Annotated in this window: 48 protein-coding genes, 1 tRNA gene, 3 pseudogenes and 1 riboswitch; of the genes and pseudogenes, 31 read left to right on the forward strand and 21 right to left on the reverse strand. The window is 62.7% G+C overall.

Annotation, left to right across the window (positions count from 1 at the left end; translation table 11 throughout):
- A pseudogene (locus BKP54_RS35875) lies at nucleotides 1–767 on the forward strand (biotin transporter BioY); the annotation flags it as partial.
- A gap of 161 nt (nucleotides 768–928) precedes the next feature.
- Here the strand turns inward: BKP54_RS35875 and ppk2 are convergent.
- Nucleotides 929–1825 (reverse strand): polyphosphate kinase 2, encoded by an 897-nt coding sequence (gene ppk2 / locus BKP54_RS19910; protein WP_025425793.1) that lies wholly within the window; start codon nucleotides 1823–1825, stop codon nucleotides 929–931.
- Between the two features lie 131 nt (nucleotides 1826–1956).
- Between ppk2 and phoR the strand changes: the two genes are divergently transcribed.
- From phoR to phoB, 7 genes are all read left to right on the forward strand, one after another.
- Nucleotides 1957–3228: a phosphate regulon sensor histidine kinase PhoR gene (phoR, locus tag BKP54_RS19915; RefSeq protein ID WP_025425794.1), complete on the forward strand. Its 1272-nt coding sequence runs from the start codon at nucleotides 1957–1959 to the stop codon at nucleotides 3226–3228.
- A gap of 194 nt (nucleotides 3229–3422) precedes the next feature.
- Nucleotides 3423–4457: a substrate-binding domain-containing protein gene (locus BKP54_RS19920; protein WP_025425795.1), complete on the forward strand. Its 1035-nt coding sequence runs from the start codon at nucleotides 3423–3425 to the stop codon at nucleotides 4455–4457.
- A 95-nt stretch (nucleotides 4458–4552) separates the two neighbouring features.
- A complete protein-coding gene (pstC, locus tag BKP54_RS19925; RefSeq protein ID WP_057204270.1) occupies nucleotides 4553–6037 on the forward strand; it encodes a phosphate ABC transporter permease subunit PstC in 1485 nt (494 codons plus the stop codon).
- Nucleotides 6034–7356, forward strand: a complete 1323-nt coding sequence (pstA, locus tag BKP54_RS19930) for a phosphate ABC transporter permease PstA (RefSeq protein WP_025425797.1) — start codon at nucleotides 6034–6036, stop codon at nucleotides 7354–7356. Before pstC ends, pstA begins: the two co-directional genes overlap by 4 nt.
- A 13-nt stretch (nucleotides 7357–7369) precedes the next feature.
- Nucleotides 7370–8185: a phosphate ABC transporter ATP-binding protein PstB gene (pstB, locus tag BKP54_RS19935; protein ID WP_025425798.1), complete on the forward strand. Its 816-nt coding sequence runs from the start codon at nucleotides 7370–7372 to the stop codon at nucleotides 8183–8185.
- A gap of 56 nt (nucleotides 8186–8241) precedes the next feature.
- A complete protein-coding gene (phoU, locus tag BKP54_RS19940; protein WP_025425799.1) occupies nucleotides 8242–8952 on the forward strand; it encodes a phosphate signaling complex protein PhoU in 711 nt (236 codons plus the stop codon).
- A 303-nt stretch (nucleotides 8953–9255) separates the two neighbouring features.
- Complete coding sequence (gene phoB / locus BKP54_RS19945; protein ID WP_025425800.1) at nucleotides 9256–9939, forward strand: phosphate regulon transcriptional regulator PhoB; 684 nt, start codon at nucleotides 9256–9258, stop codon at nucleotides 9937–9939.
- Nucleotides 9940–10107: 168 nt separating this feature from the next.
- Here the strand turns inward: phoB and BKP54_RS19950 are convergent, their stop codons facing one another.
- Entirely contained in the window at nucleotides 10108–10629 is a 522-nt protein-coding gene (locus BKP54_RS19950) for a GcrA family cell cycle regulator (RefSeq protein ID WP_025425801.1), read from the reverse strand.
- A gap of 421 nt (nucleotides 10630–11050) precedes the next feature.
- On the opposite strand from BKP54_RS19950, the gene BKP54_RS19955 reads away from it, so the two are divergent.
- From BKP54_RS19955 to BKP54_RS19965, 3 genes are all read left to right on the forward strand, one after another.
- Nucleotides 11051–12250: an aspartate aminotransferase family protein gene (locus tag BKP54_RS19955; protein WP_025425802.1), complete on the forward strand. Its 1200-nt coding sequence runs from the start codon at nucleotides 11051–11053 to the stop codon at nucleotides 12248–12250.
- A gap of 129 nt (nucleotides 12251–12379) precedes the next feature.
- Nucleotides 12380–13297 (forward strand): ornithine carbamoyltransferase, encoded by a 918-nt coding sequence (argF, locus tag BKP54_RS19960; RefSeq protein ID WP_025425803.1) that lies wholly within the window; start codon nucleotides 12380–12382, stop codon nucleotides 13295–13297.
- A 346-nt stretch (nucleotides 13298–13643) separates the two neighbouring features.
- Nucleotides 13644–14633 carry an Hsp33 family molecular chaperone gene (locus tag BKP54_RS19965; protein WP_025425804.1) on the forward strand — a complete coding sequence of 330 codons (990 nt, stop codon included), beginning with the start codon at nucleotides 13644–13646 and terminating at the stop codon, nucleotides 14631–14633.
- A 6-nt stretch (nucleotides 14634–14639) separates the two neighbouring features.
- On the opposite strand, the gene apaG is transcribed toward BKP54_RS19965, so the two are convergent.
- Nucleotides 14640–15032 (reverse strand): Co2+/Mg2+ efflux protein ApaG, encoded by a 393-nt coding sequence (gene apaG, locus BKP54_RS19970; RefSeq protein ID WP_025425805.1) that lies wholly within the window; start codon nucleotides 15030–15032, stop codon nucleotides 14640–14642.
- Between the two features lie 111 nt (nucleotides 15033–15143).
- On the opposite strand from apaG, the pseudogene BKP54_RS19975 reads away from it, so the two are divergent.
- Nucleotides 15144–15757: pseudogene (locus BKP54_RS19975) on the forward strand (CDP-alcohol phosphatidyltransferase family protein).
- A gap of 42 nt (nucleotides 15758–15799) precedes the next feature.
- Here BKP54_RS19975 and BKP54_RS19980 read toward each other — a convergent pair.
- Nucleotides 15800–16984, reverse strand: a complete 1185-nt coding sequence (locus BKP54_RS19980; protein WP_025425807.1) for an O-succinylhomoserine sulfhydrylase — start codon at nucleotides 16982–16984, stop codon at nucleotides 15800–15802.
- Between the two features lie 44 nt (nucleotides 16985–17028).
- A riboswitch (SAM riboswitch) is annotated at nucleotides 17029–17107 on the reverse strand.
- A 74-nt stretch (nucleotides 17108–17181) separates the two neighbouring features.
- Here BKP54_RS19980 and BKP54_RS19985 point away from each other — a divergent pair.
- From BKP54_RS19985 to BKP54_RS19995, 3 genes are all read left to right on the forward strand, one after another.
- Nucleotides 17182–18279 carry a 2'-deoxycytidine 5'-triphosphate deaminase gene (locus BKP54_RS19985; RefSeq protein WP_025425808.1) on the forward strand — a complete coding sequence of 366 codons (1098 nt, stop codon included), beginning with the start codon at nucleotides 17182–17184 and terminating at the stop codon, nucleotides 18277–18279.
- An 80-nt stretch (nucleotides 18280–18359) separates the two neighbouring features.
- Nucleotides 18360–18434, forward strand: a tRNA-Gly gene (locus tag BKP54_RS19990).
- Between the two features lie 185 nt (nucleotides 18435–18619).
- On the forward strand, nucleotides 18620–19453 hold the full coding sequence (locus BKP54_RS19995) for a transporter substrate-binding domain-containing protein (protein ID WP_038575856.1): 834 nt from the start codon (nucleotides 18620–18622) through the stop codon (nucleotides 19451–19453).
- 87 nt (nucleotides 19454–19540) lie between these two features.
- Here BKP54_RS19995 and BKP54_RS20000 read toward each other — a convergent pair whose 3' ends face one another.
- From BKP54_RS20000 to BKP54_RS20015, 4 genes are all read right to left on the reverse strand, one after another.
- Nucleotides 19541–20353: a sterol desaturase family protein gene (locus BKP54_RS20000; RefSeq protein WP_084814747.1), complete on the reverse strand. Its 813-nt coding sequence runs from the start codon at nucleotides 20351–20353 to the stop codon at nucleotides 19541–19543.
- Between the two features lie 98 nt (nucleotides 20354–20451).
- Nucleotides 20452–20862, reverse strand: coding sequence for a tellurite resistance TerB family protein (locus BKP54_RS20005; RefSeq protein ID WP_025425811.1), 411 nt, complete (start codon nucleotides 20860–20862; stop codon nucleotides 20452–20454).
- A 93-nt stretch (nucleotides 20863–20955) separates the two neighbouring features.
- The gene (locus BKP54_RS20010) at nucleotides 20956–21786 is read right to left on the reverse strand and encodes a thermonuclease family protein (RefSeq protein WP_025425812.1); all 831 of its coding nucleotides are present in this window, start codon (nucleotides 21784–21786) and stop codon (nucleotides 20956–20958) included.
- 13 nt (nucleotides 21787–21799) lie between these two features.
- Nucleotides 21800–22444 carry a helix-turn-helix transcriptional regulator gene (locus BKP54_RS20015; RefSeq protein WP_025425813.1) on the reverse strand — a complete coding sequence of 215 codons (645 nt, stop codon included), beginning with the start codon at nucleotides 22442–22444 and terminating at the stop codon, nucleotides 21800–21802.
- A 183-nt stretch (nucleotides 22445–22627) separates the two neighbouring features.
- Between BKP54_RS20015 and BKP54_RS20020 the strand changes: the two genes are divergently transcribed.
- Nucleotides 22628–23716 carry a calcium:proton antiporter gene (locus BKP54_RS20020; RefSeq protein WP_025425814.1) on the forward strand — a complete coding sequence of 363 codons (1089 nt, stop codon included), beginning with the start codon at nucleotides 22628–22630 and terminating at the stop codon, nucleotides 23714–23716.
- 3 nt (nucleotides 23717–23719) lie between these two features.
- Here the strand turns inward: BKP54_RS20020 and BKP54_RS20025 are convergent, their stop codons facing one another.
- On the reverse strand, nucleotides 23720–24229 hold the full coding sequence (locus BKP54_RS20025; RefSeq protein ID WP_025425815.1) for a helix-turn-helix domain-containing protein: 510 nt from the start codon (nucleotides 24227–24229) through the stop codon (nucleotides 23720–23722).
- A 136-nt stretch (nucleotides 24230–24365) separates the two neighbouring features.
- Here BKP54_RS20025 and BKP54_RS20030 point away from each other — a divergent pair, with 136 nt between their 5' ends.
- Nucleotides 24366–24839, forward strand: coding sequence for an SRPBCC family protein (locus BKP54_RS20030; RefSeq protein WP_025425816.1), 474 nt, complete (start codon nucleotides 24366–24368; stop codon nucleotides 24837–24839).
- Nucleotides 24840–24865: 26 nt separating this feature from the next.
- Here BKP54_RS20030 and BKP54_RS20035 read toward each other — a convergent pair whose 3' ends face one another.
- Complete coding sequence (locus BKP54_RS20035) at nucleotides 24866–25450, reverse strand: threonine transporter RhtB (protein ID WP_225906201.1); 585 nt, start codon at nucleotides 25448–25450, stop codon at nucleotides 24866–24868.
- 300 nt (nucleotides 25451–25750) lie between these two features.
- On the opposite strand from BKP54_RS20035, the gene BKP54_RS20040 reads away from it, so the two are divergent.
- Nucleotides 25751–26635, forward strand: coding sequence for a DMT family transporter (locus BKP54_RS20040; RefSeq protein ID WP_025425818.1), 885 nt, complete (start codon nucleotides 25751–25753; stop codon nucleotides 26633–26635).
- 690 nt (nucleotides 26636–27325) lie between these two features.
- Nucleotides 27326–27610 carry a GIY-YIG nuclease family protein gene (locus BKP54_RS20045; RefSeq protein ID WP_025425819.1) on the forward strand — a complete coding sequence of 95 codons (285 nt, stop codon included), beginning with the start codon at nucleotides 27326–27328 and terminating at the stop codon, nucleotides 27608–27610.
- Nucleotides 27611–27730: 120 nt separating this feature from the next.
- Here BKP54_RS20045 and BKP54_RS20050 read toward each other — a convergent pair whose 3' ends face one another.
- The 4 genes and pseudogenes from BKP54_RS20050 to BKP54_RS20065 form a co-directional block, all read right to left on the reverse strand.
- Nucleotides 27731–29947, reverse strand: coding sequence for an FAD-dependent oxidoreductase (locus BKP54_RS20050; protein ID WP_025425820.1), 2217 nt, complete (start codon nucleotides 29945–29947; stop codon nucleotides 27731–27733).
- A gap of 11 nt (nucleotides 29948–29958) precedes the next feature.
- Nucleotides 29959–30369, reverse strand: coding sequence for a YbaY family lipoprotein (locus BKP54_RS20055; RefSeq protein WP_084814748.1), 411 nt, complete (start codon nucleotides 30367–30369; stop codon nucleotides 29959–29961).
- A gap of 2 nt (nucleotides 30370–30371) precedes the next feature.
- Nucleotides 30372–31580 carry an acetyl-CoA C-acetyltransferase gene (locus tag BKP54_RS20060; protein ID WP_025425822.1) on the reverse strand — a complete coding sequence of 403 codons (1209 nt, stop codon included), beginning with the start codon at nucleotides 31578–31580 and terminating at the stop codon, nucleotides 30372–30374.
- 170 nt (nucleotides 31581–31750) lie between these two features.
- Nucleotides 31751–33546, reverse strand: a pseudogene (locus BKP54_RS20065) (acyl-CoA dehydrogenase C-terminal domain-containing protein).
- Between the two features lie 434 nt (nucleotides 33547–33980).
- On the opposite strand from BKP54_RS20065, the gene BKP54_RS20070 reads away from it, so the two are divergent.
- The 5 genes from BKP54_RS20070 (at nucleotide 33981) to BKP54_RS20090 (ending at nucleotide 40949) form a co-directional block, all read left to right on the forward strand.
- Nucleotides 33981–37769, forward strand: coding sequence for an SEL1-like repeat protein (locus BKP54_RS20070; protein ID WP_057204260.1), 3789 nt, complete (start codon nucleotides 33981–33983; stop codon nucleotides 37767–37769).
- A gap of 247 nt (nucleotides 37770–38016) precedes the next feature.
- Nucleotides 38017–38943, forward strand: coding sequence for a sulfite exporter TauE/SafE family protein (locus tag BKP54_RS20075; RefSeq protein WP_025425825.1), 927 nt, complete (start codon nucleotides 38017–38019; stop codon nucleotides 38941–38943).
- Nucleotides 38943–39746, forward strand: coding sequence for a TIGR02186 family protein (locus tag BKP54_RS20080; RefSeq protein WP_025425826.1), 804 nt, complete (start codon nucleotides 38943–38945; stop codon nucleotides 39744–39746). The genes BKP54_RS20075 and BKP54_RS20080 overlap by 1 nt, the downstream gene beginning before the upstream one ends.
- A gap of 184 nt (nucleotides 39747–39930) precedes the next feature.
- The gene (locus BKP54_RS20085) at nucleotides 39931–40167 is read left to right on the forward strand and encodes an Lrp/AsnC ligand binding domain-containing protein (RefSeq protein ID WP_025425827.1); all 237 of its coding nucleotides are present in this window, start codon (nucleotides 39931–39933) and stop codon (nucleotides 40165–40167) included.
- 203 nt (nucleotides 40168–40370) lie between these two features.
- On the forward strand, nucleotides 40371–40949 hold the full coding sequence (locus tag BKP54_RS20090; RefSeq protein WP_025425828.1) for a dihydrofolate reductase family protein: 579 nt from the start codon (nucleotides 40371–40373) through the stop codon (nucleotides 40947–40949).
- A gap of 36 nt (nucleotides 40950–40985) precedes the next feature.
- Here BKP54_RS20090 and pdeM read toward each other — a convergent pair whose 3' ends face one another.
- On the reverse strand, nucleotides 40986–41711 hold the full coding sequence (gene pdeM, locus BKP54_RS20095) for a ligase-associated DNA damage response endonuclease PdeM (RefSeq protein ID WP_025425829.1): 726 nt from the start codon (nucleotides 41709–41711) through the stop codon (nucleotides 40986–40988).
- A gap of 47 nt (nucleotides 41712–41758) precedes the next feature.
- Complete coding sequence (locus BKP54_RS20100; RefSeq protein ID WP_084814749.1) at nucleotides 41759–44302, reverse strand: ligase-associated DNA damage response DEXH box helicase; 2544 nt, start codon at nucleotides 44300–44302, stop codon at nucleotides 41759–41761.
- 108 nt (nucleotides 44303–44410) lie between these two features.
- Between BKP54_RS20100 and BKP54_RS20105 the strand changes: the two genes are divergently transcribed.
- Nucleotides 44411–44914 carry an Rrf2 family transcriptional regulator gene (locus tag BKP54_RS20105; RefSeq protein WP_025425831.1) on the forward strand — a complete coding sequence of 168 codons (504 nt, stop codon included), beginning with the start codon at nucleotides 44411–44413 and terminating at the stop codon, nucleotides 44912–44914.
- Nucleotides 44915–44946: 32 nt separating this feature from the next.
- Entirely contained in the window at nucleotides 44947–45411 is a 465-nt protein-coding gene (locus BKP54_RS20110; protein ID WP_025425832.1) for a carboxymuconolactone decarboxylase family protein, read from the forward strand.
- A gap of 64 nt (nucleotides 45412–45475) precedes the next feature.
- Here BKP54_RS20110 and BKP54_RS20115 read toward each other — a convergent pair whose 3' ends face one another.
- Nucleotides 45476–46111, reverse strand: a complete 636-nt coding sequence (locus BKP54_RS20115; protein WP_025425833.1) for a YitT family protein — start codon at nucleotides 46109–46111, stop codon at nucleotides 45476–45478.
- 107 nt (nucleotides 46112–46218) lie between these two features.
- Nucleotides 46219–47157, reverse strand: a complete 939-nt coding sequence (locus BKP54_RS20120; RefSeq protein WP_025425834.1) for a class I SAM-dependent methyltransferase — start codon at nucleotides 47155–47157, stop codon at nucleotides 46219–46221.
- Between the two features lie 424 nt (nucleotides 47158–47581).
- Here BKP54_RS20120 and BKP54_RS20125 point away from each other — a divergent pair, with 424 nt between their 5' ends.
- From BKP54_RS20125 to BKP54_RS20135, 3 genes are all read left to right on the forward strand, one after another.
- Entirely contained in the window at nucleotides 47582–47848 is a 267-nt protein-coding gene (locus BKP54_RS20125; protein ID WP_057204256.1) for a DUF6460 domain-containing protein, read from the forward strand.
- A gap of 2 nt (nucleotides 47849–47850) precedes the next feature.
- A complete protein-coding gene (locus BKP54_RS20130; protein ID WP_084814750.1) occupies nucleotides 47851–48354 on the forward strand; it encodes a CAP domain-containing protein in 504 nt (167 codons plus the stop codon).
- A 343-nt stretch (nucleotides 48355–48697) separates the two neighbouring features.
- Complete coding sequence (locus BKP54_RS20135) at nucleotides 48698–50056, forward strand: MATE family efflux transporter (protein ID WP_084814751.1); 1359 nt, start codon at nucleotides 48698–48700, stop codon at nucleotides 50054–50056.
- On the opposite strand, the gene BKP54_RS20140 is transcribed toward BKP54_RS20135, so the two are convergent.
- Nucleotides 50032–51120 carry a quinone-dependent dihydroorotate dehydrogenase gene (locus BKP54_RS20140; RefSeq protein WP_025425838.1) on the reverse strand — a complete coding sequence of 363 codons (1089 nt, stop codon included), beginning with the start codon at nucleotides 51118–51120 and terminating at the stop codon, nucleotides 50032–50034. The two genes, BKP54_RS20135 and BKP54_RS20140, sit on opposite strands and share 25 nt — an antisense overlap.
- On the reverse strand, nucleotides 51117–51464 hold the full coding sequence (locus BKP54_RS20145) for a DUF952 domain-containing protein (RefSeq protein WP_084814757.1): 348 nt from the start codon (nucleotides 51462–51464) through the stop codon (nucleotides 51117–51119). The genes BKP54_RS20140 and BKP54_RS20145 overlap by 4 nt, the downstream gene beginning before the upstream one ends.
- A gap of 122 nt (nucleotides 51465–51586) precedes the next feature.
- On the opposite strand from BKP54_RS20145, the gene BKP54_RS20150 reads away from it, so the two are divergent.
- Both BKP54_RS20150 and BKP54_RS20155 read left to right on the forward strand, forming a co-directional pair.
- Nucleotides 51587–52006: a hypothetical protein gene (locus tag BKP54_RS20150; RefSeq protein WP_025425840.1), complete on the forward strand. Its 420-nt coding sequence runs from the start codon at nucleotides 51587–51589 to the stop codon at nucleotides 52004–52006.
- 75 nt (nucleotides 52007–52081) lie between these two features.
- Nucleotides 52082–52732, forward strand: coding sequence for a response regulator transcription factor (locus BKP54_RS20155; protein WP_025425841.1), 651 nt, complete (start codon nucleotides 52082–52084; stop codon nucleotides 52730–52732).
- Between the two features lie 125 nt (nucleotides 52733–52857).
- On the opposite strand, the gene BKP54_RS20160 is transcribed toward BKP54_RS20155, so the two are convergent.
- Nucleotides 52858–56361: a PAS domain-containing hybrid sensor histidine kinase/response regulator gene (locus BKP54_RS20160; protein WP_025425842.1), complete on the reverse strand. Its 3504-nt coding sequence runs from the start codon at nucleotides 56359–56361 to the stop codon at nucleotides 52858–52860.
- Nucleotides 56362–56481 lie beyond the last annotated feature (120 nt).

Raw genomic sequence — 56481 nt, forward strand, 5'->3', positions numbered from 1 at the left:
CCGTTGTCTCGACGGCAGCGGCCGGCGAGGTCGCGGCCAGGCAGTCGCATGAAGGCCGAGGCGCAGTTGCGCCGGAAGCGCGCGCGACGGACGGTCGCAAGCGTCGACGCAAGCGGGGGCGTCTGCTTTCGCTCGCCATGGTCGTTGCGACGCTTGCCGCCGCGGTCGTGGCTGCCGTCTGGTGGGTCGAGACCAACAATCTGCTGCAGTCGCCGGCCGCGCGCGATACCAATGTCGCCAACCCGCCGGCAACAGTGGCATCGCAGGATTTCGACGGTGCCGCCGGTCTGCAGACCCTCGGTGCCCAGGAAGGCTTCACCGGCGACTGGGTCGAGGTGTATGCGCCCGGCAAGACAGGCGCGATCACGCCCGGCCCGCAGGCGACCGCCGAACAGGTCAACGACGATGGCGGACCGCGCGCCCTGCTGACATCTGGGAATGCCGATGCCGACGGTGACGTGACCATCGAGATCCCGGCCGCGATCCTGGCCGAGCTTTCAGGCAAGACGTCGACACTGGCGTTGACCGTCCAGGCCGCACCTGGCAAGTCGACCGAGTTTGCGGTGGAGTGCAACTTCTCTTCGCTGGGCGAGTGCGGTCGCCACCGTTTCACCCTGCATGACGAACGGGTCGACATGCTGTTCAAGGTCACCTTCGATCGCAGCCTTGCGCCGAGTGCTGCCGGGCAGATCGTCATCAACAGCGACATCAGCGGCGGCGGCAAGGGCATGAACCTTTACGCCATCCGCGTCCTGCCGGGTCAATAATCCCAACGCAGGTGGGTATAGACCGACGGGCGGCCGGCTGACGCTAAAGCGCGTCCCGATCTCAAGTGTTCTCTTGTTGCGCTTTACAGCGCCGCGCGTCTTTTCTTGCGCATGTCGTTGTCGCAAAATCGCTGCGCACTTTTGCGCGACAGGCCGCGGGCCTATTTCAGGAAGCCGGGGCCCGAGCCGATGATCTTGTCATCGACCTCGCCGATGGCGTCCTTGTCCTTGCCCTCATAATCGAGCTTGGAAAGCATGTGCCGAATGAGGTTGAGACGGGCGCGCCGCTTGTCGTTGCCACGCACCACGGTCCATGGCGCCTGGTCCGTATGGGTCTCTTTCAGCATCTGGTTGCGCTTATCGGTATAATCGTCCCATTTGTTGAGTGCGGCGATATCCATCGGCGACAGCTTCCAGATTTTCAGAGGATCATGGCAGCGGTCGTGAAAGCGCTTGAGCTGCATCTCGCGGCCGATGTTGATCCAGAATTTGAAGAACTGAATGTCTTCGTGCACGATCATCTTTTCAAAGCGCGGCACCTGCTTCAGGAATTGCTCGTGCTGCTCGGGCGTGCAGAAGCCCATGACCGGCTCGACGCCGGCGCGGTTGTACCAAGAGCGGTCGTAGAGAACGAGTTCGCCTGATGTCGGCATCGTCGCGATGTAGCGCTGGAAGTACCATTGCCCACGCTCGGTTTCTGTCGGCTTCGTCAGCGCGACGACGCGCGCCCAGCGGGGGTTCAGGTTGCCGCTGGTCGCATGGATCGCGCCGCCCTTGCCGGCCGCGTCGCGGCCCTCGAACAGGGCGATGATGCGCTTGCCGGTTGCCTGCTGCCAGAGTTGCAGCTTGACCAGTTCGATCTGCAGCTTTTCCAGCGTCTTCAGGTATTCATCGTCGTCGAGCTTCTTCTTGTAGGGGTAGTCGTCGGAGGAGAACGCGGCCTCGTCGATCCACTTCGGCAATTCGGGATTGTCGATGTCGAAGAGCCGCTTCTTGCCGCCGATATCGAGTTCTACCGCCCGGCTTTCGGTCTTCGTTGCTGCCTGCGTTGACGCCATTTGGTCTTCCTCCAGCCCGAGCGATTTCCTGTGAGGAGGCCACAATTGCATTGCGGATTCAAGCGCGTCGTGAAAATCATGTCATGAACGGTCGCTATCTCTCGACCATTTAGGGTCGGGAGGAAGACAAAGTGATTCATGAGGATATCGTGCTGGACGGTTCCAAGGCGTTCTGGCGGATGCTCGTGCCGCGACTGAAGGCAGAACGTTGGCTCCTCGGCCTGACGGCGCTGCTCGCCGCGCTTGCGACCGTCGCCGGCATTCATTTCCTCGTCGTGCTGCCGTTCTGGATCGTGCTTGCCGCAGCCCTGCTCAACCGCAGCGCGCCTTCGGTGCTACCGAAGGCCGCAAAAGCGGCAAAGGTGGCCGCGGTTGCGGGCGCGGCCAGCGACGCCCTGATCCCAGCCCTGAACGCGCTCGATATGCCGGTGCTGGTGGTGGCTGTCGATGAAACGGTCGTCTTCCAGAACATCGCTGCCGAAAAGGCTTTCGGCACCATCCCGCCCAACAGCTATCTTGCCGCCCGCGTTCGCTCGCCCGGCATTCTCGATATGGTCCGCGAGACGATCGCGACCGGCAAGATCAACCAGATCGAGCACACCGAGCGGCTGCCGTCCGATGCCGTCTATGTGGTCCGGGTGGCGCCAGCCGAAATCGGTGGCGATGGCCCATGGCGCCGGATCTTTCTCTTGACCTACCGCGATATTTCGCAGGCCCGCCGCATCGATCGCATGCGCTCTGACTTCGTCGCCAACGCCAGCCACGAGTTGCGCACGCCGCTGGCGTCGCTGCGCGGCTTCATCGAAACCATGCAAGGCCCGGCGCGCAACGACGCGAAGGCGCAGGAGAAGTTCTTCGGCATCATGCACGAGCAGGCGACGCGCATGAGCCGCCTCGTCGACGACCTCCTGTCGCTGTCGCGGCTGGAGCTGAAATCGCACATCGCGCCAGACGATACGATCGATCTGCGGCCGCTGCTCGGCCATGTCCGCGACAGTCTTGCTCCGCTTGCGGGCGATCTTGACGTGACGATCACGCTGACAATGCCCGAGACGCCTGTGGTCGTTCAGGGGGATCGCGACGAACTGATCGAGGTTTTCGAGAACCTGATCGAGAATGCCTGCAAATACGGCCAGGAAGGCAAGAGGGTCGATGTCGAGCTTTCCGGCGACGACGGCGGGCAGGCGGAGGTCGTGGTCAGAGACTACGGCCCCGGCATTCCGGCCGAGCATGTGCCGCGCATCACCGAGCGGTTCTATCGCGTCAATGTGGAGGCCAGCCGCTCGAAAAAGGGCACCGGTCTCGGCCTTGCGATCGTCAAGCACATCCTGACCCGCCACCGCGCGCGGCTCCTGATCCACTCGGAGTTGGGCAAGGGCACGGTGTTTACCGTGCGCTTTTGACATATTGGCGCGGGATAATGCCGCTGTGTTCATTTTTCATTATTATTTTCAATGACATGAGCTGTCATAAATGTTTCGCGAAACTGACATAAAAGGTGTGGCTATCGGCGGCTAGTTAGGGGCAGCCGATCAAACGGCGAAGAGCGCTGCAACGCTTGGCGCACTCAACACCAGCCCATTCCGGGAGAACTTTTATGAAAGCTCTTAAACTCACCGTAGCGGCGCTTGTCGCATCCGCCGCATTCGCCGGCGTGGCTGCCGCGCGCGATCAGGTTCAGGTCGCCGGCTCCTCGACCGTTCTTCCCTACGCAAAGATCGTCGCCGAGACGTTCGGCGAAACGTTCCCGGACTTCAAGACCCCGGTTGTCGAATCCGGCGGCTCCTCGGCCGGCCTGAAGGAATTCTGCAAGGGCGTTGGCCCTGATACCATCGACATCGCCAACTCCTCCCGCAAGATCAAGGACAGCGAAGTCGAGGCCTGCAAGGCCGCCGGCGTCACCGAGATCCAGGAAATCCAGATCGGTTATGACGGCATCGTCTTCGCAACCGACGCCGGCAACGCCGACCTCGCCCTGAAGCCCGTTGATCTCTACAAGGGTCTGGCTGCCGAAATCGTCGTCGACGGCAAGCTCGTTGCCAACCCTTACAAGAAGTGGTCTGAAGTCAACTCCGCTCTGCCGGACGCCGACATCGCCGCCTTCATCCCGGGCGAAAAGCACGGCACGCGCGAAGTCTTCGAAGAGAAGATCCTGGCCGCAGGTTGCAAGGAAGCTGGCGCCATTGACGTCATCAAGGCCGCCGTTGCCGATGAGAAGCAGCAGCACAGCAAGTGCGTCGCAGTCCGCAAGGACGGCATGGCTGTCGACATCGACGGCGACTACACCGAAACGCTGGCCCGTATCGCTGCCAACAAGAACGGCATCGGCGTATTCGGCCTGTCCTTCTACGAAAACAACGCCGACAAGCTGAAGGTCGCCACCGTCAACGGCATCGTTCCGTCGACCGAAACGATCGCTTCCGGCGAATACCCGGTTTCCCGCCCGCTGTACTTCTACGTCAAGAAGGCACATCTCGGCGTTATCGCGGGCCTCAAGGAATATGTTGAGTTCTTCCTCGACGATCAGATGATCGGCCCGGAAAGCCCGCTTGCAGAATACGGCCTCGTCGCTGCTCCGGACGCCGAGCGCGAAGAAGTTCGCAAGGCTTTCGCAGCCGGCAACATGCTCTGATACTGACAAGCCCCGGCGCGATGGTCTCGCGCCGGGGCATGCCTCCATCCGAACTGCCGGCAGCGCATTGAGCGTCACGCCGCGGAGACGTGCCGATGAGTACTTCATTTCTTCTTTTGCTCATTGTTGTAATTGGTTTTGTTTCTTATTTTGGGGGTCGTGCGCGCTCCTTCGCACAGGCTGGCGGCAAGCTCTCCAATCTGCATTCCTTACCCGGCTATCACGGCAGCTATGTCGCCATCTGGGCGATCCTTCCAGCGGCGCTCGTACTCGGCGCCTGGCTCGTCGCCGCGCCCATGTATATCGACTCCAGCACCCGGGCGACCTTGCCCGAGACGGTGCAGACGCAGGGCGGCGCCACGGTCGAGCTGGCGCTTGGCCAGGTCAAGTCGGTCGCCGGCGGCCTGAAGCGGTTGACGGCCGAAGAAGTTTCGGCGCTTGAAAGCGGTTCGGCCAATCTTCGCTCGACGCTTGCGGCCAAGGGCGTGGCTCTTGCCGGCGAGGGCGAACCCTACATGATCACCGCCGCCCAGCATTTCAACGCGATGAGCGCCACCAATCGCTGGCTGATGAGCGCCGTCGTCCTGCTGATCGCGATTGCCGGCGGCTTTTATGCCATCCGCAACATCGCCACCCGCTTCCGCGCCCGCAACCAGGTCGAGCGCGTCATGCTCGGCGCGCTGATCGTAGCGTCCTCGATCGCCATCCTGACGACGGTCGGCATCATCGCCTCTATGCTGTCGGAAGCCGGCCGCTTCTTCACGATGGTTTCACCCTTCGAGTTCTTCTTCGGCACGGTCTGGGACCCCCGGTTTGCTGCCGCCGGAAGCGGTGGCTCCTCCGGCCAGTTCGGCCTGATCCCGCTTCTCGCCGGTACGCTCTACATCGCCTTCGTCGCCATGCTGTTTGCGGTGCCGATCGGCCTGTTTGCCGCCATCTACATGGCGGAATATGCCAGCCCACGACTGCGTTCGACGGCAAAGCCCCTGCTCGAAGTGCTCGCCGGCATCCCGACCATCGTCTACGGTTTCTTCGCACTTGTGACCGTCGGCCCATTCCTGCGCGATATCTCTGCCCAACTGAACGGTCTCGTCACCGGCAATTATCAGAACTTCATCCAGGCACAGAGCGTCGTGACCGCCGGCATCGTCATGGGCATCATGCTGATCCCGTTCGTGTCCTCGCTTTCCGATGACATCATTACCCAGGTACCGCGGGCCCTGCGCGACGGTTCGCTCGGCCTTGGTGCCACCCGCTCCGAGACAGTCAAGAAGGTCATCCTTCCCGCAGCACTTCCGGGCATTGTCGGCGCTCTGCTTTTGACCGCCTCGCGTGCCGTCGGCGAGACGATGATCGTGGTGCTTGCCGCCGGTGTCGCGGCCCGCATGCAAATCAATCCTTTCGAGCCGATGACCACGGTGACGGTGAAGATCGTCAACCAGCTGACGGGTGACCTTGAGTTCACCTCGCCGCAGACGCTGGTTGCCTTCGCACTCGGCATCACGCTCTTCGTTATCACGCTCGGCCTCAACATTTACGCGCTCTACATCGTGCGCAAATATCGGGAACAGTACGAATGACCGACATCGCTTCCCCGGCCGTCCGGATCTCCGTCCGCCCCGCATCCGCCAAGCGTGATATCGGCATCAAGCGTCGCTACGCGGCCGAGCGTCGGTTCCGTGCCTATGGCATCAGCGCCATCAGTCTTGGCCTGTTCTTCCTCGCTCTGCTGCTGTGGACGGTGATCTCCAACGGCTACACCGCGTTCCAGCAGACGACGATCACGCTGCCGATCGAATTCACCGAAAAGGTCATCGATCCCAAGGGTGAGCGCGCGACCGACGGCAAGGTGCTGGTGGCGGCCAACTATCCGCTGCTGGTCCGCGATGCGCTGATCAAGCAGCTCGGCATCGATCCGAGCAATCGTCCGCTGGTCAAGCGGGCCACCGACATGGTGTCTGCAAGCTCCCGCACGCTGTTGCGCGACATCGTCGTCGCCGACCCGTCGGTTATCGGCAAGACCATACCGGTGACACTGCTCGCCGAAGCCAATGTCGACTCCGCCTTCAAGGGGCAGATCGACCTGAAGGTCGATGAGAGCAAGCGCAAGGTCAAGGACCAGCAGGTCACCTGGATGAACGAGCTTGCAAGCGCCGGCGTCCTGAAGAAGAGCTTCAACACCGGCATCTTCACCTTCGGTGCCTCGAGCCGTCCGGAAGCGGCAGGCGTCGGCGTTGCCGCCCTCGGTTCGCTGTTCATGATGCTGATCGTGCTCGTGCTGTCGCTGCCGATCGGCGTTGCCGCCTCGATCTATCTCGAAGAGTTTGCGCCGAAGAACCGGCTGACCGATCTCATCGAGGTCAACATCAACAATCTCGCCGCCGTTCCGTCGATCGTCTACGGTCTCTTGGGGTTGGCCGTATTCATCAACTTCGCCGGCATGCCGCGCTCGGCCGCCCTCGTCGGCGGCCTGGTGCTGACGCTGATGACCCTGCCGACGATCATCATCGCCACCCGTGCAGCGTTGAAGGCGGTCCCGCCGTCGATCCGCTCGGCAGCGCTCGGTCTCGGTGCGTCGAAGATGCAGACCATCTTCCACCACGTCCTGCCGCTGGCGATGCCGGGCATCCTGACCGGCACGATCATCGGTCTCGCCCATGCACTTGGCGAAACCGCGCCGCTGCTGTTGATCGGCATGGTCGCCTTCGTCGTCGATTATCCCGGCTCGCCGATGGAGCCGTCGACCGCGCTGCCGGTGCAGATCTACATGTGGGCCAACGAGGCGGAACGCGCCTTCGTCGAGCGCACATCCGGCGCGATCATCATTCTTCTCATCTTCCTCGTCGTCATGAACCTTGGCGCCATTCTGTTGCGACGTCGCTTTGAGCGCCGTTGGTAGTGAGGTAATTACTATGAACATCATGTCAGAAGCAGCAGTCGAAAAAGCCTTGGATCAGAAAATGAACACCGTGCCCTACAAGATGATCGGCAAGGATGTGTCGGTCTACTACGGCGAGAAGCGTGCGCTTTTCGACGTCAATCTCAATATCCGCGAGAACACGGTGACAGCGCTGATCGGCCCTTCGGGCTGCGGCAAGTCGACCTTCCTGCGCACGCTGAACCGCATGAACGACACCATCGAGAACTGCCGCGTCACCGGCAAGATCACGCTCGATGAAGACGACATCTACGACCCGACGATCGACGTCGTGGAACTGCGAGCCCGCGTCGGCATGGTGTTCCAGAAGCCGAACCCGTTCCCGAAGTCGATCTACGACAACGTCGCCTACGGCCCGCGCATCCACGGGCTTGCCCGCACCAAGTCTGAGTTCGACGAAGTCGTCGAGACCAGCCTGCAGAAGGCTGGTTTGTGGAACGAGGTGAAGGATCGCCTGCAGGAGCCGGGCACCGGTCTTTCGGGCGGCCAGCAGCAGCGTCTGTGCATCGCGCGCGCCGTTGCCGTCAGCCCTGAAGTGATCCTGATGGACGAGCCCTGTTCGGCGCTCGATCCGATCGCGACGGCCAAGGTCGAGGAACTGATCCACGAGCTGCGTACCAACTTCACGATCGTCATCGTCACCCACTCGATGCAGCAGGCGGCGCGTGTTTCGCAGCGCACTGCCATGTTCCACCTCGGCAATCTTGTCGAGGAGAACGACACCGACAAGATGTTCACCAATCCGGATGACCAGCGTACCCAGGACTACATCATGGGCCGGTTCGGTTGATGGCCGAAGCTCCTCTTCACCCCGTTTCCTGAACGCGCCCGCAAGGATCGAAGACTATGTCCATGCACATAATGTCCGCCTACGACGAAGAACTGAAATATCTCACGCGCCGCATCTCCGAGATGGGCGGGCTTGCCGAGCAGATGGTGGGCGAATCCGTTCGTGCGCTTGTCAATTCTGACCTCGCCTTGGCGCAGAAGGTGATCTCCGACGACACCATCCTCGATGAAGCCGAACGCCAGATCGGCGAAAAGGCAATCGTCACCATCGCCAAGCGCCAGCCCGTTGCTGCCGACCTGCGCGAGATCATGGGATCGATCCGCATCGCGTCCGATCTGGAGCGCGTCGGCGACCTCGGCAAGAACAACGCCAAGCGTGTCATCGCGGTTGCCGGCTCCGGCATCCCGCGCAAGCTGGCGCGCGGTCTCGAACACCTGGCAGAGCTTGCGCTGGTGCAGCTCAAGGAAGTCCTCGACGTCTACGCTTCCCGCTCGCCGGAGAAGGCCAACAGCATCCGCGAGCGCGACGAGGAGATCGACGCGATCTACACCTCGCTGTTCCGCGAGCTGCTCACCTACATGATGGAAGATCCGCGCAACATCACGCCCTGCACGCATCTTCTCTTCTGTGCCAAGAACATCGAGCGTATCGGCGACCACGCCACCAATATCGCCGAGACGATCTACTACATGGCGACGGGCGCGCAGCCGGAAGGCGAGCGTCCGAAGGACGACAATACGTCGACGCTGGGTGCCGTGAAGGACTAACGCATGTCGCGCAAAAGTGCGCAGCGGTTTTGCGATAACGACATGTGCAAAAACAAGAACTTAAAGCACAACAAGCGCATCTTAGAGATCGCGACGCGCTTTAAGACCCGGATACGTTCGAGTGCCTGCTTATGAACCTGCTCCGGTCGCAGCCCTGGTTGCGGCCCTGCTCTACTGCGTCTGAAGCTATACGTTTTCGCGCGTGCCTATGAAAACGCGCGGAGTGCTCCAGATTCTATATGTTCGAGCATCTCTTTGCGTTCGATCGAACGCGAGACGCTCTGGGTAAGGAGACGTTGCCTGATGTTGCCGAAAATCGCCGTTGTCGAAGACGAAGAGGCGCTGAGTGTCCTGCTGCGTTATAACCTCGAAGCCGAAGGGTTCGATGTTGATACGATCCTGCGCGGAGACGAGGCGGAGATCCGCCTACAGGAGCGCCTCCCGGATCTCCTGATCCTCGACTGGATGCTGCCGGGCGTTTCCGGCATCGAGCTTTGCCGCCGGCTGCGCCAACGTCCGGAAACCGAGCGCCTGCCGATCATCATGCTGACGGCGCGCGGCGAGGAGAGCGAGCGGGTTCGTGGCCTTGCCACCGGCGCCGACGATTATGTCGTCAAGCCGTTCTCGACCCCGGAGCTGATGGCCCGTGTCAAGGCGATGCTGCGGCGCGCCAAGCCCGAGGTCCTCTCGACGCTGCTTCGCTGCGGCGACATCGAGCTCGATCGCGAGACCCATCGCGTGCATCGCCGCACCCGCGAGGTCCGCCTTGGTCCGACGGAATTCCGCCTGCTCGAATTCCTGATGTCGTCGCCGGGCCGGGTGTTCTCGCGCTCGCAACTCCTTGATGGCGTCTGGGGCCACGATATCTATGTCGACGAGCGCACCGTCGACGTGCATGTCGGTCGCTTGCGCAAGGCACTGAATTTCTCGAGCATGCCTGATGTCATCCGCACCGTTCGCGGTGCCGGCTACTCGCTCGAAAGCTGAGCCAGCCGGCCACTGCAGCGCCGCGCATCTTAATGGACGCGCAAAGGTCGCTGTTGCATCTTGAATTGCGGCATGTTTCCTTGAAGCGAATACGAACCAGGGAAACATGCAGCAGCCAATAAAAAAGGGGCCGTGCGGCCCCTTTTCTGCATGTGGTTTTCGGTCGTCTCAGCGAGCGCGACGGCGCTCGGAGGTCGGCTGATAGGCAAGCCGCGCATGGAATGTGCAATAGGGCGAAGCTTCCGGGGAATCGTTGCCGCAGAAGTGGAATTCTTCCTTGAGCGGGTCGCCGATCGGCCATTTGCAGGTGCGCTCGGTCAACTGCGTCAGCTCCAGGCGGCGCGACATTGGCACGACCACATCCGTCTGGATGCGGAAATCCTGTTCGGCGACGAGATCGACTTCGACCTCTTCCTTGAGCACGGTCGCGCCGGCCGCACGGGTAACCGTCCGTGTCGTGACGCGCGAAGCGTAGTTCGGAGCGCGCGGCGCCGAAGTCGGGCGCTGCTTCGGCCGGGTCGCGGCGGTGGTTCCGCCAGCCTTGGCCCTGCCGGGCAGGCTCAGCCGGTGAACCTTGCCGATGACCGCATTGCGGCTGACGCCGCCGAGCTGTGCCGCGATCTGGCTCGCGCTCAGGCCCTCGGACCAAAGCTTCTTCAGTTTTTCCACCCGCTCGTCAGTCCAGTTCATTTCTGCACTCTCCGTTCTCAGCGTTGGCGATGACAGAATCTCTCACCACGCTCCGGACAGGCTCCGGAGCTGCAACGCGATAACACTTTTGGTGACTAGGCCCGCCGCATGCGTCTAGTAATTGAACATTAACCTACTGACCGGCGGACTCCGTGGCAAGAGTCCCGCGAATCGCGCCGAATCGATTTCTTGGTTTTCCCCAACTTGCTCGGTGGGCGTTGCATTTTTGCAAGCCCCGTCGCGTGATTTTTTCGTCGCATGGATCAGACCCGTCCGACCGCACTGCAAAGCTTGGTTTTGTTGACATTGCGCTGCGAAATAGGAATAGTGCCTGCGCCGCCGCAAGGCGGCATTTTTAATTTTTTGCCGCGCTCAACAGGGGCTCGGATCGATGCCGATAGCAATGAAGGAGAGGCTCGCCATGACTGCAACCACGCCGCTTTACGACACCTACATGCGTGCGCCGTTGCGTTTCGAGCGAGGAGAGGGCGTCTGGTTGATCGCCGAAGACGGCTCGCGCTATCTCGACTTCGCCGCCGGCGTCGCCGTCAACTCGCTTGGCCATGCGCATCCGCATCTGGTCGAGGCGTTGAAGGCGCAGGCCGAGAAGGTCTGGCACCTGTCCAACCTTTATGAGGTCCCCGGCCAGGAGAGCCTTGCACGCCGGCTGACGGCCGTCACCTTCGCCGATCGTGTCTTCTTCACCAACTCGGGTGCCGAGGCGCTCGAATGCGCGATCAAGACTGCGCGTCGCTACCACTATGCCAAGGGCAATCCGGAGAAGTTCCACATCATCACCTTCGAGGGTGCCTTCCACGGACGCACGATCGCGACCATCGCGGCGGGTGGTCAGCAGAAGTACATCGAGGGCTTTGGCCCGAAGGCCCCGGGTTTCTATCAGGTTCCCTTCGGCGATATCACGGCGCTCAAGGATGCGATCACCGACGAGACGGCGGCGATCCTGATCGAGCCGATCCAGGGCGAGGGCGGCATCCGCCCGGTCACCAAGGAATTCATGCAGGAGCTGCGCGCGCTTTGCGACGAGTTCGGTCTGCTGCTGATCCTCGACGAGGTCCAGTCCGGCGTCGGCCGCACCGGCAAGCTTTTCGCCTATGAATGGGCTGGCATCCGTCCGGATATCATGGCTGTCGCCAAGGGCATCGGCGGCGGCTTCCCGCTCGGTGCCTGCCTTGCGACCGAAGAGGCGGCTGCCGGCATGGTCGCCGGTACGCACGGTTCGACCTATGGCGGCAACCCGCTTGCCATGGCTGTCGGCAACGCCGTGCTCGACGTCATCCTGGCCGACGGTTTCCTGGAGCATGTCCGCGACGTGGCCCTGGTCTTCCGCCAGGGCCTCGCGTCGTTGAAGGACCGTTTCCCCGATGTGATCGAGGATATCCGCGGCGACGGCCTGATGCTCGGCATCAAGGCGAAAGGCCCTTCGGCCGATCTCCTGAAGGCGATCCGCGCGGAGAAGCTGCTGGCTGTTCCGGCCGGCGAAAACGTCCTGCGCCTGTTGCCGCCGCTGACGGTGACCGCCGCGGAAGCGCGCGAAGGCCTGGCGCGGATCGAGCGCGCGGCCGAAGCCGTGAGAAGCAGCAGCGGTACCGCCGCAGCCTAATTTGTGAACCCGGAGATCGGCAGCGATTTTCCCAAGGGTCCATGCGCGAGCCCAAGGTGTCGAGCGTTCTTTTGGCTCTTCGACACCGGTCGCGCTCCACGGGCCATTCTGAGACAGGAATTGACTACGATGGCAGGCACAAGACATTTCATCGATCTTTCGGCCATGACGGCAGCCGATCTGCGCACGATCATCGATGACGCACGCGTGCGAAAGACGGCGACGAAGGCCGGAACCGCCGAAAAGCCGCTCGCCGGCAAGATGTTGGCGATGATCTTCGAAAAGCCTTCGACCCGCACGCGCGTCTCCTTTGACGTCGGCATGCGCCAGCTCGGCGGCGAAACCCTGTTTCTCTCGGGCACCGAAATGCAGCTCGGCCGCGCCGAGACCATCGGCGACACTGCCAAGGTGCTGTCACGCTACGTCGATGCGATCATGATCCGCACCACCGATCATCGCCGTCTTCTCGAGCTTGCCGAGCACGCCACGGTGCCCGTCATCAACGGCCTGACCGACGACACCCATCCCTGCCAGATCATGGCCGATATCATGACCTTCGAGGAGCATCGCGGCCCGGTGAAGGGCAAGACCATCGCCTGGACCGGCGACGGAAACAACGTGCTTCACTCGCTGATCGAGGGCTCGGCCCGTTTCGGCTACCGCATGAACATGGCGGTGCCGCTCGGTTCCGAGCCGCACGACAAGATCCTCAACTGGGCGCGCAACAATGGCGGCGAGATCCTGCTTTGCCATGAGGCCGAGCAGGCCGTTGCCGGCGCGCATTGCGTCGTTACCGACACCTGGATTTCCATGAACCAGGAGCATCGCGCTCGCGGCCACAACGTCTTCCAGCCCTTCCAGGTCAACGACGCGCTGATGAGGCACGCCTCGCCGGACGCACTGTTCATGCACTGCCTGCCGGCGCATCGCGGCGAGGAAGTGACCGACGAGGTCATCGACGGGCCGCAGTCGGTGGTATTCGACGAGGCGGAAAACAGGCTGCACGCACAGAAGTCGATCATCGCCTGGTGCATGGGGCTCGTCTGATCGGCGCGTCTGCCTATTGAAATTTCCCGCATGCGACACGATTTAGGCCGAATGCGGGACGTTCCGGGGTGGAAACAACGGACGTTACCTGACGACAGGCAGCGCATGATCGGCCGGCAAAACGGCACATGCCTGCTAGACAAATCCGTTTATGGCGGGATCGAATAGGATAACGGGCAGGCTGCACCGGAGGATGTTTATGTTCTCTGCGCGGCCCTCTCCCAAGCATGTCGCGGAAAAGTGCGCAGCGGTTTTGCGATAACGATATGCACAAGAACAAAAACTTGAAGCGCAGTCAGCGAATCCTGGCGATCGCGACGCGCTTTAGTGACGTAAGGAGCAGCAGATGACTGAGATGGCACCAGGACTTGGCGAATTCGACTTTGCCGGTGACGATCATGTCGTGCCCTTCCAGGTGGAGGGCCTCGATGTGCGTGGCCGCGCCGTTCAGCTCGGCCCGATGCTCGATGCGATCCTCGAGCGCCACAACTATCCGCTTCCGGTCGCGCGGCTGGTTGCCGAGACCGTGGTGCTGACCGTGCTGCTCGGAACGTCGCTGAAGTTCGACGGCAAGCTTATCGTCCAGACGAAGAGCGACGGCCCGGTCGATCTTGTCGTCGCCGATTTTGCCACGCCCGATCGGGTGCGCGCCTATGCCCGTTTCAACGAGGAAGCGCTGGAGGAAGCTCTGAAGGACGGACGCACCCAGTCGCATGAGCTGCTGGGCAAGGGCGTTCTCGCCTTCACCATCGATCAGGGTGCCCATACCCAGCGCTATCAGGGCATCGTTGCGCTCGATGGCGCCACGCTCGAGGAGATTGCCGGCGTCTACTTCCGCCAGTCGGAGCAGATCCCGACCAAGGTGCGCCTCGGCGTTGCCGAACTGCTCGACCGCGACGAGAACGGCAAGCCGCGCCATCGCTGGCGCGCCGGCGGCATGGTCGCGCAGTTCCTGCCGGATGCGCCGGAGCGCATGCGCCAACCGGATCTTTCGGGGGGTGACGGCGACGACAACGAGGATCTCTTCGACGAGGACGATCTCTGGGCGGAAGCCAAGGTCATGGTCGAGACGATCGATGCCGACGAACTGACCGACCCGATGGTCGGCACGGAACGTCTGCTCTATCGGCTGTTCCACGAGCGCGGCGTTCGCGTCTACGAGCCGCAGGCGGTCTATGATCGCTGCAGCTGTTCGCGCGAAAAGATCCGCTCGGTGCTCACCGGACTGCACGCCGACGATATCGAGAGCACCATCGAGGACGGCTTGATCAAGGTGACGTGCGAGTTCTGCTCGACCACCTATCGCTTCGAGGCAAGCGAGGTCCGCCAGCAGTAGGATGCCTCAATTCAGGGTTCGAACGAGCCCTGGTGAATCAAGCGAGAAGGCGGGGATTGCCACGTTGAAGTGTTCTCCGCCTTCCGATTCCATGCTGTAGTGGCCGAACATGACGCCGGACGGCGTATCGAGCGGGCATCCGGAGGAATATTCGTAGGTATCGCCGGGGTTCAGCAACGGTTGCTCTCCGATGACACCGGGCCCGCTGACTTCGTCCACCTGGCCGTTCTCGTCGGTAATATGCCAGTAGCGTGTCATCAGCCGAACCGACTCGGCCGAATGGTTGGCGATGACGATGCGGTAGCCCCAGACATAGCGGCTGTCATCCGGATCAGATTGCTCTTCCAGATAATAAGGCTCCACCGTAACTTCTATGTCGCGAGTGAGCGCGCGATACATGAGCAACACCTTGTTTCAAGTCTTTCAGGGTATTCTACAGCAAGATGGTTTCGTCAAGAATAACGGCAGGATTGCATGCGTCGGCGGCAAGTCTGCGGAAAGGCGAGGCCGATGCTTGATGGCGCGGTGAGAAAACATCTGGATCCGATACTGGATCGGCTCGGTGCAGCACTTGCCCGCGGGGGTGTCGGTGCCAATGCGGTCACGATCACCGGCTCGCGCTCGGCCTCGTTGCCGCTGTCCTCATTGCCGGACAATACTACCTTGCCGCCGCCATTGTTATCGTCGTTAGCCGGCTTTGCGATGGACTTGATGGTGCGGTGGCACGCGCCACGCGCAAAACCGATTTCGGTGGTTTCCTCGACATCGTGCTCGACTTCGCCTTCTACGGTGCCATCCCGCTCGGCTTCATCGGCGCCGATCCGCAGGCCAACGGTCTTGTCGGCGGTCTGCTGCTCTTCTCGTTCTACGTCAACGGATCGAGTTTTCTCGCCTATGCCATTATGGCCGAAAAGCGAGCGATGACGACGGATGTGCGGGGGGTAAAATCGCTCTACTTCACCACCGGGCTTGCCGAGGCGACGGAGACGATCGCCGCCTTCCTGGCCTTCTGCCTGTTCCCGACGTGGTTTCCGCTGCTGGCGGCGCTGTTTGCGGTCGTCTGCCTCTACACCGCGCTATCGCGCATTGTGCTCGCGCGAACGCGTTTTCGCGACGTCGAGTAGCGGCCGCCGCCGATCTCGGGGCGGCCGTCTTGTTCGTGGGTATCAGGCCTTGACGGTCTTCAGCGCGCGGGCGAAGTCCTCGACGATGTCGTCGCTGTCCTCGATACCGGCGGAGAAACGAACGGTGCCGGCGGAAATGCCGAGCTCGTCGCGAGCTTCGTCCGTCAGGTTCTTGTGCGTCGTCGTCGCCGGATGGGTGATCAGGCTTTTGGAATCGCCAAGATTGTTGGAGATGCGGGCGATCTGCAGTGCGTTCTGCAGTGCGAAGGCCGCATCCTTGCCGCCCTTGAGTTCGAAGGCGACAAGGGTCGAACCGCCGGTCATCTGCTTGGCGATGATGTCGGCCTGCGGATGGTCCGCGCGGCCGGGGTAGATCACCTTGGCGATCTGCGGCTGCTCGGCGAGGAAGTCGGCGACGCGACGGGCGTTTTCGGTCTGCTGCTTGACGCGCAGCGGCAGCGTCTCGATGCCCTTCAGCAACGTCCAGGCGTTGAACGGCGACATCGCCGGGCCGGTGTGGCGGAAGTAGTCATGCAGATGCTCGTTGATCCAGTCCTTGTCGGACAGAACCACGCCACCGAGGCACCGGCCCTGGCCGTCGATATGCTTGGTGGCGGAATAGACGACGATATGCGCGCCGAGTTCCAGCGGCTTCTGAAACAGCGGCGTGGCGAAGACGTTGTCGACCACGACCTTGGCGCCGATCTGGTTGGCGAGCCGAGAAACGCCTGAAATGTCGATCACTTCCAGCGTCGGGTTGGTCGGGCTTTCCAGGAAGAAGACCTTGGTGTTCTTCTGGATCGCCTTTTCCCAGTTCGCGAGATCGCGTCCGTCGACCAGCGTGCATTCGATGCCGTATTTCGGGGCCAGCGTCTCGACCACCCAGCGGCAGGAGCCGAAGAGGGCGCGGGCGGCAACGATGTGGTCGCCGGCCTTCAGCTGGCATAAAATGGCGGCAGTGACGGCAGCCATGCCTGATGCCGTGGCGCGCGCGTCTTCGGCGCCTTCCAGCATGCACATGCGCTTTTCAAACATGTCGTTGGTAGGGCTGCCGTAACGGGCATAGATGAAGCCTTCGGTCTCGCCCTTGAAGCGTGCTTCCGCCGCCTCGGATGTCTCGTAGACGAAGCCCTGGGTGAGGAAGATCGCCTCGGACGTCTCGCCGTGCTGGGAGCGGGTCGTTCCGCCGTGGACGAGTTGGGTTGCCGGGCGCCAGTTTTTGCTCATGTGACGATCACCTTCAAAAACAAAAAAACCGGCCGCGTGAAGGGCCGGTTTGAAACCCGGCCTTTTTAGCTACTTGTTTAACGTGGCTGCAAGCCGACCGGCCAAATCACCACGGGATAAAGCTCCAATACTGCTTGGGTGCGCTTGCGTCAATTCCTGGAGTTTGGTTTTGTCTCGCAACTGAAAAGAGGATCGAAATGGGCCGCGAGACTGGGATTTTGGCCGACCGCGCGATCGCCGCGCTGTTTGCGACCGGACGCTTGAAAAGCGAAAAGGCGCTGGATACCGATCAGATCCAGCCGGCAAGCCTCGACCTGCGCCTCGGCGCCAAGGCATTTCGCGTGCGCGCGAGCTTCATGCCGGGGCCGGCGCATCTCGTTGCCGACAAGCTCGACCGGCTGAAACTGCATGTCGTCGATCTCTCCGACGGCGCCGTGCTGGAAACCGGCTGCGTTTATATCGTGCCGCTGATGGAAAGCCTCGATCTGCCGGAGACCATGTCGGCTTCGGCAAATCCGAAGAGCTCGACCGGTCGCCTCGACATCTTCACCCGCGTCATCACCGATCGCGCCCAGGAGTTCGACAAGATCCCGGCTGGATATCGCGGACCGCTTTACCTCGAAATCAGCCCGCGCACCTTCCCGATCGTCGTGCGGCGCGGTTCGCGCCTGTCGCAGATCCGCTTCCGCACCGGCCAGTCGCTGCTCTCCGAGCAGGAACTGCTGGCGCTGCATGAAAGCGATATGCTGGTTGCGAGCGACAAGCCCAATGTCAGCGGCGGCGGGATCGCGCTCTCGATCGATCTCAAGGGTACGGGCCCGGACGGACTGATCGGCTACCGCGGCAAGCATCACACCGCGGTCGTCGATGTCGACAAGAAGGCGCAGCATGCCGTGTTCGACTTCTGGGAGCCGCTCTATAGCCGTGGCCGCGACGAGCTGATCCTCGATCCCGACGAATTCTACATCCTCGTTTCGCGCGAAGCTGTGCATGTTCCGCCGCTCTACGCTGCCGAGATGACGCCGTTCGATCCATTGGTCGGTGAATTCCGCGTGCATTATGCCGGCTTCTTCGATCCGGGCTTCGGCCATGCCTCTGCCGGCGGCAGCGGCAGCCGAGCGGTGCTCGAAGTCCGCAGCCACGAGGTTCCCTTCATCCTCGAGCATGGCCAGATCGTCGGCCGGCTGGTCTATGAACATATGCTGGAACGCCCGGAGGGACTTTACGGCCTCGGTCTTGGCTCCAACTATCAGGCTCAGGGTCTCAAGCTCTCCAAGCATTTCCACGCGGAGTAACAGAAAAAGTGCCGTTGCGCGGCAACGCGGCGCAACGGTCCTTGACAGATGCATGCGGTTGAGGAAGTTTCCGAAGCGCTGCGGGTGTAGTTCAGTGGTAGAACGCCAGCTTCCCAAGCTTGATGTCGTCGGTTCGATCCCGATCACCCGCTCCACTTTTTTCTTCAATGTCAGCCCATCGCGCTTTGAGCCGGCACTCCTGCGTGCGACGGCCCGAACCGTCGGACGCCGAAGCCAGTAGCCAGCCCGGTTCCATCCGGCTAATCTTGTCATCACCCATGAATCATCTGCGGCCGCGCTGGCCGTGCGGTACCACCAAGAGACGCGCTGGCCATTGCCCATGAAAATCCACCGACTGCTGGCTCTGTGCGTGTATCTGATGGCCGGTTCGCTTGCCGCCCAGCCCAGGGATCTGCCCAATCTGTTCGATGCGCGCGAGCGCATTGCCAAGCCGGATCTGACCGGCCTTGCGCGCCTACGGTTCCTGACCACGGTGGATTTCCCGCCGTTCAACTTCATCGACCAATCGGGCAAGCTTTCGGGCTTCCATGTCGACCTGGTGCGCGAGATCTGCCGCGAACTCGATATCGAAGCCAAATGCCAGATCCAGGCGGTCACCTATGCCGAGCTGCTCCCGGCGCTGGAAGAGGGACAGGGCGAGGCGGTCGCCGCCGGCATCTCCGTCAGTCCGGAACTGCGTCAGCGCTTCGGCTTCTCCAGGCCGTTCATACGGCTTCCTGCGCGCTTCGCCGTCAACACCAAGGCAGCCGGCGCCGTCTCCGATCCGTCGGGCCTGAAGGGCAAGGCGGTGGGCGTCGTTTCCGGCACCACGCATGAGGTGATGTTCAGGGCCTTTTTCCCCAAGCTTGAAGCCAGGATCTTTCCCGATCGCGATGCCATGCTCGCCGCTCTGCAGAAGGGCGAGGTCGCAGCCGTCTTTTCCGACGGCATGCAGCTTTCCTTCTGGGTGTCCGGCAGCGCTGCCGCCGGATGCTGCGCGCTTGTCGACGGCGCCTATTTCTCGCAACGCTTTCTTGGCGAGGGCCTGACGATCATGAACCGCAAGGCCGAGCCGGCGCTGACGCAGGCGATCGATCACGCCTTGCTGGCGCTTTCGCGCAGTGGGCGGCTCGACGAGATCTACCTGCGCTATTTCCCGAACGGAATTTACTAGGAGCGTTTCAGCGGCTCCTCTGAGACAGAAACGCTCTGCAGTTTATGTCGCCAAACCGCCGCACACTTTGCGCGGACATGCTCCAAATCAACTGCGACGGAAGGGCAGGAGTAACGACCACAAAAGCTTGGTCGGCTCGCTGCGGCCATAGGCGGTCAACCCCGTTTCGATCGCATCGTCGCCCCGTCGCGGCCGATCCGTATAGGTCGAGAACAGCCGGTCCCAGATCGCCAGGTTGAAGCCGTAGTTCGAATCCGTTTCCGAGCGCTCGGTCGAGTGGTGGATGCGGTGCATGTCGGGCGTGACGATCAGCAGCCGCAGCGCCCGGTCGAGGCGGGGTGGCAGCCGCAGATTGGCATGGTTGAACATGGCAGCGGCATTCAGCACGATCTCGAACATCAGCACGGCGACGGCAGGTGCGCCGAGCGCGACGACGACGGCAATCTTCCAGATCATCGAGACGACGATCTCCAGCGGATGAAAGCGCAGCGCCGTGGTCAGGTCGACGCCCGGGTCGGCGTGATGAACCCGGTGCATTCGCCATAGGGCGGGGACCTTGTGAAAGGCGACATGTTCCAGCCAGACGGCGAAGTCGAGCAAGACGAAGGCGATTGCGCCGGCCACGAGCGGAGGAACGCCCAATGCCGGCAGCAGGCCGTATCCCCGCGCTTCAGCCCAGAGTGCCGCGCCCGTGGCAGCGGCCGGGAAGATCAGCCGCAGCGAAAGCGAGGACAGAACCAGGATAGAGAGGTTGGTAAACCAGCGGCGCGCCTTCAGCGCCTTTTGCAGTTCCGGCCGCTCCAGCCTCGGGTGCAGAAGCTCGAGCGCCGCCATGGCGGCAAAGACCGAGAGAAAGGCCAAAAGGCGCCACATGGGTTCGGTCACGCCGAAAAGCTGCATCCCTCAGGCCTCGCTGCCGTTTTTCGGTGAAGCGATATCACGCTTCGGCAGGAGAGCGCCAAGACACGTTGACGTGAACCGGCCGGATCGGCCCGCCGTTACCTGCGGAAGCGGGCGAGCGCGCCGCGTTCGATTGCAGCGCAGGTAAGCTTGTCGAGGCCGAGGCGATCACGCAGCAACTGCAAAAGGCGGATCTCCTCGTTGCGGATGCGCTGGTCGGCGGCCGCAATCTCGACGGCGAGCGCATAAGCCGTCTCGTAAAGCCTCTCCGGCAGCGCCTCGCGAACGATCTCAAGCACGATGTCGAGGCCTTCAGGGGCGGCAAGCTGGGCTGAGCATTCGTGGCCGACGAGCACAAGCTGGTCCTCGTCGAAGCCTTCGAAGGCGGGAAGAAACTGCACGAGCCTGCCGATGCGCGCGAACTCGTCGTCGCTCATCTCCCGGTCGACCGCCGACATCATCACCATGACATAGACAAGGGCTTCGTGCTGGCTGAGGTTGGGTGGCATGGAGGCTTTCCGCAAAGTGTCTGCTGCAGCGACGTCTGCGCGTCTAATAAGACGCGCGGCGCTGTAGGAAGAACTGGTGTGTTCCGCCGTTCCTTACAAGTCCGGTGCCGCTTCGTCCATCGTTGCAGCGGCGCTCGGATCGTCGAACGGCATCGGCGTTTGGCGAAAATCGCGCGGGTCATCGCCGTAGAAGCCAAGCCTTGACTTGCGTGCCGCTTCGGCCTGCTCTTCAAGCACCGAGCCCGGCAACGGTGTCGCCCAGCCATTGGCAACCAGCCAGGCGGCAGGATCCTGGCCGCCGACGGTGCACCGGGCGGTGACGGTCTCGCCCGTTCCGTCTCCGGGGATGTCGCAGTTGACCGCACGGGCACGCAGGAAGTTGCGGAAGGCGGTCCGGGCGACCATGCCGCAGGGCCAGCTTTTGCCGGCGCTTTCGCAGGTCCGTTCCGCCGCTTCCGGCTCGATGCCGTCGAGTTGCAGTGTTATCTTGCCGAAGCGGATGAGCCCGGCGGCGAGCGCCATCGGCTGTTGGAGGACCGTCGGCGCCTTCGGCTTGTCCCTGTCGGTATCCGACAGCGGCGTTCGCGGTTCTATGCGTTCGAGTGGCTTCGTCGTGACTTCGTCGGGCAGACCAAACTGTTGCGGTTCGATGGCGCGGGCAGTGGTCTCGGTCGAGTGGGAGCTGCTTTCGCTCTGGCCACCATCAGGCACCGTGTCGTTCTGTTCAGGGGCCGTCATGTCGAACGGCACGTCTTCGGCGCCGACCTCAGGCTGCGTTTCCCCCATGTCGGGCGTTTCGAGCACGAAGTCCGGCGTGGCGCCACTTTCCCGGTCGCGGATCGTCGTGGCGCCGGCATAGAGGATGCCGGTATAGAGCGCTATGGCGGCAATCCCGCCTGCCAGGGTGACCAGTTGCTGCCGCATCAGGAAAGATGTCCTATTGGCTGGCCCAGATGATCCGGGCAATCCATTCGACTTCGCTCATCTCGAAACTCCGGTTGGGATGTTCCGGATTGAGCGATAGCAGTTCGATATTGCGTGGAGTATGCCGCACCAGGATTTTCGCCATAACCTCGCCTTCGCGGGTCTTGACCACGACACGGTCGCCGCGCCGGACCTGCGCGCCCGGGTCGACGATCAGAACGTCGCCGTCGCGATAGAGCGGCAGCATGCTTTCGCCCTGGATCTCGAGCGCATAGATGCCGGCGCGTCGCTCGGCCGCCGCCGGGAAATCGACGACGTCCCAGCCCTGGCCGGCCGGAAACCCGCCATCGTCGAAGAAGCCGCCAGCGCCAGCCTGGGCAAAACCGATCAGCGGTATGGCGGGTTTATACGGCTCGGTTCGGGCGGCGTCAGGGCGCATCAGCGCCATGAACTGGTCGATGGTCGCACCGGTCGCATCCAGCACCTTGGCGATCGATTCCGTCGACGGCCAGCGCTCGCGGCCATCGGCGGACTGGCGCTTGGATTTGTTGAAGGACGTCGGGTCGAGCCCGGCGCGGCGCGCAAGCCCGGACGGCGAGAGCTGGTGGCGCTCGGCCAACGCATCGATGGCGTGCCAGATGGTGTCGTGTGACAGCATGAATGTCTGTTCCGCGGCAGGGCGGCGACGGCCGCACGTCCTTATTCGACAGTAGATTAACCAAGCCGGCCAGGGTGGTAAAGAACAGGGAGGAAAATAATCCTTGGTCGTTCCGATTGAAATAGAGTGGCCCGCTTCTATAGTCCTTGTCGTTGCTTGAGTTTAGCCGGCGAGGGGGCTCATTTGTTGGCGGTGCTGAAATCCGAACGTCTGCTGTTCGCCGCCTTGGTTGCCGCGATTGCCGGTTTTGTGCTGGAGCACCCCTTGCTCGAAATGGGGCAGGTAGCTTCGCTCGTTGGGGCGGCCGCATTGGTGGGTGCGATCGTGCTGGCGTCGATGCGGGTCGCCCATCACGCCGAAGTCCTCGCGGCCAAGGTCGGCGACCCCTATGGCACGATGATCCTGACGCTGTCCGCCGTGCTGGTGGAAGTGATCATTCTGGCGATCATGATGACCGGCGAGAGTTCGCCGACGCTGGTGCGCGACACGATCTATTCCGCCGTGATGCTCGATATCAACGGCATTCTCGGTCTTGCCGCGCTGCTTGGCGGGCTGAAACACGGAGAGCAACCCTACAACGACAATTCCGCGCGCACCTACAGCGTCATGATCCTGACGGCGATGGGCATTTCGATGGTCGTGCCCGAATTCGTGCCGGCCGCGAGGTGGCACTTCTATTCCGCCTTCACCATCGGCGCGATGATCATGCTCTACACGCTGTTCCTGCGCATGCAGGTGGGGGTGCACAGCTACTTCTTCAGCTACAGCTACCCCCGGGCGAGGAGCGACGGGATTGATGATGCCGGTGAACCCGACGAGCCGGTGCTGCCGTCGATCGTGATCCTGCTCATTGGCGTGGTGCTGATCGGCGCGCTTGCCGAAATCATGTCGGGGCTGCTGACCTCAGGCCTCAAGGGGAGCGGCGCGCCGCCGGCCGTCGCCGCCATCGTCGTCGCCGCAATCTCGGCGTCGCCCGAGATCATGACGGCGATGCGTGCAGCACTTGCCAATCGCATGCAGGCGGTCGTCAACATCGCGCTCGGAGCATCGCTGTCGACCGTGATCCTGACCGTGCCGGTGATGGAGGCGATTGCGCTTTACACCGGCCAGCCTTTCATCATGGCGATGTCGCCGGTGCAGACGGTGATGGTGGCGATCACGCTGATCGTTGCAGCGATCAATCTCAACGACGGTCAAACCAATGCCATCGAGGGCATGACGCATTTCGTGCTGTTTTCCACCTTCGTCATGCTTTCGGCTATCGGTTTGTAGTCCTCAAGCGACCGCGTTTTCCCTGGTCTTGCGGGCGACGACATCCTCAAAGGCTGCCTGCAATGTCGCGCGCACGCGCGGCGGACCATCGAGGGCCAGTCCGAGATGCTCGTAGCGAAGCTCGTCCATGAAGCGGTTCCAGAGCTCAGGCCCGCCGGTTTCCATCAGTTCGGCCCGGATGCTGAGCTCTTCGCTGACGGGCAGGTAGCGCCGCCCCCAGGCGCCGAGATGCGCCATGATCGGCACCAGCGCGATGGTCATTTCTGTGAGGCTGTAGATGGCCTTCTGCTTGTGCGTCGGGTCATCCGTCTTGGTCAGCATTCCCTGCTCGACAAGCATCTTCAGCCGATCAGCAAGAATGTTCGACGAGATGCCCTCCTGCGATCGCAGCAGTTCGCGGAAGTGCCTTTTGCCCCCGAAGATCATGTCGCGGACGATCAGCAGGCTCCATTTGTCGCCAAAGACCTCGAGCGAGAGATTGATCGGGCAGCCGGAGCGATGATCGTCTTTCATTGGGGTCCTTTCAAAACTGCTTGCATTATTGCATCAGTGGAATTATCTTGCAACTGCTTTCAAAATGAAATCAGTTATCTGGCTGCGCGCGGAAGCGCTAGTGCGTCTGCGCAAATGGATCGAAGAGGAGAAGATCATGAGTGCCAATTCCGTGGAACATGCGAGCTTCACCATCGAACGGGTTTTCAAGGCGACGCCCGAACAGGTCTTTCGCGCCTTCGCCGATCCGGCGGCGCACGACCGTTGGTTCGTCAAGGCGGACGGGTGGCCGGTCGCCGAATATAGCCACGACTTCCGCGTCGGCGGGCGCGAGAGCGGCCGCTTCAGCAAGGACGGCAAGACCTTCTATCACAACGACACTGTTTACCTCGATATCGTCGAGAACCGGCGCATCATCTCGGCCTATACGATGGCTGAGAACGAGCGGCGGATTTCCGCTTCGGTGGCAACCGTCGATATCCAGCCGCACGGCGCCGGCACGCGTATCGTCTTCACCGAGCAGGCGGCCTTTCTTGATGGGCTCGACCAGGTCGCCTATCGGCGTGAGGGCTGGGAAGAGTTGATCGCCGCGCTTGGCACCGAACTCGGCGAGACGGCGGAAGCCGCCTGATCTGCCATCGCTGCGGATCTGCGGCATTAAAGCATCGTTGCCAGCGCGCTGCCGGCGATGCCGAAGGAGAACACCGCGAGACAGACGGCGGCAATGCGGCGCGGCAGATTGGACATGTGCGCGCCGCGCGACAGCCGGATGAGCATGGCGCCGGCGCCGATCCAGAACGAGCCGGCGACAACGACGAGCAGCGAAAACCCTGTGATCCACGGTATCGTCGCCACCAGTCCGGTCTGCGGCAAAAGCACCAGGGCTACGATCAGGGCCTTGGGATTGAGAAGCGTCGTAACGAACACCCGTTGGGTGGTGATCTCGGGCGAAGCCCGGTTGTCGTCACCGGTGGTCCACAGTGCATAGGCGAGGAAAAGGACCCAGAAGGCAGCCACGATCCGGAGCGCGAGCCCGATCTGCGGATGCGCCGCGAGAAATGGCGCAAGCAGCGCCACGGCTGGAATGATCACCGCGAGATAACCGCCGAGTTCGCCTAGGAGCAGCTGCGCCGAGCGCCGAAAACCGACCGCGGCGCCGGAGAGCCAGAGCAAGGTGTTCGTCGGGCCCGGCGTCGCCAAGAGGACGAGGGCGGAAAGGGTGAAGGCGAGCGGTTGCATCATCGAGGATCCGGTTTCGCGGCGATATTGCGGTCATGTACAGCATCGCGCATCAATCTGGATACGCTCCTGTTGCCGCCGCACTGAGACTTTCTGCATAACTCCCGGGACCGACCCCGACCTGGTTGCTTCATGCGTAGCGAAGAGGCCGGTCCGGGGCCTTGATCTCCATCAAGCGAAAGTACGAACACACTCCAAGATTTCGCCACAGCGCAGGCTGCCGCCACCTCTTCCGCCTTGAGCGGCGGCGCGCTATCAGACGGGCGCTGCCGCCTTTTCTCCCGGCTGCCATCGGGGCTTTCCATGAACAAGACAGTGCTTTCCGGCATCGTGATGACGACGTTTTCCTATTTGCTGTTCTCGCTGCAGGATGCGTCGGTCAAATGGCTGGTGGTCGGCTATTCGGTCTGGCAGATCCTGTTTACCCGCAGCATCACCATTCTCCTCCTGTGTCTGGTGATCGGCCGGGGCAGGCTCGTGCGCCGCGCGATCTCGTCGCCCGTCGTCAAGCCGCTGTTCGTGCGCAACCTGTTGCTGCTGGCCGCCTGGCTTTCCTATTTCAATGCGGCCCGCGATCTCGCCCTTGCCGAAATGACCACGCTTTATTACGCCGCGCCGATCGTGGTGACGCTGCTGGCCGTCCCGATCCTCAAGGAAGACGTGCCACCAATCCGCTGGTTCGCGGTGCTGCTCGGCTTCATCGGCGTGCTGATCGCCTGCGATCCGCTTGGAACGGGCATGAGGCTCTCGCTGCCGGTTTTCCTGGCGCTGATGGCCGCCGTGTTCTGGGCGATCGGTACGGTGATGCTGCGCAAGACCGCGCTCCAGGAGACGACACTGACGCAGATGACGATCTCCAACGTCTTCTTCATCGCAATGACCGGGCTTGCCGTCGGCTTCTACTGGACGCCGCCGGCGCTGTTCGATCTCGCGCTGATGGCGGGCACGGGGGTGATCGCCGGCATCGCGCAATATGCGCTGTTCGAGGGCATGCGCCGGGCGCCGATCTCGGTGATCGCACCGTTCGAATATACCTCACTCGTCTGGGCCTTCGGCCTCGGCTTCCTGATCTGGGGCGATATTCCGGCGAGCAACGTCTTTGCCGGCGCCGGCCTTATCTTCGTCGCCGGACTGACGATCATTGTCGGCGAGCGCTTGGCCCATCGGCGGGTGGTTGCCGAGGTTTAGCCCGCCTCAAGCAGCGGTAGCTCGATTGTCCAGCTGGCATGATGCCATCGGCCCGGTCTGCTCCAGCATTGCTACACCGAATTCGGCCACCTCGCCAAAGTCCTGACGTCGCTTTACTGGGCCGATCCGGCCAATCGCGCCGATGCGCCGGTGCTTTGGTAGCGCCCGACGGCAGCAGTGACTGCGCAGAAGATTGCCGGCGCGCGGCAACGTTCTCTCCTCCGCGCTCCTCGGGCTTGACGCAAGGACCGATCGGTTAGCGCCGCGAACGGGTCTGGATCCTCGGGTCAAGCCCGAGGATGACGGGTGGAGGGCCGGCTGAAGACAAATGCTACCGAAGTGATGCTCAAAGTGCGTTCAGTGCCCCATGTCGCGGTGCCGGAACGCTTCATTTTCCCCGACGGGAAGACGTTTCTCTGCGCCAGCGTTCGCGACGCGGACAGGCACCAAGGGAAGCCTGCCAGAGTAGAAGACGCACCTATTCTCGGATCAAAAGGAAATCGGCTCGTCCTCCGACAGTCATCCTCGGGCTTGACCCGAGGATCCATGCGCCCGAGCAATAACGCAAGGGTGTATTGCGAGGATCATTGGTCCTCTCTTATCCCGGTTGTTTTCCCGCATCACCAATGCATCTCGCCACTCCGATCTGGACTTGACCAGAACGAGCAGCGGCCATCACTATTCGCGCGCATGGCGGGCTATGTCTACATCGTGACCAATCAGAAGAAAGGGACGCTCTACATCGGCGTAACATCCGATCTTGCGCGCCGGATCTATGAGCATCGCGAAGGCTTGATGCCCGGGTTCACTTCAAAATACGGGTGCGCCCGGTTGGTTTGGTACGAAGAGCACCTTCAGATCGGCTCTGCAATCCAGCGTGAGAAATCTCTGAAGCGCTGGTATCGCCAATGGAAACTCGACCTGATCGAGCGCATGAATCCGGACTGGCGCGATCTCTATGAGGAATTGTGGTGACAAATTGGCGAGGGTCGCTTCTGCGGCACCTTATGTCGCGATGTAGCCAACTCATCTGAGATTTCCAACAAACGAAAACAGGCTCCGTGAGGAGCCTGTCTGCATGTTCGGTGGGATCTTTTACGCCGCCTGCTTCTTCTCGCCGTAGGGGTCGAAGCGGCCGTAGAAGGTTTCGCCGCGTTCGGCCATTTCCTTCAGCAGTGCCGTCGGCTTGAAGTGGCTGCCATAGTCCTTGGCAAGCTTCTCGCACATCTTGACGAAGGCCTTGGCGCCCATGCCGTCGATGTAGGAGAGAGTGCCGCCGGTGTAGGGCGCAAAGCCGAAGCCGAGGATCGAGCCGACGTCGGCTTCGCGCGGATCGGTGACGATGCCTTCTTCCATGGTGCGGGCCGCTTCGAGCGCGATCGTTGCCAGGAAGCGCTGCTTCAGCACCTCGACGTCGATCTTGTCGGCATTCTCTTGCGGATAGAGCGTCTTCAGCTCCGGCCACAGGTACTTCTTCGCGGGCTTTGCCGGATATTCGTAGAAGCCCTTGCCGTTCTTGCGGCCGCGACGGTCGAGGTCGTCGACCATCTTGTTGATCAGCGCCATGTGCTTGGGATCGACGGCCTTTTCGCCGAGATCGGCGACGGTGGCTTTCAGGATCTTCTGGCTGAGGTCGATTGCCACTTCGTCATTGAGCGACAGCGGGCCAACCGGCATGCCGGCCATCTTGGCGGCATTTTCGATCATCGCCGGCGGCACGCCCTCGATCAGCATGTCATAGGCTTCGTGGATGTAGCGGAAGACGCAGCGGTTGACGTAGAAGCCGCGCGTGTCGTTGACGACGATCGGCGTCTTCCTGATCGCGGCGACATAGTCGAGCGCGACGGCGAGCGCCTTGTCGCCGGTCTCCTTGCCGAGGATCACTTCCGTCAGCATCATCTTCTCGACCGGCGAGAAGAAGTGGATGCCGATGAACTGGCCGGCACGCTTCGAGTTCTTCGCAAGGCCGGTGATCGGCAGCGTCGAGGTGTTGGAGGCAAAGATCGTGTCTTCGCCGATCACCGCTTCCACCTTCTCGATCACGTCCTTCTTGACCTGGCGGTCTTCGAACACGGCTTCGACGACGAGCCCGACATCCTTCAGGTCGTTGTAGTCTGCGGAGGGCGTGATGCGCGCAAGCAGCGCTTCGCCTTCTTCCTTGGTCAGGCGGCCCTTGCCGACCGAATCCTTGACCAGGCCCTCCGAATGGGCCTTGCCCTTGGTCGCCGCTTCCATGTCGCGGTCGATCAGCGTGACGGCGATGCCGGCGGCGGCCGTCACATAGGCGATCGAGGCGCCCATGAAGCCGGCGCCGACGACGCCGACATGCTTGAACTCGGACTTCGGCACGCCGGCCGGGCGGCGGGCACCCTTGCCGAGTTCCTGCATCGAGACGAACAGCGAGCGGATCATCGAGAAGGCTTCGGTCGTCTGAAGGATCTCGGTGAAGTAGCGCTGTTCGATCTTCAGAGCCGTGTCGAAGGGGACCTGCAGGCCCTCATAGACGCATTTGAGGATCGCGATCGCGCCTGGGTAGTTGCCTTGCGTCTCGCGGCGCAGGATACCGGAGGCAGCCGGCCAGAGCTGGGCCGAGGCCGGGGTCCAGATGCCGCCGCCGGGTACCTTGTAGCCCTTTTCGTCCCAGGGCTGGACCGGCTTCAGGCCGTTCTTGATCATCGCCTTGGCAGCCTCGACCAGCTTGTCGGCGTCGACGACTTCATGCACCAGGCCAAGCGCCTTGGCGCGCGCCGCGGTCAGCGACGAGCCGGTGGTCATCATCTGCAGCGCGTCCTGCGCGTTGGTCAGGCGCGGCACGCGCTGGGTGCCGCCGGCGCCGGGGAAGATACCGACCTTGACTTCAGGCAGGGCGATCTTGACCGACTTGGAGTTCGAGGCGACGCGGCCGTGGCAGGCGAGCGAAAGCTCGAAGGCGCCGCCCATGCAGGTGCCGTTGATCGCCGACACCCACGGCTTGCCGGAGGTTTCGAGCTTGCGGAACAAGCCGGTCATGCGGCCGACGAGGTCGAAAAGCTTCTGGGCGGCGTTATCAGGGTCCTTCTTCTTTTCTTCCTGCTGGAAGGTGAACATCGACTTGATCATCGAGAGGTCAGCGCCGCCGGAGAACGACGACTTGCCCGACGTGAAGACGACGCCCTTGACGGCGGCATCGGCCGTCGTCTCGTCGACGATGGCGTTCAGCTCTTCCATCACCTCCTGGGTGAAGACGTTCATCGACTTCTCAGGCATGTCCCAGGTGACCAGGGCAATGCCGTCGGCATCGGTCTCGATCTTGAAATTGGTATACTTCGTCATGGTTCTCCCCCTCAGTAGAGAATGGGTTCGATGCGCAGCGAGATATTCGATCCGCCGCTGTAACTTTGTTTGGTGGTGTTGGTGGCGATCAGCCTGCCGTCGCGCTCGACGCTGATGGTGAAGCCGGCATCGCCGGCCTTGTCGAGTTCGGGCTTCGGCACCTGCAGCACGAAGGGCACACGGTTTGCCTTGCCGTCGCTCGAAACGGACGTTTCGGCGATCAGCTTGGCGGCCACATCCATCACGCCCTGCTCCTCGAGCCGGATGGTGACGGTGCCTGCCGGAACCGGGCCGTTGGCGACATTGGAGATCGCACCGGTCAGCGTGAAGCTGTCGCCGCCTTCGTCTTCGGAGACGCAAGCTGAGACTGCAAGCAGCCCCAGCCCCATCAGCCCGAGAAGCGTGCGGCGCGTGGCTACCATCGTCAGACCCTTTCGATGATCGTTGCGGTGCCCATGCCGGCGCCAATGCACAACGTCACCAGCGCGGTGTTGAGATCGCGCCGTTCCAGCTCGTCGAGCACCGTGCCGAGGATCATCGCACCGGTAGCGCCGAGCGGATGGCCCATGGCGATCGCGCCGCCGTTGACGTTGATCTTGTCGTGCGGAATGTCGAAGGCCTGCATGTAGCGCAGCACGACCGCGGCAAACGCCTCGTTGAGCTCGAAGAGGTCGATGTCGGAGAGCTTCATGTCGGCGCGCTTAAGCAACTTCTCGGTCACGTCGACCGGGCCGGTCAGCATCAGCGCCGGGTCGGAGCCGATATTGGCGAAGGCGCGGATGCGGGCGCGGGGTTTGAGGCCCATGCTTTCGCCGCCGGCCTTGGAGCCGAGCAGCACGGCCGCGGCGCCATCGACGATGCCCGACGAGTTGCCGGCATGGTGCACGTAGTTGATCTTCTCGATTTCCGGATGCGCCTGGATGCCGACGGCTTCAAAGCCGCCCATCTCGCCCGGCATCTGGAACGACGGGTTGAGCGAGGCGAGCGCCTGCATGTCGGTGCCGGGACGCATATGCTCGTCGCGGTCGAGAATGGTCAGCCCGTTCTGGTCCTTCACCGGCACGACCGACTTCTTGAAGTAACCCTTTTCCCAGGAATGCGCTGCGCGCTTCTGGCTTTCGACGGCGTAGGCATCGACGTCGTCGCGGCTGAAGCCGTACTTGGTGGCGATCAGGTCGGCCGAGACGCCCTGCGGCATGAAATAGGCCGGCAGGTTGACGGACGGGTCCATGAACCAGGAGCCGCCGGACATGCCGAGGCCGACGCGCGACATGCTCTCGACGCCGCCTGCAATGACGATGTCGTCGGCGCCCTGGGCGATCTTCGCCGCGCCGAAGTTGACGGCATCGAGACCCGACGCGCAGAAGCGCGAGATCTGCATGCCGGGCGCGCGGGTGGAATAGCCTGCTTCGAAGGCGGCTGCCTTCGGGATAACCGCGCCGGCATCCATCACCGGATCGACGCAGCCCATGATGATGTCGTCGACGGTTGACGTATCGAGCCCGTTGCGATCGCGCACGGCCTCCAGCATCTTGGCCGCAAGGCGAACGGACGGCACTTCGTGCAGCGAGCCGTCCTTCTTGCCACGGCCGCGCGGCGTGCGCACGTGGTCGTAAACGAAGACTTTCGTCATGTCTCATCTCCCTTTCGGCAGCAGCTGATGGTGCCGCCCGTCAAACACTTACAGCGCGGCGCGTCAGACGCGCTAAGGACGCTGTAACACTTTAAACTTGCTGCATAATTTTACGCCTAGATCGGATCCGATTTAAGGAATCATGCAGTAGAAATCGGAACGCGGCGAAATCAGAACGCCGCCGCGTCGAGCGCCATCAGCGTGTCGGCGCCAGTCTCGATGCGGGCCTTGCGCAGCGCCGTTTCCGGCAGAATTCTCTCCATGAAGAACGTCGCGGTAATCAGCTTGTTCTTCAGATAGTCCGCGCGTGCCGTTTCGCCAGAGGCCAGTTTTTCCTCGGCGGTCTTGGCGATCTTCGCCCACATGTAGCCGAGCACGACCAGACCGAAGAGGTGCATGTAGTCGGTCGAGCGGCGCCGGCATTGTCGGGCTTGGCCATGGCGTTCTGCATGAACCACATGGTGGACGCCTGCAGGTCGTTGAGGCCTTTCTTCAGCGCCTTGGTGTAGGTGGAAAGCTTCTCGTTACCGCGGTTTTCCTCGCAGAAATCGCCGATTTCCTTGAACAGCGCCATGACGGCACGGCCGCCGTTGAGGCCGAGCTTGCGGCCGACGAGGTCGAGCGCCTGGATGCCGTTGGCACCTTCGTAGATCATCGCGATGCGGGCATCGCGGACATACTGGCTCATGCCGTGTTCTTCGATGTAGCCGTGACCGCCGAACATCTGCTGCGCCATGACCGCGTGGTCGAAGCCCTTGTCGGTCAGGACGCCCTTGAGGATCGGCGTCATCAGGCCGAGGATGTCGTCGGCCGTCTGGCGGTCGGCGTCATTGTCGGAGCGGTGGGCGATATCGGATTTGAGAGCAGTCCAAAGGGTAAAGGCGCGTCCGGCCTCGTTGAAGGCGCGGATCGTCATCAGCGTGCGGCGCACATCCGGATGCACGATGATCGGGTCGGCCTTTTTGTCCGGCGCCTTCGGGCCGGAAAGCGAGCGGCCCTGGATGCGGTCGCGGGCATAGTTGGCGGCGTTCTGGTAGGCGATTTCGGCGACCGACAGGCCCTGCAGGCCGACACCGAGACGGGCTTCGTTCATCATCACGAACATGGCGTTGAGGCCTTTGTTCTCCGTGCCGATGAGGTAGCCTTCCGCCTCGTCATAGTTCATGACGCAGGTCGAGTTGCCGTGAATCCCCATCTTGTGCTCGATGGCGCCGCAGGAGACGCCATTGCGCTCGCCCGGCTCGCCGTCGGCGGTGAGCTTGAACTTCGGCACGATGAACAGGGAAATGCCCTTCACGCCATCCGGCGCGCCCTCGATGCGGGCAAGCACCAAATGGATGATGTTCTGCGACATGTCGTGTTCGCCGGCGGAGATGAAGATCTTCTGGCCGGAAATCTTGTAGGCGCCGTTGCCATCGGGCACGGCCTTGCTGCGCAGGAGGCCGAGGTCGGTGCCGCAATGCGGCTCCGTCAGGTTCATCGTGCCGGTCCAGGTGCCGTCCACCATCTTCGGCAGATAGGCCCGCTTCTGCTCATCCGAGCCATGGACGAGGATCGCAGCGATCGCGCCCTGGGTCAGGCCGGGATACATCGTCAGCGCCATGTTGGCCGAGGACATATATTCGCCGACGGCGGTGTGCAGCGTGTAGGGCAGGCCCTGGCCGCCGAATTCCTCTGGCACCGAAAGCCCGAGCCAGCCGCCTTCGCGGTAGAGATCAAAAGCCTGCTTGAAGCCCTTGGGCACGCTGACCGAGCCGTCGTCGTGCCGCTTGCAGCCTTCCTGGTCGCCGGAAAGATTGACCGGAAACAGCACTTCTTCCGCAAGCTTGGCGGCTTCGCCGACGATTGCTTCGATCATGTCGGGCGTCGCATCGGCAAAGCCGGGAAGGTTGTTGTATCGCTCGATGCCGAGCACGTCGTTCAGAATGAAGAGAGTATCGTCGACCGGTGCCTTGTAGGTGGGCATTCTTTCCTCGCCTTTTTCGCTTTCGGATCGCCGCCTCCAAGCGGCCGACGTCCGGTTGCAACATGCCGAATGCGCCGCCATCTGAGGGCGGTCTCGCATCGTTGGCAGGATGCTACAAAATTTTGACGTTTGCGTAAACGTCAAAAATACCGCCCGATCGAAGTTTCGCTTGCGGATAAAAGGCGCGGTGAAATCGCCGCCGCACAACACTCTCCATCAGCTAGCACTGTCAAATCGTTAAAAAATCCGCGCCGGTTAACGGCTTGTTTACCACGTTTAATGAAAGGTGCGTGTTGAGATGGTCAAAGCTGCAACCGGTCCGGTCCTCGCATTGTTGTAGCTTTGCCCACGTCGCAAGTGCCGCAGGGGTGAAGGAAGCCGTTTCCTTCCGTGGCGACTTTCGAGATGGCCGACGGACAGGGGCGAAGAGCACAATGAATGGATCGCGATCAAATCCTCAGCGCGCTGGTAGCCAGAGCTATGGCGAGCGGCCCTCTCTGGACGCCCTGAACCGCACGATTGAAGGGCTTGAAGCACGGATCGAAGGCCTGATGAACGGAGCGGGACGCGAGCCGCCGGCCCGTCCAGTCGAGCGCGAGCGTGTCGCCCCCCGCGATATCCCATCCCCGCGTGATGCCGTCTCCGAAATCATGCAGCGCCAGCGGGCGCTTAGCACGTCGCGCGAGCGGCCACCCTTGAGAGACCGTTTGCCGCAACGCGAGCCGGATCGCCTGGCCCAGCGCGAGCCCGAGCGTTACGTCGACGATATACGGCCCCAGCCGGTACGTGCGCCCGTCGCCCGGCCGGCGGCGGCCGTCAACGATATCGCCGAGGCACTCGTCGGATTGCGCCAGGACCTCAAGCGCGACATCACCGAAGGCGTCACCCGCGAGATGAACTCCCTGCGCGCCGAAATTCGCGGCATCAAGGTGCAGGCCCAGGACCACAGCTTCGCCGAGGACGTGCGCGGCGACATGCAGCGCCTTGCCGACAGCATCCAGCAGCTCGGCCGCCAGGCGTCGCCTGCCCAGGCGGATGCGCTGCGCAGCGACTTTGACGATCTGCGGGCGATGATCGACGGCTTGGCGCGCGAAGACAGCGTTCGCCGCATGGAAAGCCGCTGGAACGGCGTCGAGGATCGGTTGATCGCCTTTGACCAGAACCGCGACGACGAGCTGGTGGCGCTGGCCTACCGTCTCGACGAGATCAAGTCGCAGATCGGGGCGCTGGGCAACAGCTCTGCGGTCGACGTGCTTGAAGACAAGATGATTGCGGTCGCCCAGGCGATCGAGATGCTCGGCCGCCAGATACAGCCGGACGACCGGCGCCTCGTGTCGCAGTTCGCTGACCTCGACGCGCGGCTTGACGAAATCAGCCGGGCGATTGCCGCCAACAGCCGCAGTGCCAGCGGCCTCGAGGGCGGGTTCGCCAATCGCCTGGAGACCAGGCTCGGCGACCTCTCGCGGCAGATCGACGGATTGTCCCGCCCTGTTGATTCCGGTCTCGGTGCCCGCCTCGAAGCCTTGGCCGCACGGGTTGAGGATCTCGCCGGCGAGAAGGCTGCGGCCGGACTGGAAGAACGCCTCGACCAGCTTTCCATGCTGATGGAGCGCAGCCACCGAAATGTCCAACCGGACCTGACGAACTACCTCAACGACATCTCCCGCAAGATCGAAGCGCTCGATCAAGGCAGCGTCAACGATGCTCTGGCCGAGCGGCTCGACTATCTCGCCCGCCGCATCGACGACCTCGACACGCTCAGCGCACACCCCGTCGCCGATCCGCGTTTCGACCGTCTTGAAGATCGCCTCGCTGGCATCGCGCAGCGGCTGGAAGAAACCTATGCGGCGCCGTTCGACGACCGCGCCGCGCTGCACAACCTCGAAGCGCAGATCGCCAACCTGTCGACCCTGGTCAGCCAGCCCCGCAGTGAGGCGGGTGCCGCCATGCCGGTGGAATTCGAGAGCCGCATGAATGCGCTCGAAGACTATTTCGCCACCAGCGACGAGTACATCGTCGAGGCCGCGCGGCAGGCGGCCGAGGCGGTGATGGAGGCATATTCCAGGAAGGGCATGCCTCAGTCGGCCGGTGGCGGCGATCTCGCGGCGATCTCGGCGCTGGCGGAAGACCTGCGCACGCTCGAAGATCTGAGCCGCTCCAGCGACGAGCGCACGGCGCGCACCTTTGAAGCCCTGCATGAAACCCTCGTTCACATCGCCGACAAGCTCGAGCGTATCGAGGGCCGCGAGCCCGCCATGGCCGCGGCGCATTACGAGGCGCCGGTGGCGCGCGAAATTGCTGCGATGCCCAAGGCAGCTCAACCGGAATTCAACGACCCGTTCAGCGGCGCCGATCTCGATGACCGCTATCAGGATCTGCAGCGCAACGTCCGCGCGCTCCAGGCGGAAGACGACGGCGTCATTGCCGCCGCCACCGCATCTGCGCATGCGACTGCGTTCGCCGGTGACGAAGGTCAGGTTTCGACCATCGAGCCCGATGGCGCGCGCGAACGGCCGGCTACCGCCCGCACGGGCCTGCTTGCTGGCCTGACCCGGCGCTTTTCCGGGAAGCGTGCCGAGCCCGCACAGGAGCTGGCACGACAACTGGTCGAGCCCGCCCCCTCCATCGACCCATCCGAAATGCTGGCACCCGAAGAGGCCAATCAGCTGCTCGAGCCGGGCTCTGGTGTTCCCGACGTCAAGAAGATTCTCGAGCGTGTTCGCGCCGGCCAGATGAACCGCGGCGGCAAACAGGCGGCAGACGGCGACAAGGCGGACTTTATCGCCGCCGCCCGCCGGGCAGCGCAGTTGGCGGTCGAGGAAGCCGATACGCTCAACAAGACCAAGGACGGTGGCGTTGCCAGCGGCGTTGGTGGTGCCTTTGCCCGCCATCGCCGCCCGATCTTGATGGCTGTCGGCGCCGTGCTGCTTGCGATCATGTCCTATCCGCTCGTCGGCGCCATGCTGAAGGGCAGCGATGCGCCCGTTGCCGAACCGGTGGCGATCATCGAACAGCAGTTGGCGCCCGTCGCTGAACAGCCGGCGATCGCCAACGCAACCAAGGTCGCGGGCGACCAGGCACCGGCGGCAGCCGCCGTAGCGACCGAAACACCGGTCGAAGCGCTGCAGCCCATTCCCGAAGCGCCGCTCGATTCCGTCGAGCAGCCGTCAAGCGCCGTTGAGACGCCAGCCGCCGCGACGCCACCGGCCGACACATCCGCATCGACGAAGGCGGTAAACGAAACGCAGGCGCCGTTGCTCCAGCCCGTGCCGGAAGCCAAGGGGCCGGTCGCCGCTTCGACGTTCCAGGCCGCCCCAGTCGATGCCGCGCAGGCCGGAACCTTTGCGCCGGTCGCAAAGGCTGCCGAAGTCGTCCTGCCCGATGGTTTCGGCCCGGTTGCGCTGGTGACGGCCGCCAAGGGTGGCGATCCCCTGGCTTTCTACGAGATCGGTGCGCGCTACACAGAAGGCCGCGGCGTCAATGAAGATCTGGCGGAAGCCGCCAAATGGTATCAGCGCGCCGCCGACGCCGGCGTCGTGCCGGCCGAATACCGGCTCGCCAGCATGTATGAGAAAGGCTCGGGTCTGACGCGCGACGCTGCCAAGGCCAAGGTTCTCTACCTGAAGGCCGCCGAGCAGGGCAATGCCAGCGCCATGCACAATCTCGCGGTCATGCTGGCCAGCGGCCGCGATGGCTCGCCGGATTTCGCCGAGGCGACGAAATGGTTTGCCAAGGCAGCCGAGCTCGGCATCCGCGACAGCCAGTTCAATCTGGCTGTCCTCTATGCCCGCGGCAACGGCGTGCCGCAGGATCTTGAAGCATCCTACAAGTGGTTTTCCGCCGCCGCCCGCGAGGGCGACATGGATGCTGCGGCCAAGCGCGACGACGTGGCCAAGGCGATGAAGCCCGAGCAACTTTCGAGCGCCAAGGCCAAGGCCGACGCATGGAAGCCGCAGGCGGTCGACGCCAAGGCGAACACGGTCGACGTGCCGGATGCCTGGGTAGGACCGGCCAACAAGACCGCCTCGATCGACATGAGCAAGGCCATTCGCAACATCCAGGCGATCCTCAACAATAACGGCTTCGACGCCGGCAAGCCGGACGGCCAGATGGGCAAGAAGACGGTTGCCGCGATCAAGGCCTTCCAGACATCCGTCGGCCAGGAGCCGACCGGTGAAATCACCGACCAGCTGGTGAAGGAATTGCTCAAGCGCAATTCCTGATCCGGCAGGGTCTGCCGCCGCAATAAAGCCGCAGAACCGGGTGACACGGTTCGCGGAGCCGAAGCTGTACGCCATGTGGCTGAAAAGGTTGACAGCTCCGGCCCAGGAGCGCATGACGGAAGCCTATGCCACCTCGCCCTCGGGAGGGGTGTCGGCTTTCAGAGATAATCCCCCCTCCGTGGTGAATTACTTGCCACTGTGACGTTTTTTGCCCGCACCGCGGGCCGTTGGCATATTGAGGTCCGGCGTGACGATTTATCTGCCCATCGCAGAGTTGTCGGTGAACATACTCATCATCCTCGGCATGGGTGCGGCCGTCGGCTTTCTATCGGGCATGTTCGGCGTCGGTGGCGGGTTCCTGATCACGCCTCTCCTGATCTTCTACAACATTCCCCCCGTGGTTGCCGTTGCGACCGGCGCCAACCAGGTCGTGGCCTCCTCGATCTCGGGTGCCATCACCCACTTCCGGCGCGGCACGATCGACATCAAGCTCGGCACGGTGCTTCTGTGCGGCGGCCTTGCCGGGGCAACGGTCGGCGTCTGGCTGTTCTCGCTCTTGCGTCGCGTCGGTCAGCTCGATCTGGTCATCTCGCTGCTCTATGTCGTGCTTTTGGGCTCGGTCGGCAGCCTGATGCTGTGGGAGAGCGTGCGCGCCATGCGCAAGGCGGCCAAGAACCAGGCGACGCCGCTGCGCCGTCCCGGGCAGCACAACTGGGTTCACCGGCTGCCGCTGAAGATGCGATTCAAGAAATCGAAGATCTATCTGAGCGTCATTCCCGTCGCTGCCCTCGGCTTCTGCATCGGTGTCCTGACGTCGGTCATGGGTGTCGGCGGTGGCTTCATCATGGTCCCGGCGATGATCTACCTCCTGCGCATCCCGACCAATGTGGTTGTCGGCACCTCGCTGTTCCAGATCATCTTCGTCTCCGCCTACACGGTCATCGTCCAGGCCTCGACCAACTATACCGTCGACATCGTGCTCGCCTTCGTGCTGATGATTGCCGGCGTCGTCGGTGCGCAATACGGCGTCCGGGTCGGCCAGAAGCTGCGCGGCGAGCAGCTGCGCGCGCTGTTGGCGCTGCTGGTGCTTGCCGTCGGCATTCGTCTGGCAATCGAACTCGTCATTCCGCCGAAGGACATCTATTCGGTCGTGTCAGCGGGGTTCGGCTTCTGATGCGCCGCCTCATCAATATCGCCCTCGCAGCCCTGACGCTCTCCTTCGCCGCTCCGGCCAGTGCCCAGCTGCAGGACGAGAACGCCAACGACTTCACCGAGAAGCTGGAGATCGGCATCTCGACCGACGAGATCGCCATCACCTCGGATTTCCGCGGCGCGGATCTGACGATCTTCGGCGCGGTCGACGGTTTCAATCCCAATCTCCTGGCGCAGGGCAAATACAACATCATCGTTTCGCTCGAGGGGCCGAAGGATAATGCGACGGTGCGCAAGAAGGAACGCGTCTTCGGAATCTGGGTAAACACCAGCTCCATGACCTTCGAGCTGGTGCCGGAATCCTATTCGCTGTCGAGCACGCGTGACATCGAGACGATCGCCCCACCGGGTGAAATGGGCAACATGGGCATCGGGGTCGACCACATGCGGCTTGTGCCCCTCGGCTTCGTCGGCGACGGCAGCAATCTCGGCGAGTTCCGCAATGCCTTCCGCCGCATCCGCGAGACGAGCGGCGTCTATGAGCGCGATCCCGGTGGTGTGCAGTTCATCAGCTCCAGCCTGTTCAAGGCGTCGGTGCGCCTGCCTGCCAACGTGCCGAACGGGGTGCATGTTGTGCGCGCCTATCTCTTCCGCGACGGCACCTTCGTCGCCGCCAAGGCGCTGCCGCTGCGCGTGGTCAAGACGGGTTTGGAGCAGGTGATCACCGAGACGGCGCATGGGCAGCCGCTGTTCTACGGCGTTTTTGCCGTGCTGCTCGCTGTCATCACCGGCTGGGGCGCGAGCCTGCTCTTCCGCAAGGAATAGTCCTCGGCGGCAATCGGCCGACGTTCCCTTTTGGGCGCCGGACGGGTAAAGAAGGCCTACTGAATAGTTCCTTAAATCGGAATCGATTTAAGGAGAAAACGATGCAGCAGTTTAAAGCGTTGCAGCGGCCTTAGCGCGTCATTCTTGTCGCGCGGCGCTGCAAGGCAGAAACAGAGGAAACTCCATGAAAGCGATTTTCGTCCAGTTGCAGTGCGCTCCCGGCAAGACCTACGAGGTTGCCGACGAGATCTACCGCAAGGAGATCGTTTCGGAAATGTATTCGACGAGCGGCGACTACGACCTCCTGCTCAAGATCTACATCGAAGAAGGCCAGGACATCGGCAAGTTCATCAACGACAACATTGCCACGGTTGCGGGCATCTCCCGCTCGCTGACGACGCTGACCTTCAACGCGTTCTGAGCTAGCGGGCGGCCCCGCTTTACCCGGCAGGCCTCACGCTCGACGGTGAGGCACGCCTCTCGCGCTGTACGAAAACAATCCGCGATCATTGCACAGCCCGTCGGCGGAGCACCCACGGCTGTTCGATTTTTCCGAAGGTCAAAACTGCTTGCAATTTGATATCAGTTTGATATCGTCAAACTGCTTCAATTATGCAACCAGTTTTGAAAGAGCGGAAAAATGGAAAACTCATCGTCTGGAATCTGGTGACGCTCGACGGTTACTTCGAAGGCGCGAAGAAATGGGATCTCGATTTCCACAACAGTGCCTGGGGTCCTGAACTAGACGAACTCAGCCGTGAGTTTGGACAAAAGACCGAGGCGCTGGTCTTCGGTCGCGTGACCTACGAAGGCATGGCCGCCTATTGGTCGACGACCGAGGAGGAGGGCGAGGTCAAGACCTATATGAACGCTCTGCCAAAGATCGTCGCATCGCGAACGATGGATAGGGCAGAATGGAACAACAGCCGTGTCGTCAGCGATATCGCCGGCGAACTGCGGCGGATGAAGCAGGAAGCCGCGAAAGACCTCTATATTTTCGGCAGTGCCGAACTGGTCGATTCATTGCTGCCGGAAAATCTGATCGACGAGATCATGCTGTGCGTCGTTCCGCTCCGGCTTGGCAAAGGCACGCCGTTCTTCAAGAGTGCCGAAAACGCGATGTCGATGGCGCTTCTGGAAGCGCGACCGCTTTCTACCGGCAGCGTGATCCTGCGTTACGCGCCGCAACCTGTTGCGGCCTGAAACACCGAACGTCGCCGGCGTGAAGTCCGGTGCGCCTCAGGCGATCAGGTTTGTGAAGCGGACCGAGTAGATCCGATCGCGACCAAGCATGTGGGCGACCAGCTTGGCGCGATCGAAGAGGCCGGTCATTGCCCGGTGGCGCAGATCGAGGCCGCCGGTGGTGACGCCGAAGGCCGGCATCAGCAGCCGTTTCCCATCGGTAGCAAAGCAGGCGCGGCGCACCGATTTCTCGCGCCGGACGACCGTCGCTGCCGGGTGCAGGTGGCCGGCAACTTCCCCCGATGCCTCGCCCCTCGATGGTTCATGACGAAAGGTGAGGCCGGCGTGTCGGAATTCGTCCAGCGATATGCCGGGCAGACCCGAGGCGCCATCGGGGTCGTGATTGCCATTGATCCAGACCCATTCCCGTCCCATCGCCATCGCGGCGATCATGTGGCGGAAGGTATCGGGCATCGCCGCGGATCCGACCCGGTCATGGAAATTGTCGCCGAGGCTGATGACCAATCTGGGGTCATGGCGGGTTATCGCCGCTTCGAGCACGCGCAAGGTGGCAAGGGTGTCGTAGGGCGGCAGCATCATGCCGCGCCGGGCAAAGGCCGATCCCTTCTCGAGATGCAGATCGGAAACGACAAGCGTTCTCGTCTCCGGCAGATAGAGGCTGCCGAGCGGATCGCAGACCGCTTCGACGCCGTGGACGATGGCGCGCGCGGAAGCCGCCGTGCCGTCTGTCGGAGCCGATAGTGCGTGAGCGAGCCTGTGCATGCGTCTCTTCACCGTCCTTGTCGTGTTCGCATGAACACGGGGCTATTCTATAGCGGCTCGCCGCCCATCGCTTCGTTGATCAGGTCGTCTGCGGCTTCGGAAAGCAGGAAATCCTGCGCCTCGCCCTGGATCGCCTCCTTGCCGATCTCCAGCATGACGGGAACGGCAAGCGGCGAGATCCGGTCGAGCCGGCGATGGGTGATGTGGCCCTTGATTCGCTTCAGCATATCCCCAAGACGGCCGATGTCCAAAAGCCCGGTTGCCGCATCGTTGCGCGTGGCCTCCAGCAGCAGGTGGTCCGGCTCGTGCGCGCGCAATACGTCGTAAATGAGGTCGGCCGATACGGTCACCTGGCGGCCGGTCTTTTCCTTGCCAGGGTGTCGCTGGTCGATCAGCCCGGCAATGACCGCGCAGTTGCGAAAGGTCCGCTTCAGCAGAAAGGATTCGTTCAGCCAGGCCTCAAGGTCGTCGCCAAGCATGTCCTCGTCGAAGAGATCGGCGAGCGCCTTGCGGCGCAGTTGGAATGTCGCGCCGAGATCGTCCAGCGCCCAGACCGCCAGCGAGTAGTCGGTGGCGACGAAACCGAGCGGTTTCAGGCCGGCACGGTCGAGCCGGCGGGTGAGCAGCATGCCAAGCGTCTGGTGTGCAAGCCGCCCCTCGAAGGCGTAGATCACCATGTAGTGCCGGCTGCCGCGTGGAAAGGTCTCGATCAAAAGTTCGTCCTCGCGCGGCAGCATCGATACGTCCTTCTGCAGCGACAGCCAGTCACGGACCTGTTCGGGCAGTGCCGCCCGCCGGGCCGGGTCGGCCAGCATCTTGCGCACCTGTTCGGCGAGGTAGGTCGACAGCGGAAACTTGCCGCCGGCATAGCTTGGTACCTTCGGGTCGAAGGAAAGCGCCTGGCTGACGAGGCATTCGCTTTCGCGGATGCCTTCGAAACGCAGCACCTTGCCGGAAAACAGGAAGGTGTCGCCCTGCGACAGCATTTCGAGGAAATATTCCTCGACCTTGCCGAGCGACATGCCGCCGCGGCCGAGCGAACCGCGCTGGTTGCGCTTGACCATGCGCACGTTCAGCATCGGCGATTCGACGATGGTGCCGACATTGAGGCGGTATTGCTGCGCGACCAGCGGATTGGAAACACGAAAGAGCCCCTCCTTGGTCTTGCGGATGCGGGCATAGCGCTCGTAGGTCTTCAGCGCATAACCGCCGGTCGCGACGAAATCGACGACGCGCTCGAAGGTTTCCCAGGTGAGCGACGCATAGGGCGACGCGCTGGTGATTTCCTCGTAGAGCGACAGGGGACCGAACGGTGCGGCACAAGCCATGCCGAGCACATGCTGGGCAAGCACGTCGAGCGCGCCCTTGCCGACCGGCGGCGTATCCTGCGCACCGATGTAATTGGCGTCGAGCGCCGCCTGGCACTCCATCACCTCGAAGCGGTTGGCCGGCACCAGGATCGCCTTCGAAGGCTCGTCCATGCGGTGGTTGGCGCGGCCGATGCGCTGAGCGAGCCGGCTTGCCCCCTTGGGCGCGCCGACATGCACGACGAGGTCGACATCGCCCCAGTCGATACCGAGGTCGAGCGTCGAGGTGGCGACGACGGCGCGCAGCCGGTTCTCCGACATAGCCGCCTCGACCTTGCGCCGCTGTGCGACATCGAGCGAGCCATGGTGAAGTGCGATCGGCAGGTTGTCGTCATTGATGGTCCAGAGTTCCTGGAACAGCAGCTCCGCCTGGCTGCGGGTGTTGACGAAGAGCAGGGTGGTGCCGTGCTCCTTGATCGCGGCGTAGACGTCGGCGATGGCGTAGCGTGCCGAATGTCCAGCCCAGGGGACGTGTTCGTCGGTGCACAGGATGGAGATATCAGGCTTGGCCCCACCCTTAACGGTCACGAGGCCGGCATGGTCGCTTCGATCGGGTGACTGCGGCGCCAGCCAGCGCTGCAGGTCCATCGGGTCGGCGACCGTCGCCGACAGCCCGATCGTCTGCAGCCTGGGCGCCAGTCTGCGCAGCCGGGCAAGGCCGAGCGACAGCAGGTGCCCGCGCTTCGAGGTGACCAGCGAATGCAATTCGTCGAAGACGACGTAGCGCAAATCCCGGAAAAAGCGCTCTGCCTCGCCGTTGGCAAGCAGCAGCGCCAATTGCTCCGGCGTCGTCAGCAGGATGTCGGGCGGGTTGAGCTTCTGGCGCTGGCGCTTTCCCTGCGGCGTGTCGCCGGTGCGGTTTTCAACGCGAAGCGGCAGGCCCATTTCGTCGACCGGCTTCATCAGATTGCGCTCGATGTCGACGGCAAGGGCTTTCAACGGCGAGAGGTAGAGCGTGTGAATGCCGGTAAAGGCGGAGCCCGGAGGGATTTTTCCGCGCCGGGTGAGATCGACGAGAGAGGGGAGAAAGCCGGCGAGCGTCTTGCCGGCCCCGGTCGGCGCGATCAGCAGCGTGCATTCGCCGGCCTCCGCCCGCGCCAGAAGTTCCAGCTGGTGGGCGCGCGGCTGCCAGCCCTTCTCGCCGAACCAGCGAAGGAAGGGGGCGGGCAAGGCCAACGCGTCGCCTTGCGGGCGCGGGGAATCGATCCTGTTCACGGAGAACAAAGGTAGATCAAATCCGGCAAAAGAGAAGCCCGCGGCCTCGGCGATCCCAGGGCGATTGACTCTTCGGTAAATCGTGGATAAAGAATATCCACGATATGGAGGCGGCGAATGAAACTCGGGGACGGTGTCGAGCAGGCGATCCACAGCATGACGATGCTGAGCTGTCTTCAGCCCGGCAGCACGCTGTCGGCGGCAGCGCTCGCCGAATTTCACGGGGTTTCAACCAGCTATCTCCTGAAGCATCTCCAGGCCATGTCCGGGGCAGGGCTGCTCGAAGCGGTTCCCGGCCCGAAGGGTGGCTACCGGCTCGCCCGCCTGCCGGAAAAGATCAGCCTGCTCGATATCGTGCTTGCGGTCGAAGGGCCGGAGCCGGCGTTTCGTTGCAACGAAATCCGGTTGCGCGGCCCCCATCCCTATGCCTGCAAGCCGAAGGCGGCGTGCACGATCAACGTCGCGATGCTGAAAGCCGAGCAGGCCTACCGCGCCGAGCTTCGGCGCGTGACCATTGGTGACATCATCGCCGATCTCAACGCCATAGATGACGGCAGCATCTCGGCGCGGACCAACACATTCCTGGCGGTCAACGAACGCAAGTCGACCGCCGGCGCCTGAAACAACGATCCCAACCACCTGAAGGAGAAGACATGCATCCGCGTTTGAACTTCGTCAAAGCCGCTCCCGACGCTTACAAGGCTGCGGCAGCCTTCGACAGCTACATCATCAAGGAATCCGAACTGGAGCCGCGCCTGATCCACCTGATCAAGTTGCGTGCATCGCAGATTAACGGCTGCGCCTATTGCATCGATATGCATGTGAAGGAGGCGCGTCATACCGGCATGAGCGAGCAATGGATCCACCTGATCTGCGCCTGGCGCGAATCGCCGATCTATGATGCCCGCGAACGCGCGGTGCTCGCCTGGACCGAAGCGCTCACCAACCTTGCCCAGACCGGTGCGCCCGACGCGGACTTCGAGCCGCTGAGAGAGCATTTTGACGAAGCCGAGATCACCAAGATCACCATGGCCATCGGCGTCATCAATGTCTGGAATCGCGTCGCCGTCGGCCTGCGTTCGCAGCATCCGGTCGATGCGCCGGCAAAGGCCGCCTGATACCTTCGAGGCGGGCCGAAAGCACAGCCCCGAGGTCTATTCGGGGCTATCGGCAAGTGATGTTCTACAGGGCGATGTAACGATCGGCGCGGTGGTTGATGGCCACGAACAGGTTCAGGACCACAGCGCCGAGCACCGACCAGGCAACCACTGCGGGGGACGTCACGCCGAAGGCGGCGACCAGCACGACCATGTCGATGGCAAGCTGCACCAGCCCGGCGCGAACGCCGAAACGCTCCTGCAGGTAGATGCCGAGAATGCCGACGCCACCGAGGCTCGCGCGGTGGCGATAGAGCGCCAGCAGGCCATAGCCGAGAAGCAGGCCGCCGATCAGCGCCGCCCAGGCCGGGTGGATATCGCCGATGTGGAACAGGCGCGACTGGATGTCAGTCAGGAACGAGGTCACGCCGATGGCGATGAAGGTCTTGACCGTGAAGGCCGGCCCAAGCCTCTTCAGCGAGAGATAGAAGAACGGCAGGTTGAGCAGGAAGAACGCGAGGCCGAAGTTCACGCCGGTCGCGTAATGCAGCAGGAAGGCGACGCCGGCGGTGCTGCCGGTGAGCAACCCGGCGCTTGCCAGGAAATACAGGCCGAGCGCGGCGATCAGGCTGCCGGAGAAGATGCCCTGCAGGTCCTCGATCGGCGTGTGCCGGGTCGGGCTGGTGTTCCAAAGACCGAAAACGCTGCTGCTCAGAGCCATGGCAAAAACCTCGATTGCGATGCGCCAAGCAATGCTGCAACGCACAAAAACAATCAAGAAAAATATGTCAGCAATGCTGACGTAATTTTGCGAACCAGCCCTGCGTTTTATGCAGGCTTGCGGGCCAAAAACAGGATGCCCGAGATCGGCTGGCCAGCATCCATGCGGATGATCGTGCGCTCGACAGCCACCATTTCCAAGCCGTGGGATTGGAGAAGCTCGCGGATATAAGCCTCGCTATGGGCGTAGCGCAGCGACGGGCGCAGGACGAAACCATCGTCCGTGCCGGCATCCTCCACCGAGAAGGCAAACAGGCCTCCATCGGAAAGCAGCTTGCCGACGATCTCGGCGACGCCATCGAGGCTGCCGAGATACATCAGCACGTCCGCGGCACTGACGAGATCGGCGCGGGCTGCCGCGAAATTCCCGAAGACATCAGATTGTTCCGGAGGCAGCGATAGGTCGGCCCGCGCCAGCCGGTCATAGACGGCTTTCGTCTCTGCCTTCGACAGCATGTTGGCGGAAATGTCGAAGCCTTCGAGAAATGCCGCCCGCTCGCGGATGCGCTCGCCGAAGAGCCCGGTGCCGCAACCGAGGTCGACGACATGCTCGAAATGCCCGCCGGCCGTTGACGTCTCGATCAGCGCAGCGAGCTTTTCCGGCACGCTGTAATCGAGCTTCTCGACGAGCGCCTGGTCGAACCGGTCGGCGTAGTCATCGAAAAGCCGCTCGACATAAAGGCTCGGCGGTTGTTCCGGCATCTCGGTCGCGCCGAGCAGCGCCAGCTTCAGCCCCGCGCCAAAAATGTCTTTCGGATTGAGGCGCAAGGTTTTGCGCAGCGCGTCGATCGCCGCCTCTTTCCGGCCCGATTTTTCCTCATAGTCCGCCAGCCGGAACCAGCCGGCAGCCCATTCCGGGACACGCTCGAGCGCCTGGGCCATGAGATCGGCCGCGCTCTCGGGCTCGCCGGCCTCGGCAAGCATTTTTGCGTAGTCGGCGCGGCGATCGGCGATCAGGTCGCCGGAGGAGAGCTGGTTGAGCGTCATCAATGTGAGATGTTGGTTGCGATCAGCGCTTCTGACGCCGGACCGGGCAAAACACAAGCGGAATCTGAAAACCGGGCATAATACCAACCTGCGCTGATATTGACCTATTGCGTGGGACCGTCTGCGGTCATCCGGCGAGGAGCATACCGCAAGAGCGATGCCTTGGCATCGGTCGAGGATTGCGACGCTGCCGCTGGCCGACAGACGGCCCACCCGAAGGGCCGGGCGCTTTTGGCCTCCGGATAGCGTCGATAATCCTCACCGGACCACTTGGTCCGGTTCCGGTTTTCTCCTTGCCGGAAACCAAAATCGCTCCGGCGCAATAGGTCAATATCAGCGCAGGTTGGTATAAGCCCGCCTTTTCCGGTGACTTGCGAGGGTGCGAATGGCAGCTTATGTGAAGGGAAACAGGAGTATTTCGCCGATGTCGGACGGAGTGAACAAATTCTTGGGGGATTCGCCGCTGCGCGTCCTCGTCAAGCTCGTCGTGGTGTCGATCCTGGTCGGGTTCGTCATGACCGTTTTCGGCTGGTATCCCGCCGACATCTATTTCGGCATCCGCAACTTCCTGCTCGACCTCTGGCACACGGGCTTCTCCGCCCTTGGCCGGGTCGGCGACTATCTGCTGCTGGGCGCTGCGATCGTCATTCCCGCCTTCGTCATCCTGCGTGTCATGAGCTACCGGCGTTGAGCATGAAGGATCAGCTTTTCCTCATCGAGCGCCGCGGCTTTCTGCGCGCCGGTGCCGTGCTTTCGCTTGGCGCTCTCGCCGGCTGCACCACATCCAACGTGCTGTCGCCGGCAACTGGCACCGGCAGCGACCAGACCGCGGCGAGCCTCGGCTATGTCAACGTCCTGCGCAAGAACAAGGGCCTGTCGCCGCTGGTGGCGGACAAGGCGGCTTCCGCTGCGGCCATGAGCCAGGCGGCGAGAATGGCCAAGGTCGGCAAGATGCAGCACCTGATCGGCTGGAACGACAGTTTCTACGACAGGATGAAGAGCCAGGGCGTGGTCCTTCCGGCTGCCGAGAACATCGCTGTCGGCCAGGACGACGCCGAACGCGCCTATGACGCCTGGTACAAATCGCCGAAGCATCTGGAAAGCATGCTTGGCAACTATCGTGGTCTCGGCGTGGCCGTGGCGCAAAACGCCGCTTCGGGCAACCGGCCCTATTGGGCCATGGTGCTGGCGGGCTGATCGCTCGTTTCTCTGTCACCGCGTTCGAGGCCGCCCCTCATCCCCCCGGACCTTCTCCCCGCGGGCGGGGAGAAGGGACGACGCTCTACCGTTTTGCCTTCCATCGGGACGTTGCGTTTTCCCGCGGGCTTGCCGGCAGCTCCAATCTTGCCTGCAAACCTACGAGGCATTCGACATCTGTCGCCCGTGTGCGTCCTCTCTCCCCGCAAGCGGAGAGAGAGTTAGGGTGAGGGGCCATCGTGGCGCTGAGGTATCGACTGCTGTCACCAACCGCAGTCTCTTGCGCCCGCCTATGATCTTTCCCTAAAACGGTCGTCACGCACTCATTCCCCTGGACCGTTCGATGACCGCCATTTCTCCCGCCGCGCAGACCGAAACCGCCGGCCCCTTTGAGGTCACCCACCGGCTGATCCTGGCGATTGCGCTGCCGATGACGCTGGGCTTTCTGACCACGCCGTTGCTCGGCCTCGTCGATACCGCGGTGGTCGGCCGCATGGGCCAGGCGACGCTGCTGGCCGGACTTGCTGTCGGGGCGATAATCTTCGACCTGATCTTCACCACCTTCAATTTCCTGCGCGCCGCCACGACGGGCCTTGTCGCGCAGGCCTATGGTCGGGGTGACCGGCGCGAACAGCAGGCCGTGTTCTGGCGCTCGCTGGTGATCGCGCTTGCGGCCGGTGTTACGGTTGTCGCCCTGTCGCCGCTTTTGCTCGCCGGTGGTCTCTGGCTGATGGACCCACCGGCAGAAGTGGAAGCTGTTACGCGCACCTATTTCCTCTGTCGCATCCTCTCGTCCCCGGCGGCACTTGCCAATTATGCTATCCTCGGCTTTGTGCTCGGGCGCGGCCAGGGCACGACCGGGCTGTTGCTGCAGGCTTTGATCAACGGGGTCAACATTGTGCTGTCGATCCTACTCGGATTGATCCTGGGCTGGGGTGTCGCCGGTGTCGCGATCGCAACCGTGACCGGCGAGGTCATCGGCGCTCTGGTCGGCTTTGCCATCGTCTATGGCCGCTTCGACAGGACGGACGCGCCGAGCTGGGCGATGATCTTCGACCGCGAAGGGCTCCGGCCGCTGTTCGGGCTCAACCGCGACATCATGATCCGGTCCTTCGTTCTCGTCGCGGCCTTCGCGCTGATAACGCGGATCGGCACAGCTTTCGGCCCGGTGACGCTGGCGGCGAACGCGGTGCTGATGACCATTTTTCTCGTTGCCGGCTATTATCTCGACGGGCTTGCCAATGCGGCCGAGCAACTGATCGGCCGTTCGATCGGTGCCCATTACCGTCCGGCTTTCGATCGGGCACTGAAGCTGACGATGGCATGGTCGCTCGGTCTCGCCGCCTTGACGACGATGGCGCTCCTGCTTTTCGGCCGCGGGATGGTCGATCTCTTGACCACGGCGCAAGACGTTCGCATGGTCGCTTACGAATATCTGCCCTGGGCGGCCCTGACGGCGATGACCGGCGCGCTCGCCTTCCTGATGGATGGGGTCTTCATCGGCGCTACCTGGTCGCGCGACATGCGCAACATGATGCTGGCAGCCCTGGTCGGATACATAGCCGCCCTGGGGATCCTTGTCCCCGCCTTCGGCAATCACGGCCTATGGGCGGGGCTCAACCTGTTCCTGCTGATGCGTGGCCTGTTCCTGCTCGCCAGAATTCCGGCAAAGGCCGGTCAGACCTTTCGTTCGGTCCAGTAGTCGAGGCGGCTGTCACGAAGGTCGCGGATCGATGTCAGGCCCTGGCGATCGCAGAGCTCGGAAAGCCCGCGCACGATCCGGCCGGGCAGCGCCGGACCTTCATAGACCATGCAGGAATAGAGCTGGACCAGGTCGGCGCCGGCGCGGATCTTCTCTGCAGCCGTTTCGGCCGAACTGACGCCGCCGACACCGATGATCGGCAGGGCCGGGCCGACGCGCTTGCGCATCCGGGCAAGAACGGCCGTCGATTTCTCGAACAGCGGCTTGCCGGAAAGGCCGCCGGCTTCCTTCGCCTGGGCCTGGTCTTTGAGGCCATCGCGCGAAAGCGTCGTGTTCGAGACGATCAGCCCGTCGAGATCTTGGGCGAGCACTTCGGCCGCGATGTCATCCAGGCCTTCCTCGGTCAGATCGGGAGCGATCTTGAGGAAGACCGGCACGCGCCTGTTGCTGCGCGAGGCTTCCTCGTCGCGCGCGGCAAGCACGGCCGAAAGCAGCGTCGCCAAACTTTCGCGCGCCTGCAGGTCGCGAAGACCGGGCGTGTTCGGCGAGGAGATGTTGGCGGTGAAATATCTGGCGACGGAGTAGAAGGTGTGGATGCCGCTGACATAGTCGCCGATGCGATCGGCACTGTCCTTGTTGGCGCCGATATTGACGCCGATCAGCGCGTCGCGCGAGCAGGCCTTGAGGCGGGCCAGGGCTGCGCCGTGGCCCTCATTGTTGAAGCCGAGGCGATTGATCACCGCTTCGTCTTCCACCAGGCGGAAGATGCGCGGCTTGTCGTTGCCCGATTGCGGACGCGGCGTCACCGTTCCGATTTCGGTAAAGCCGAAGCCGATCTTCAAAAGCGCTTCCGGCACCTCGGCATTCTTGTCGTATCCAGCTGCCATGCCGAGCGGATTGGGGAAGGCAATACCGGCAACGGTCTGGGCAAGCCGCTTGTCCTGTCTGGACGGACAGCTCGGCACGAGGCCGGTCTTCAGTGCCTTGATCGACAGTCCGTGGGCTGCCTCCGGATCGAAGAGGAAAAGGCCGCGGCGGGCAAGATTGGCAAAGGGATTGGTCATGCCTCGAGTTCCGGGAAGACGTGAAGGCTATCGGCGCCGAGCGGCAGCGGCTTTTCCCACAGGACGGCCGAAAGGAACAGCGGTGCGTAGAGATGCGGGAAAAGGGCACCGCCGCGTGACGGCTCATAGACCAGCTCTTCGCCGAGCGCATCGCCATCGATCGCCACCAGCAGCAGGCCTTCCTGCCCTTCGAAGTGGCGGGCGGCGGTTTCGATCGCCTGCTCGCCGGTCGAAAAGTGGATGAAGCCGTCCGCGAGGTCGATGGGCGCGCCATCAAAACGGCCGGTGCGTTTGGCTTCCTGCCATAGTGCGGCCGGAACGATCTTGTATATGATTGAGCTCATGATGCCCGCTTGTCCGTCGTGATATCCTGTCGTGGCCTTGCCGCAAATATCGGCGATTGTCCATTGCTGAAGATCTTTCACCGGCGGATTTCCGCCCGTATGTCCGCAACGGAGAGGAAATCATGAGAAGAGCAATTGCAGTCATGCTTATAGGCGGCAGCCTCGGCCTTGCCGCAGGCGCACGCGCCCAGGAACCGGCGCCCGGTCGCTACGCCATGCAGAAGTCGGACACCGGCATTGCCCGGCTCGACACCCAGACCGGCGAGGTCTCGCTCTGCCAGGAGAAAGACGGTCAGCTCGTTTGCCGCATGGCTGCCGATGAGCGCACGGCTTTCGAATTGGAGATCGATCTCCTTACCAAGCGGGTGGAAGCGTTGGAAAAGGCCGCTAAATCCGGTGGGGCCGTCGCAAAACCGGACCTTCCGACCGACGAAGAGATTGACCGGACAATGGGCATCATGGAAAGAATGATGCGCAAGTTCATGGATATCGTGAAGGATCTTGAAGGCAGCAGCGACGGAACGTCGCCGCAGAAGACCTGACGGGTCGGACGGACTGTGCGGCTACAACCGGCGTGGGGACGCGGGCTGCAGCCGAAGCTCTTGGGAGGGAGCGACATGACGCCGGACATGACCATCATCATCGCAGACGACCACCCGCTCTTTCGCGGCGCCATGCGGCAGGCATTGAGCGGCATGGCCGGCGCGCCTGCCATCGTCGAAGCCGGCGACTTCGCTGCCGCGCGCAAGGCCGCCGCCGATTGTCCCGACGCAGACCTGATGCTGCTCGACCTCACCATGCCCGGCGTCAGCGGCCTGTCGGGCCTGATCGCCCTTCGCGCCGAATTTCCAAGCCTGCCGGTCATGGTGGTTTCCGCACATGACGACCCGGCGACGATCCACCGGGCGCTCGATCTCGGCGCCTCCGGCTTCCTGTCGAAATCGGCGGGGATCGAGGAAATCCGCGATGGCATCGAGAAAGTCATGGCCGGCGAAGTCTTCGTGCCGGCCGGCTACGAGCAGGGGCAGGAATACGAGCCGGAGGTCGCCGATCTCCTGCAGCGGCTGCAAACCTTGACGCCGCAGCAATCGCGCGTTCTGAGCATGCTCGGCGAGGGCCTGCTCAACAAACAGATCGCCTATGAGCTCGGGGTTTCCGAGGCGACCATCAAGGCGCATGTCTCGGCGATCCTGTTGAAGCTCAACGTCGACAGCCGCACGCAGGCCGTCATCCAGCTTTCGAAGATCGGTACTGTGGCGGCGGCCTAGAGCATCCCGCGCAAAAGTGGGCACCCGGTTTTGCGATCGCGACATGCGACGGAACCAGCGCTTTGAGTTCGAAAAGCGTTCCTAAAAGAACGCAGCGCGCTTTATGCGCGACACCGCATTAGCGACTATTCCGCAGCCGTCTTTGCCGCCGTCGAGAGCTGGGTCAGCCATGCCCGCATGGCGGCTGGCCGCACCGGCTTGTTCTGCAGGCCGACGCCGTCGCGCTCCGCCGCGCCGCGCACTTCCGGCGACCGGTCGGCGGTGACGAGCAAAGCCGGTATGTTGTCGCCGAACAGCGCCCGGATGCGCGCGATCGCCTCGATGCCGGTGCCGTCGTCGAGATGGTAGTCGGCGATGATGGCGTGCGGACGCTCCTGCGTGGACGTCGACATCTCGGTGCAGGCGTTAAGCGATTCCGCCGTCGTGACGACGCAGCCCCAGCCCGATAGCAGCACCCGCATGCCTTCGATGATGCGCGGCTCGTTGTCGATGCAGAGCACGCGCAGGCCGTTGAGCGCCTCGCTGGCCTTGGTCGTCGGCACGGGCGGGACGGCGACCCGTTCTCCCGCCGTTGGATCGAGCGGCACCGTGACCTTGAAACCGGTGCCCTTGCCGGGCTTGGACTGCAGGCTGACGGGATGGTTAAGCACCCGCGAAATCCGGTCGACGATCGAAAGCCCGAGGCCGAGCCCGGATGCGGTGCGGGCGCCCTCGTCGAGGCGCGCAAACTCCTTGAAGACGGTGCGGAACTTCGATGACGGGATGCCGATGCCGGAATCCAGCACTTCGATCGTCGCCATCTTGCCGCGCCGGCGCACGCCGACGAGCACCTTGCCTCGGAGCGTGTATTTGACGGCGTTCGAGACCAGGTTCTGCACGACGCGCCGGAGCAGGTTCGGATCCGTGCGCACCACCAGCGACGTCGGCATCACCACCAGCTCGAGGTCTTTCGCCCGTGCCATCGGCGCGAAATCCGTCTCGACCCGGCGCAAGAGGTCGTTGAGCGGGACCGACTGCAGGCGCGCCTTCATCGCGCCGGTGTCCAAGCGGGATATGTCAAGAACGGCACCAAGAATGGCTTCTACCGATTCCAGCGAGGAATCGATGTTTTCCACCAGCGTGCTGTTGTCCGATTCCCCGAGGCGTTCGACCAGCGAGGAGGAGTAGAGCCGGGCGGCGTTGAGCGGCTGCAGGATGTCGTGGCCGGCGGCGGCAAAGAAGCGCGTCTTGCCGATATTGGCCTCTTCGGCGGCGGCGCGAGCCTCGGCGAGTTCGTGGTTCACCCGGGTCAGTTCGCCGGTGCGCTCGGCCACCCGAAGCTCGAGCGTCTCGTTTGCCTGCTTCAGCGCCATGTCGGCGGCGACCCGCTGGGTGATGTCGGTGTAGGTCGTGACGATACCCTTGTCGGGCATTGCGTTGGTGCGCACTTCAATGATCTGCTGGCCGTTTCCAAGCTCCATCAGGAATGGCTTGTCGAGCGTCAGGAAGTTGGCGATCAGCCGCTTCTCGTCCTCCTTGCGGATATCGCCCCGCTTGGTGAGGATCGCGACGATGTCGGCAAGCGGGAAACCCACCTGGCCGGCGGCTTCCGGCAGGTCGAGCAGCTGGCGGAAACGCCGGTTCCAGATGATCAAGTTGTTGGCGTTGTCGAAGACGGCGATGCCCTGGTCCATCTGCGAAAGCGCGGTCTGCAGCATGTCCTGATTGTACTGCAGCGCTTCGCTTGCCTGGTCCAGCAGCCAGGCCGTATCCGACGAGGTGTCGTCGACCCGTTGCAACACCAGCGAAAACACGAGGCGGGCCGAGGACGAGCCGATGGCGCTGCCGAGCAGCTGCTCGGAAAAATGCACCAGCGCCATGTCGGCGGGCGCATTGTCGTCGAGCCAGCGGCCGGACTGGCGCTCATAGGTATGGAACGAACGCTGCATGCGCTCGTCGCCCATATAGCGGGCGATCGTCGCCTTGAGGTCGCGGACGGTGATCTTGGTCTTTCGGCCGCGAAACGCCCTCTCGCTGCGCGAGCGCCGGGTGATGAAGACCCCCGCCTGAAAACGTTCGAGCGGCTTGGGTGCCCGGGTCAGCGAGGCGAGCACGTACATGGTCAGATTGACGAGCAGGCTGAGCGCGGTGGCGTTGACCAGAGGATCGGCGTCAGTGCCGGAAAAGACCTCGGTGAAGGGTAGCAGGAAACTGAGGACCGTCGTTGCGACATGCGAATTATCCGGTCCGCCGAGGCTCGGCAGGAACAGGAGATAGGCCCAGACGAAGAAGCCCGAGACCATGCCGCAGATGGCGCCGCGGGCATTGGCCTGACGCCAGACCAGGCCGCCGAGCAGAGAAGGTGCCATCTGCGAAATGGCAACGAAGGAGAGAAGCCCGAGCGAGGCGAGGCCGGCGCTGATATCGGCCGAACGGTAATAGGCATAGCCGAGCAAAAGCACGACGAAGATCGCCGTGCGGCGAATATTGAGCAGTGTGCCCGCGAGATTTTCCTGCAGCCCGCCGCGCTGGCCGAGATTGCGGCGCAGGAAGACTGGCATGACGATGTCGTTGGAAATCATGATCGACAGCGCCACGGAGGCAACGATGACCATGGCCGTCGCTGCCGAAAAACCGCCGATGAAGGTAATCAGCGTCAATAGCGGCAGGCCGTTGGCGAGCGGCAGCGTCAGCAGGTAGAGGTCGGCGTCGCCGGATCCCGAGAAGGTCAGGATGCCGGCAATGGCGATCGGCAGAACGAAAAGGTTGATGGCGACGAGGTAGAGCGGAAAGAGAATGCCGGCGGTGCGCAACTCGCCTTCGGTGCGGTTCTCGACGACAGTGACATGAAACTGCCGCGGCAGCATGATGATCGCAAAGGCCGAGGTGACGATCAGCAGGATCCAGCGCGCGATCGGCGTTTCGTAGGAGAGCGCCTTTTCGACCGCCGGGCTTTGCTGGGCGAGGGTCCACAGATGCGTCGGCCCGTCGAAAATCACGAATACGATGTAGAGGCCGGCGGTGATCAGCGCCACCAGCTTGACCACCGATTCCATCGCGATCGCGAGGATCAGGCCGTCCTGGTGTTCGGTTGCATCCGTATGGCGGGTGCCGAAGACGATGGCGAAGCAGGCGAGGAACAGGGTGACGAGGAGCGGCAGGTCGATGAAGCTTTGCCCGGCGCCGATGCCATAGTCGCTGGTGTTGATCATCGCCGCGACCGAGCTCGAGATCGCCTTCAGCTGCAGCGCAATATAGGGCACGGCGCCCACCAGCGAAATCAGCGCAACGATCGCCGCCACCGCCGGGTTCTTGCCATGGCGGGCGGCGATGAAGTCGGCGACCGATGTCAGCTTCTCGGTCTTGGCAAGCCGGATGATCTTGCGGATCAGCGGCATGCCAAGCGTGAACATCAGGATCGGGCCGATATAGATGCCGGTGAACTCGAGGCCACGCTCGGCCGCAAGGCCGATGCCGCCGAAATAGGTCCAGGACGTGCAATAGATCGCAAGGCTCAGCGCATAGACCAGCGGCCTGCCGTTGACCGCAGTGCTTTTTTTCCTGGCCCGCCGGTCGCCGTAGCTTGCGACTGCGAAAAGCAGCAGCAGATAGGCGAAGGCCGAGGCGAAGATGACCGAACCCGAGAGCATGCCTCATTCCTCCGGGGGCAAGCATAGGCCAACTGCAAGAGGTTGAGAATTGCCTCGGCATCAGTCTTAAGTTCAAGGCGGCGTTGAAGAAAGCGCGCGGCCCGCCGGTGTCGTCAGCGG

The organism is Ensifer sp. 1H6 (assembly GCF_001976035.1).
Taxonomy (GTDB): domain Bacteria; phylum Pseudomonadota; class Alphaproteobacteria; order Rhizobiales; family Rhizobiaceae; genus Ensifer; species Ensifer canadensis.

What these genes read in the sequence shown, in the direction of transcription:
- phoB (WP_025425800.1), top strand. Translation starts at nt 9,256, where the DNA reads ATGTTGCCGAAAATCGCCGTTGTCGAAGACGAAGAGGCGCTGAGTGTC.
- BKP54_RS20070 (WP_057204260.1), top strand. Translation starts at nt 33,981, where the DNA reads ATGAATGGATCGCGATCAAATCCTCAGCGCGCTGGTAGCCAGAGCTAT.
- apaG (WP_025425805.1), bottom strand. Translation starts at nt 15,032, where the DNA reads ATGTATCGCGCGCTCACTCGCGACATAGAAGTTACGGTGGAGCCTTAT.
- BKP54_RS20035 (WP_225906201.1), bottom strand. Translation starts at nt 25,450, where the DNA reads ATGATGCAACCGCTCGCCTTCACCCTTTCCGCCCTCGTCCTCTTGGCG.
- BKP54_RS20120 (WP_025425834.1), bottom strand. Translation starts at nt 47,157, where the DNA reads ATGACGCTCAACCAGCTCTCCTCCGGCGACCTGATCGCCGATCGCCGC.
- BKP54_RS19980 (WP_025425807.1), bottom strand. Translation starts at nt 16,984, where the DNA reads ATGAGCAAAAACTGGCGCCCGGCAACCCAACTCGTCCACGGCGGAACG.
- BKP54_RS20135 (WP_084814751.1), top strand. Translation starts at nt 48,698, where the DNA reads ATGACCGCCATTTCTCCCGCCGCGCAGACCGAAACCGCCGGCCCCTTT.
- BKP54_RS20160 (WP_025425842.1), bottom strand. Translation starts at nt 56,361, where the DNA reads ATGCTCTCGGGTTCGGTCATCTTCGCCTCGGCCTTCGCCTATCTGCTG.
- BKP54_RS20025 (WP_025425815.1), bottom strand. Translation starts at nt 24,229, where the DNA reads ATGAAAGACGATCATCGCTCCGGCTGCCCGATCAATCTCTCGCTCGAG.
- BKP54_RS19965 (WP_025425804.1), top strand. Translation starts at nt 13,644, where the DNA reads ATGACTGAGATGGCACCAGGACTTGGCGAATTCGACTTTGCCGGTGAC.
- BKP54_RS20055 (WP_084814748.1), bottom strand. Translation starts at nt 30,369, where the DNA reads ATGGTAGCCACGCGCCGCACGCTTCTCGGGCTGATGGGGCTGGGGCTG.
- BKP54_RS20125 (WP_057204256.1), top strand. Translation starts at nt 47,582, where the DNA reads ATGTCGGACGGAGTGAACAAATTCTTGGGGGATTCGCCGCTGCGCGTC.
- BKP54_RS19955 (WP_025425802.1), top strand. Translation starts at nt 11,051, where the DNA reads ATGACTGCAACCACGCCGCTTTACGACACCTACATGCGTGCGCCGTTG.
- BKP54_RS20045 (WP_025425819.1), top strand. Translation starts at nt 27,326, where the DNA reads ATGGCGGGCTATGTCTACATCGTGACCAATCAGAAGAAAGGGACGCTC.
- BKP54_RS20030 (WP_025425816.1), top strand. Translation starts at nt 24,366, where the DNA reads ATGAGTGCCAATTCCGTGGAACATGCGAGCTTCACCATCGAACGGGTT.
- pstB (WP_025425798.1), top strand. Translation starts at nt 7,370, where the DNA reads ATGAACATCATGTCAGAAGCAGCAGTCGAAAAAGCCTTGGATCAGAAA.
- BKP54_RS19950 (WP_025425801.1), bottom strand. Translation starts at nt 10,629, where the DNA reads ATGAACTGGACTGACGAGCGGGTGGAAAAACTGAAGAAGCTTTGGTCC.
- BKP54_RS20050 (WP_025425820.1), bottom strand. Translation starts at nt 29,947, where the DNA reads ATGACGAAGTATACCAATTTCAAGATCGAGACCGATGCCGACGGCATT.
- BKP54_RS20010 (WP_025425812.1), bottom strand. Translation starts at nt 21,786, where the DNA reads ATGCGGCAGCAACTGGTCACCCTGGCAGGCGGGATTGCCGCCATAGCG.
- BKP54_RS19985 (WP_025425808.1), top strand. Translation starts at nt 17,182, where the DNA reads ATGGGCCGCGAGACTGGGATTTTGGCCGACCGCGCGATCGCCGCGCTG.
- phoU (WP_025425799.1), top strand. Translation starts at nt 8,242, where the DNA reads ATGTCCATGCACATAATGTCCGCCTACGACGAAGAACTGAAATATCTC.
- pstC (WP_057204270.1), top strand. Translation starts at nt 4,553, where the DNA reads ATGAGTACTTCATTTCTTCTTTTGCTCATTGTTGTAATTGGTTTTGTT.
- pdeM (WP_025425829.1), bottom strand. Translation starts at nt 41,711, where the DNA reads ATGCACAGGCTCGCTCACGCACTATCGGCTCCGACAGACGGCACGGCG.
- BKP54_RS20105 (WP_025425831.1), top strand. Translation starts at nt 44,411, where the DNA reads ATGAAACTCGGGGACGGTGTCGAGCAGGCGATCCACAGCATGACGATG.
- argF (WP_025425803.1), top strand. Translation starts at nt 12,380, where the DNA reads ATGGCAGGCACAAGACATTTCATCGATCTTTCGGCCATGACGGCAGCC.
- pstA (WP_025425797.1), top strand. Translation starts at nt 6,034, where the DNA reads ATGACCGACATCGCTTCCCCGGCCGTCCGGATCTCCGTCCGCCCCGCA.
- BKP54_RS20145 (WP_084814757.1), bottom strand. Translation starts at nt 51,464, where the DNA reads ATGAGCTCAATCATATACAAGATCGTTCCGGCCGCACTATGGCAGGAA.
- BKP54_RS20080 (WP_025425826.1), top strand. Translation starts at nt 38,943, where the DNA reads ATGCGCCGCCTCATCAATATCGCCCTCGCAGCCCTGACGCTCTCCTTC.
- BKP54_RS20060 (WP_025425822.1), bottom strand. Translation starts at nt 31,580, where the DNA reads ATGACGAAAGTCTTCGTTTACGACCACGTGCGCACGCCGCGCGGCCGT.
- BKP54_RS20140 (WP_025425838.1), bottom strand. Translation starts at nt 51,120, where the DNA reads ATGACCAATCCCTTTGCCAATCTTGCCCGCCGCGGCCTTTTCCTCTTC.
- ppk2 (WP_025425793.1), bottom strand. Translation starts at nt 1,825, where the DNA reads ATGGCGTCAACGCAGGCAGCAACGAAGACCGAAAGCCGGGCGGTAGAA.
- BKP54_RS20130 (WP_084814750.1), top strand. Translation starts at nt 47,851, where the DNA reads ATGAAGGATCAGCTTTTCCTCATCGAGCGCCGCGGCTTTCTGCGCGCC.
- BKP54_RS20040 (WP_025425818.1), top strand. Translation starts at nt 25,751, where the DNA reads ATGAACAAGACAGTGCTTTCCGGCATCGTGATGACGACGTTTTCCTAT.
- BKP54_RS20150 (WP_025425840.1), top strand. Translation starts at nt 51,587, where the DNA reads ATGAGAAGAGCAATTGCAGTCATGCTTATAGGCGGCAGCCTCGGCCTT.
- BKP54_RS20155 (WP_025425841.1), top strand. Translation starts at nt 52,082, where the DNA reads ATGACGCCGGACATGACCATCATCATCGCAGACGACCACCCGCTCTTT.
- BKP54_RS20115 (WP_025425833.1), bottom strand. Translation starts at nt 46,111, where the DNA reads ATGGCTCTGAGCAGCAGCGTTTTCGGTCTTTGGAACACCAGCCCGACC.
- BKP54_RS20005 (WP_025425811.1), bottom strand. Translation starts at nt 20,862, where the DNA reads ATGCCACCCAACCTCAGCCAGCACGAAGCCCTTGTCTATGTCATGGTG.
- BKP54_RS19995 (WP_038575856.1), top strand. Translation starts at nt 18,620, where the DNA reads ATGAAAATCCACCGACTGCTGGCTCTGTGCGTGTATCTGATGGCCGGT.
- BKP54_RS20110 (WP_025425832.1), top strand. Translation starts at nt 44,947, where the DNA reads ATGCATCCGCGTTTGAACTTCGTCAAAGCCGCTCCCGACGCTTACAAG.
- BKP54_RS20000 (WP_084814747.1), bottom strand. Translation starts at nt 20,353, where the DNA reads ATGCAGCTTTTCGGCGTGACCGAACCCATGTGGCGCCTTTTGGCCTTT.
- BKP54_RS20015 (WP_025425813.1), bottom strand. Translation starts at nt 22,444, where the DNA reads ATGCTGTCACACGACACCATCTGGCACGCCATCGATGCGTTGGCCGAG.
- BKP54_RS19920 (WP_025425795.1), top strand. Translation starts at nt 3,423, where the DNA reads ATGAAAGCTCTTAAACTCACCGTAGCGGCGCTTGTCGCATCCGCCGCA.
- BKP54_RS20085 (WP_025425827.1), top strand. Translation starts at nt 39,931, where the DNA reads ATGAAAGCGATTTTCGTCCAGTTGCAGTGCGCTCCCGGCAAGACCTAC.